This window comes from Amycolatopsis xylanica, from assembly GCF_900107045.1.
GTDB lineage: Bacteria > Actinomycetota > Actinomycetes > Mycobacteriales > Pseudonocardiaceae > Amycolatopsis > Amycolatopsis xylanica.
The window spans coordinates 574,809-629,948 of record NZ_FNON01000005.1 but is presented as its reverse complement, the minus strand read 5'-3'; the positions used below and the strand labels follow the sequence as shown (position 1 = coordinate 629,948).

General features: G+C 69.3%; 57 protein-coding genes (1 of these 57 cut by a window edge). 36 read left to right on the top strand and 21 right to left on the bottom strand.

Going from position 1 to position 55,140, the window contains the following annotated elements; all coding sequences use genetic code 11:
• Positions 1 to 158 precede the first annotated feature (158 nt).
• The 4 genes from BLV57_RS25760 to BLV57_RS25745 all read right to left on the bottom strand — a co-directional run bounded on the left by BLV57_RS25760 (position 159) and on the right by BLV57_RS25745 (position 2,825).
• Positions 159 to 821 (bottom strand): PAS and ANTAR domain-containing protein, encoded by a 663-nt coding sequence (locus BLV57_RS25760; RefSeq protein ID WP_091292862.1) that lies wholly within the window; start codon positions 819 to 821, stop codon positions 159 to 161.
• Positions 822 to 933: 112 nt separating this feature from the next.
• Positions 934 to 1,386, bottom strand: a complete 453-nt coding sequence (locus BLV57_RS25755) for a hypothetical protein (RefSeq protein WP_091292861.1) — start codon at positions 1,384 to 1,386, stop codon at positions 934 to 936.
• Positions 1,387 to 1,448: 62 nt separating this feature from the next.
• Complete coding sequence (locus BLV57_RS25750; RefSeq protein WP_091292859.1) at positions 1,449 to 2,282, bottom strand: aldo/keto reductase; 834 nt, start codon at positions 2,280 to 2,282, stop codon at positions 1,449 to 1,451.
• 81 nt (positions 2,283 to 2,363) lie between these two features.
• Complete coding sequence (locus BLV57_RS25745) at positions 2,364 to 2,825, bottom strand: SRPBCC family protein (RefSeq protein WP_091292857.1); 462 nt, start codon at positions 2,823 to 2,825, stop codon at positions 2,364 to 2,366.
• 132 nt (positions 2,826 to 2,957) lie between these two features.
• On the opposite strand from BLV57_RS25745, the gene BLV57_RS25740 reads away from it, so the two are divergent.
• From BLV57_RS25740 to BLV57_RS25730, 3 genes are read left to right on the top strand one after another with little or no spacing between them, the layout of a single operon-like run.
• Positions 2,958 to 3,371: a phage holin family protein gene (locus BLV57_RS25740; protein WP_091292855.1), complete on the top strand. Its 414-nt coding sequence runs from the start codon at positions 2,958 to 2,960 to the stop codon at positions 3,369 to 3,371.
• On the top strand, positions 3,368 to 3,658 hold the full coding sequence (locus tag BLV57_RS25735) for a DUF3618 domain-containing protein (protein ID WP_091292853.1): 291 nt from the start codon (positions 3,368 to 3,370) through the stop codon (positions 3,656 to 3,658). Before BLV57_RS25740 ends, BLV57_RS25735 begins: the two co-directional genes overlap by 4 nt.
• Entirely contained in the window at positions 3,655 to 3,921 is a 267-nt protein-coding gene (locus BLV57_RS25730; protein ID WP_091292851.1) for a DUF4235 domain-containing protein, read from the top strand. The genes BLV57_RS25735 and BLV57_RS25730 overlap by 4 nt, the downstream gene beginning before the upstream one ends.
• A gap of 44 nt (positions 3,922 to 3,965) precedes the next feature.
• Here the strand turns inward: BLV57_RS25730 and BLV57_RS25725 are convergent, their stop codons facing one another.
• On the bottom strand, positions 3,966 to 4,343 hold the full coding sequence (locus BLV57_RS25725) for an STAS domain-containing protein (protein WP_176968806.1): 378 nt from the start codon (positions 4,341 to 4,343) through the stop codon (positions 3,966 to 3,968).
• Between the two features lie 184 nt (positions 4,344 to 4,527).
• Here BLV57_RS25725 and BLV57_RS25720 point away from each other — a divergent pair, with 184 nt between their 5' ends.
• From BLV57_RS25720 to BLV57_RS25700, 5 genes are all read left to right on the top strand, one after another.
• Positions 4,528 to 5,832 (top strand): NAD(P)/FAD-dependent oxidoreductase, encoded by a 1,305-nt coding sequence (locus BLV57_RS25720; protein WP_091292848.1) that lies wholly within the window; start codon positions 4,528 to 4,530, stop codon positions 5,830 to 5,832.
• Positions 5,833 to 5,852: 20 nt separating this feature from the next.
• Complete coding sequence (locus BLV57_RS25715) at positions 5,853 to 7,634, top strand: thiamine pyrophosphate-requiring protein (RefSeq protein ID WP_091292845.1); 1,782 nt, start codon at positions 5,853 to 5,855, stop codon at positions 7,632 to 7,634.
• Positions 7,631 to 9,898: a phosphoketolase family protein gene (locus BLV57_RS25710; RefSeq protein WP_245757512.1), complete on the top strand. Its 2,268-nt coding sequence runs from the start codon at positions 7,631 to 7,633 to the stop codon at positions 9,896 to 9,898. Before BLV57_RS25715 ends, BLV57_RS25710 begins: the two co-directional genes overlap by 4 nt.
• A gap of 104 nt (positions 9,899 to 10,002) precedes the next feature.
• Positions 10,003 to 10,242, top strand: coding sequence for a hypothetical protein (locus BLV57_RS25705; protein WP_091292844.1), 240 nt, complete (start codon positions 10,003 to 10,005; stop codon positions 10,240 to 10,242).
• A gap of 14 nt (positions 10,243 to 10,256) precedes the next feature.
• Positions 10,257 to 10,439 (top strand): DUF2795 domain-containing protein, encoded by a 183-nt coding sequence (locus BLV57_RS25700; RefSeq protein WP_091292842.1) that lies wholly within the window; start codon positions 10,257 to 10,259, stop codon positions 10,437 to 10,439.
• A gap of 32 nt (positions 10,440 to 10,471) precedes the next feature.
• On the opposite strand, the gene BLV57_RS25695 is transcribed toward BLV57_RS25700, so the two are convergent.
• Positions 10,472 to 11,404, bottom strand: coding sequence for an aromatic prenyltransferase (locus BLV57_RS25695; protein WP_091292840.1), 933 nt, complete (start codon positions 11,402 to 11,404; stop codon positions 10,472 to 10,474).
• 141 nt (positions 11,405 to 11,545) lie between these two features.
• Between BLV57_RS25695 and BLV57_RS25690 the strand changes: the two genes are divergently transcribed.
• From BLV57_RS25690 to BLV57_RS25665, 6 genes are read left to right on the top strand one after another with little or no spacing between them, the layout of a single operon-like run.
• Positions 11,546 to 12,481: an ABC transporter permease gene (locus BLV57_RS25690; RefSeq protein ID WP_091292838.1), complete on the top strand. Its 936-nt coding sequence runs from the start codon at positions 11,546 to 11,548 to the stop codon at positions 12,479 to 12,481.
• Positions 12,481 to 13,476, top strand: a complete 996-nt coding sequence (locus BLV57_RS25685) for an ABC transporter permease (protein WP_091292836.1) — start codon at positions 12,481 to 12,483, stop codon at positions 13,474 to 13,476. Before BLV57_RS25690 ends, BLV57_RS25685 begins: the two co-directional genes overlap by 1 nt.
• A 16-nt stretch (positions 13,477 to 13,492) precedes the next feature.
• On the top strand, positions 13,493 to 15,181 hold the full coding sequence (locus tag BLV57_RS25680; protein WP_091292835.1) for an ABC transporter substrate-binding protein: 1,689 nt from the start codon (positions 13,493 to 13,495) through the stop codon (positions 15,179 to 15,181).
• A gap of 3 nt (positions 15,182 to 15,184) precedes the next feature.
• Positions 15,185 to 16,789 (top strand): ABC transporter ATP-binding protein, encoded by a 1,605-nt coding sequence (locus BLV57_RS25675; RefSeq protein ID WP_091292833.1) that lies wholly within the window; start codon positions 15,185 to 15,187, stop codon positions 16,787 to 16,789.
• 10 nt (positions 16,790 to 16,799) lie between these two features.
• Entirely contained in the window at positions 16,800 to 17,609 is an 810-nt protein-coding gene (locus tag BLV57_RS25670; protein WP_091292831.1) for a helix-turn-helix transcriptional regulator, read from the top strand.
• Between the two features lie 60 nt (positions 17,610 to 17,669).
• Positions 17,670 to 18,398, top strand: coding sequence for an SDR family oxidoreductase (locus tag BLV57_RS25665; protein ID WP_091292830.1), 729 nt, complete (start codon positions 17,670 to 17,672; stop codon positions 18,396 to 18,398).
• 266 nt (positions 18,399 to 18,664) lie between these two features.
• On the opposite strand, the gene BLV57_RS25660 is transcribed toward BLV57_RS25665, so the two are convergent.
• A complete protein-coding gene (locus BLV57_RS25660; protein WP_091292828.1) occupies positions 18,665 to 20,074 on the bottom strand; it encodes a phenylacetate--CoA ligase family protein in 1,410 nt (469 codons plus the stop codon).
• Positions 20,075 to 20,133: 59 nt separating this feature from the next.
• Positions 20,134 to 21,135, bottom strand: coding sequence for a trypsin-like serine peptidase (locus tag BLV57_RS25655; protein WP_091292826.1), 1,002 nt, complete (start codon positions 21,133 to 21,135; stop codon positions 20,134 to 20,136).
• 240 nt (positions 21,136 to 21,375) lie between these two features.
• On the opposite strand from BLV57_RS25655, the gene BLV57_RS25650 reads away from it, so the two are divergent.
• From BLV57_RS25650 to BLV57_RS25630, 5 genes are all read left to right on the top strand, one after another.
• Positions 21,376 to 21,957 carry a DUF4383 domain-containing protein gene (locus tag BLV57_RS25650; protein WP_091292824.1) on the top strand — a complete coding sequence of 194 codons (582 nt, stop codon included), beginning with the start codon at positions 21,376 to 21,378 and terminating at the stop codon, positions 21,955 to 21,957.
• Between the two features lie 538 nt (positions 21,958 to 22,495).
• Entirely contained in the window at positions 22,496 to 23,695 is a 1,200-nt protein-coding gene (locus BLV57_RS25645; protein ID WP_091292823.1) for a cytochrome P450, read from the top strand.
• A 226-nt stretch (positions 23,696 to 23,921) separates the two neighbouring features.
• On the top strand, positions 23,922 to 24,875 hold the full coding sequence (locus tag BLV57_RS25640) for a LysR family transcriptional regulator (protein WP_176968805.1): 954 nt from the start codon (positions 23,922 to 23,924) through the stop codon (positions 24,873 to 24,875).
• Positions 24,876 to 24,917: 42 nt separating this feature from the next.
• Positions 24,918 to 25,415 (top strand): DUF2127 domain-containing protein, encoded by a 498-nt coding sequence (locus BLV57_RS25635; protein WP_091292820.1) that lies wholly within the window; start codon positions 24,918 to 24,920, stop codon positions 25,413 to 25,415.
• Between the two features lie 2 nt (positions 25,416 to 25,417).
• Positions 25,418 to 27,190 (top strand): fatty acyl-AMP ligase, encoded by a 1,773-nt coding sequence (locus BLV57_RS25630; protein WP_176968804.1) that lies wholly within the window; start codon positions 25,418 to 25,420, stop codon positions 27,188 to 27,190.
• Here the strand turns inward: BLV57_RS25630 and BLV57_RS25625 are convergent.
• Entirely contained in the window at positions 27,163 to 28,074 is a 912-nt protein-coding gene (locus BLV57_RS25625; RefSeq protein ID WP_091292817.1) for an NADP-dependent oxidoreductase, read from the bottom strand. The genes BLV57_RS25630 and BLV57_RS25625 overlap by 28 nt on opposite strands.
• Before the next feature lie 144 nt (positions 28,075 to 28,218).
• Between BLV57_RS25625 and BLV57_RS25620 the strand changes: the two genes are divergently transcribed.
• Positions 28,219 to 29,061, top strand: coding sequence for a helix-turn-helix transcriptional regulator (locus BLV57_RS25620; protein WP_218134877.1), 843 nt, complete (start codon positions 28,219 to 28,221; stop codon positions 29,059 to 29,061).
• 4 nt (positions 29,062 to 29,065) lie between these two features.
• Here BLV57_RS25620 and BLV57_RS25615 read toward each other — a convergent pair whose 3' ends face one another.
• Entirely contained in the window at positions 29,066 to 29,473 is a 408-nt protein-coding gene (locus BLV57_RS25615; protein ID WP_091292814.1) for a nuclear transport factor 2 family protein, read from the bottom strand.
• 67 nt (positions 29,474 to 29,540) lie between these two features.
• Here BLV57_RS25615 and BLV57_RS25610 point away from each other — a divergent pair, with 67 nt between their 5' ends.
• From BLV57_RS25610 to BLV57_RS25600, 3 genes are all read left to right on the top strand, one after another.
• Positions 29,541 to 29,978, top strand: coding sequence for a MarR family winged helix-turn-helix transcriptional regulator (locus tag BLV57_RS25610; RefSeq protein ID WP_091292812.1), 438 nt, complete (start codon positions 29,541 to 29,543; stop codon positions 29,976 to 29,978).
• 170 nt (positions 29,979 to 30,148) lie between these two features.
• Positions 30,149 to 30,631: a glycine-rich domain-containing protein gene (locus BLV57_RS25605; RefSeq protein WP_091292810.1), complete on the top strand. Its 483-nt coding sequence runs from the start codon at positions 30,149 to 30,151 to the stop codon at positions 30,629 to 30,631.
• A 7-nt stretch (positions 30,632 to 30,638) separates the two neighbouring features.
• Positions 30,639 to 31,493, top strand: a complete 855-nt coding sequence (locus BLV57_RS25600) for a phosphotransferase (RefSeq protein WP_091292808.1) — start codon at positions 30,639 to 30,641, stop codon at positions 31,491 to 31,493.
• Here the strand turns inward: BLV57_RS25600 and BLV57_RS25595 are convergent.
• From BLV57_RS25595 to BLV57_RS25560, 8 genes are read right to left on the bottom strand one after another with little or no spacing between them, the layout of a single operon-like run.
• Positions 31,463 to 32,299, bottom strand: a complete 837-nt coding sequence (locus BLV57_RS25595; protein ID WP_091292806.1) for a DUF4380 domain-containing protein — start codon at positions 32,297 to 32,299, stop codon at positions 31,463 to 31,465. The genes BLV57_RS25600 and BLV57_RS25595 overlap by 31 nt on opposite strands.
• Positions 32,293 to 33,441 (bottom strand): galactonate dehydratase, encoded by a 1,149-nt coding sequence (dgoD, locus tag BLV57_RS25590; protein ID WP_091292804.1) that lies wholly within the window; start codon positions 33,439 to 33,441, stop codon positions 32,293 to 32,295. The genes BLV57_RS25595 and dgoD overlap by 7 nt, the downstream gene beginning before the upstream one ends.
• Positions 33,442 to 33,451: 10 nt before the next feature.
• Positions 33,452 to 34,141, bottom strand: a complete 690-nt coding sequence (locus BLV57_RS25585) for an SDR family NAD(P)-dependent oxidoreductase (protein ID WP_091292803.1) — start codon at positions 34,139 to 34,141, stop codon at positions 33,452 to 33,454.
• Between the two features lie 9 nt (positions 34,142 to 34,150).
• A complete protein-coding gene (locus BLV57_RS25580; protein ID WP_218134876.1) occupies positions 34,151 to 36,190 on the bottom strand; it encodes a DUF8189 domain-containing protein in 2,040 nt (679 codons plus the stop codon).
• A 17-nt stretch (positions 36,191 to 36,207) separates the two neighbouring features.
• Positions 36,208 to 38,088 (bottom strand): alpha-galactosidase, encoded by a 1,881-nt coding sequence (locus BLV57_RS25575; RefSeq protein ID WP_218134875.1) that lies wholly within the window; start codon positions 38,086 to 38,088, stop codon positions 36,208 to 36,210.
• An 11-nt stretch (positions 38,089 to 38,099) separates the two neighbouring features.
• Positions 38,100 to 38,921 (bottom strand): carbohydrate ABC transporter permease, encoded by an 822-nt coding sequence (locus tag BLV57_RS25570; protein ID WP_091292800.1) that lies wholly within the window; start codon positions 38,919 to 38,921, stop codon positions 38,100 to 38,102.
• Positions 38,918 to 39,838 carry a carbohydrate ABC transporter permease gene (locus BLV57_RS25565; RefSeq protein ID WP_218134874.1) on the bottom strand — a complete coding sequence of 307 codons (921 nt, stop codon included), beginning with the start codon at positions 39,836 to 39,838 and terminating at the stop codon, positions 38,918 to 38,920. Before BLV57_RS25565 ends, BLV57_RS25570 begins: the two co-directional genes overlap by 4 nt.
• Positions 39,835 to 41,133: an ABC transporter substrate-binding protein gene (locus tag BLV57_RS25560; RefSeq protein WP_091292796.1), complete on the bottom strand. Its 1,299-nt coding sequence runs from the start codon at positions 41,131 to 41,133 to the stop codon at positions 39,835 to 39,837. Before BLV57_RS25560 ends, BLV57_RS25565 begins: the two co-directional genes overlap by 4 nt.
• Positions 41,134 to 41,249: 116 nt before the next feature.
• Here BLV57_RS25560 and BLV57_RS25555 point away from each other — a divergent pair, with 116 nt between their 5' ends.
• Positions 41,250 to 41,957, top strand: coding sequence for a FadR/GntR family transcriptional regulator (locus tag BLV57_RS25555; RefSeq protein ID WP_091292795.1), 708 nt, complete (start codon positions 41,250 to 41,252; stop codon positions 41,955 to 41,957).
• Positions 41,958 to 42,052: 95 nt separating this feature from the next.
• Here the strand turns inward: BLV57_RS25555 and BLV57_RS25550 are convergent, their stop codons facing one another.
• Positions 42,053 to 42,913, bottom strand: coding sequence for a phosphatase PAP2 family protein (locus tag BLV57_RS25550; RefSeq protein WP_091293247.1), 861 nt, complete (start codon positions 42,911 to 42,913; stop codon positions 42,053 to 42,055).
• Between the two features lie 111 nt (positions 42,914 to 43,024).
• Between BLV57_RS25550 and BLV57_RS25545 the strand changes: the two genes are divergently transcribed.
• The 11 genes from BLV57_RS25545 (at position 43,025) to BLV57_RS25495 (ending at position 52,935) form a co-directional block, all read left to right on the top strand.
• Positions 43,025 to 43,714: a response regulator transcription factor gene (locus BLV57_RS25545; protein ID WP_091293243.1), complete on the top strand. Its 690-nt coding sequence runs from the start codon at positions 43,025 to 43,027 to the stop codon at positions 43,712 to 43,714.
• A 59-nt stretch (positions 43,715 to 43,773) separates the two neighbouring features.
• A complete protein-coding gene (locus tag BLV57_RS25540) occupies positions 43,774 to 45,123 on the top strand; it encodes a sensor histidine kinase (protein WP_091293245.1) in 1,350 nt (449 codons plus the stop codon).
• Positions 45,120 to 45,611 (top strand): hypothetical protein, encoded by a 492-nt coding sequence (locus tag BLV57_RS25535; RefSeq protein WP_091292793.1) that lies wholly within the window; start codon positions 45,120 to 45,122, stop codon positions 45,609 to 45,611. Before BLV57_RS25540 ends, BLV57_RS25535 begins: the two co-directional genes overlap by 4 nt.
• A 78-nt stretch (positions 45,612 to 45,689) precedes the next feature.
• Positions 45,690 to 47,075, top strand: a complete 1,386-nt coding sequence (locus tag BLV57_RS25530) for an APC family permease (RefSeq protein WP_091292791.1) — start codon at positions 45,690 to 45,692, stop codon at positions 47,073 to 47,075.
• Complete coding sequence (locus BLV57_RS25525) at positions 47,002 to 47,925, top strand: RluA family pseudouridine synthase (RefSeq protein ID WP_091292789.1); 924 nt, start codon at positions 47,002 to 47,004, stop codon at positions 47,923 to 47,925. The genes BLV57_RS25530 and BLV57_RS25525 overlap by 74 nt, the downstream gene beginning before the upstream one ends.
• Before the next feature lie 17 nt (positions 47,926 to 47,942).
• Positions 47,943 to 48,356, top strand: a complete 414-nt coding sequence (locus BLV57_RS25520; protein ID WP_091292788.1) for an ATP-binding protein — start codon at positions 47,943 to 47,945, stop codon at positions 48,354 to 48,356.
• Positions 48,357 to 48,566: 210 nt separating this feature from the next.
• On the top strand, positions 48,567 to 49,781 hold the full coding sequence (locus BLV57_RS25515; RefSeq protein ID WP_176968803.1) for an amidase: 1,215 nt from the start codon (positions 48,567 to 48,569) through the stop codon (positions 49,779 to 49,781).
• Between the two features lie 65 nt (positions 49,782 to 49,846).
• Positions 49,847 to 50,407, top strand: coding sequence for a sigma-70 family RNA polymerase sigma factor (locus BLV57_RS25510; RefSeq protein WP_091292785.1), 561 nt, complete (start codon positions 49,847 to 49,849; stop codon positions 50,405 to 50,407).
• A gap of 65 nt (positions 50,408 to 50,472) precedes the next feature.
• Positions 50,473 to 51,405: a cobalt transporter CbiM gene (gene cbiM / locus BLV57_RS25505; RefSeq protein ID WP_091293241.1), complete on the top strand. Its 933-nt coding sequence runs from the start codon at positions 50,473 to 50,475 to the stop codon at positions 51,403 to 51,405.
• A complete protein-coding gene (gene cbiQ, locus BLV57_RS25500) occupies positions 51,402 to 52,205 on the top strand; it encodes a cobalt ECF transporter T component CbiQ (protein WP_091292783.1) in 804 nt (267 codons plus the stop codon). Before cbiM ends, cbiQ begins: the two co-directional genes overlap by 4 nt.
• Positions 52,198 to 52,935 carry an energy-coupling factor ABC transporter ATP-binding protein gene (locus BLV57_RS25495; RefSeq protein ID WP_091292781.1) on the top strand — a complete coding sequence of 246 codons (738 nt, stop codon included), beginning with the start codon at positions 52,198 to 52,200 and terminating at the stop codon, positions 52,933 to 52,935. The genes cbiQ and BLV57_RS25495 overlap by 8 nt, the downstream gene beginning before the upstream one ends.
• 59 nt (positions 52,936 to 52,994) lie before the next feature.
• Here the strand turns inward: BLV57_RS25495 and BLV57_RS25490 are convergent, their stop codons facing one another.
• Together BLV57_RS25490 and BLV57_RS25485 are read right to left on the bottom strand one after the other, a co-directional pair.
• Positions 52,995 to 53,795 carry an alpha/beta hydrolase gene (locus tag BLV57_RS25490; RefSeq protein ID WP_091292780.1) on the bottom strand — a complete coding sequence of 267 codons (801 nt, stop codon included), beginning with the start codon at positions 53,793 to 53,795 and terminating at the stop codon, positions 52,995 to 52,997.
• A 38-nt stretch (positions 53,796 to 53,833) separates the two neighbouring features.
• On the bottom strand, positions 53,834 to 54,298 hold the full coding sequence (locus BLV57_RS25485; RefSeq protein ID WP_091292778.1) for a winged helix-turn-helix transcriptional regulator: 465 nt from the start codon (positions 54,296 to 54,298) through the stop codon (positions 53,834 to 53,836).
• Positions 54,299 to 54,391: 93 nt separating this feature from the next.
• Between BLV57_RS25485 and BLV57_RS25480 the strand changes: the two genes are divergently transcribed.
• A protein-coding gene (locus BLV57_RS25480) for a thiolase family protein (RefSeq protein ID WP_091292777.1) crosses the window boundary here: on the top strand, positions 54,392 to 55,140 show its 5' portion. The gene runs 421 nt beyond the window's last position; 749 of the gene's 1,170 nt are visible here — the first part of the coding sequence; it begins with the start codon at positions 54,392 to 54,394; its stop codon lies off the right edge, out of view.

Below are 55,140 nucleotides of genomic sequence, written 5' to 3'. Positions count from 1 at the left end.
AGCCCAAGCGGAGTTGTGGCCACAGTGCCCCGGTCCGTATGGATATTTCCGCGGCGACCACAAACACCACCCGACCCCACGAGCGGAAATTTCCATACGGGACCGCCCTAGATCCGACCCCGACAAACCCAATCCCTGAGCAAGCCGCAAGGGCCAGGTCAGCCCGCACGCCGCCCGAGCCGCAGCAAAGCGGCTTCGAGGTGGGTTCGCGCCGACGCGGGCTGAGCCACTCCGGTCTCCATCTCCGCGACCAGGTTCGTGGCCAAGGTCTGGAGCTTGGTGTTCGACTGCTGGGAAGCGTCGATCAGGACCTGGAACGCGTCCGCGGCGTTGCAGCCGTATGCGAGCATGATCATGCCCTTGGCCTGCTCGATCGGTGCGCGGGAGGCCATCGCGAAGCGCATGCCCGCGGCTTCGTCGGCGAGGTCGTTGCGCTGCTCGGCCTCGGCGGCCTTGCTGGAGGTCAGGTTGATGAAATAGCCGTGCACCGTGCGGACTTCGCGATCCACGTCGCGGTTGGGCTCGCCCACTACGACTATGGACACGATGCGGCCGCCGGCGGCGCGGATGCGGTGCTGGCTGCTGAAGGGCGCCTTCGCGGCGGTGATCACGTCGGCCAGATGAGTGGTGTCGCCGGGGTGACTATGACGACGTAGCAGCTCCGTGGTGGGTTCTACCTCCCCCGGCACCCTGCCATGCATCTCGAAGATCTCCGGTGACCAGGTCCACTTCTCCGCTAGGACGTCGTAGTGGAAGATTCCGACCTGGTCCGCGTTGTTCCCCATGCTCGAAGCCGGGACAGGCATCTCCTGCCGAGACATCGGACTCTGCTCCTCCGTGCACAGACGATCGACGACAAAGTACTTATTACACCGGTTCGCGAGATTTCAATCAGCGGACACGGGCACCCCGTCGAGGGTGCCCGTGGCGGGCTTACGGGCGGTTGTCGAGCGACGGGCTGACCGCGGGGTAACGGCCCTCCTGGCCCGGGACCGGGGTGACCGTGGTGCCCTGCTGCTCCGGCTCGACGCGCTGCTGGCGGCGGCCGGTGACGGCGGCCTCGTCGACCTGCTCCTCGCGGATGCGGGCGAGGATCGCGAGGGTGATGCCGTGCGCGATCGCCAGCACGAGCAGGAGCACGCCCAGCCTGCCGACCACGCCGGGCAGGTCGCTGCCGCCCATGTCGATGGTCGAGAGCAAGGCCAGCAGGCCCAGCACGGCCAGGTGGAACAACACGGTCACGAGACGGGTCATCGAAGCACCCGCTTCGGGATCGCCGTAGGAGTTCTCCAGGTACCGGCGGCCGCTGCGATAGATGATCTGGCCGTCCACCGCGACCAGCGCCACCCCGATCAGCAGGAACGTCAGGTACGCGTTCGTGTCCATGCGGGCGCTCCTTTCTGCGTCTGTTCCGGAGATACCCAGGTCGAGGCGTGAAGAAACGCGTCTCAGCCCTCGAAGGTGTCCGGATCGGGGCCGGTGCGGTGACCTGCGTCGAGCCCGGTGATCGAGCGCAGGTCCGCGTCGTCCAGCTCGAAATCGAAGATGTCGATGTTCTCGCGGAGCCGGTCGGCGTTGGCGGACTTGGGGAAGACGACGTTGCCGAGCTGGATGTGCCAGCGCAGCACGACCTGCGCCGCCGACTTGCCGTGCTTCGCGGCGATCTCGCCGATGACCGGGTCGCCGAGCACCTCGCCCTGCGCGAGCGGGCTCCACGCCTCGGTCACGATGCCGTGTGCGCGGTGATACGCGCGGAGTTCCTGCTGCTGCAGCAGAGGATGCAGCTCGATCTGGTTGACGGCGGGCACGACGCTGGACTGCTCACGCAACCGGTCGAGGTGCTCGGGCTGGAAGTTCGAGACGCCGATGGCGCGCGCCTTCTCCGCGCGGAGGATGTCGGTGAAGGCGGTCCACGTCACCGGGTAGAGATCCTTGTGCGGCAACGGCCAGTGGATCAGATAAAGGTCCACGTAGTCGGTGCCGAGCCGTTGCAGGCTGCCTTCGAGCGCGTTGATCGCGTTGTCGTAGCCCTGCGCGTCGTTGGCGAGTTTCGTGGTGATGAAGACGTCCTCGCGGGCGATGCCGGACTGCTTCAGTCCTTCGCCGACGCCTTCCTCATTGCGATACATCTGCGCGGTGTCGAAATGGCGGTAGCCGGCCTCCACTGCCTGGCGCACGACCTCGGCCGTGTCGTCCGGCGGGATCTGGAAGACCCCCAGCCCGAGCTGCGGGATGGTGGCGCCATTGGCCAGTTCGACGTCCGGAACGGTGATTGTGCTCATGGGACCCGCCTACCCGGGCCGCCGGGCGCGCAAACACGGCGGCGCGGCCCCGGGGAGGCCGCGCCGCCGTTGTCCACCCGATCAGGTGCCGGGGCGGTCCACGTCACCGCGCCACGCGCCCGTCTCCCGGCCGCGCTTCTCGATGAACTCCTTGAACCGCTGCATGTCCGACTTGATCCGGCGGCCGAGGATGCCGAGCTTGTCAGCCACGTTCTCGACGAAACCGTCCGGATCGATCTTCATCTGGGCGGTCACCCTGGTCTTCTGGTCCGCGAGCCGGTGGAACGTGATCACGCCCGCGTGGTCGGGACCGTCGTCCGAATGCCACGCCACCCGTTCGTCCGGGTGCTGTTCGGTGATGGTGGCGTCGAACTCCCTGGTGACCCCGCCGACCTTCGTGACCCAATGGGTGTGCGTCGCGTCCCGCTGCTCGATCCGCTCGACGCCTTCCATGAACTCAGGGAAGGTTTCGAACTGGGTCCACTGGTTGTACGCGGTGGACACCGGAACGTCGACTTCGACGATTTCGGTGATCGTGCTCATTCACGCCTCCTTGTCGGTGGTCGGTGAAGTCCGATTACCCGGCGACTCGATCGGCAAACGCGGACACGGGTTGTGATTAAAGATGTGTGCGGGCGGGTATCCGGACCCCATTCGAATCGGGAGGTGTGATCAGTGATCGAAGAAGCACGCAAGCGCCCGCCTGGGGACCGTTCGGTCGGCGAGCTCGTGTCGGACCTGTCGGACGAGCTGAAGCGGCTCGTCCGCGACGAGCTGCGCATCGGCATGTTCGAGTTGCAGCGCAAGGGAAAGCGCATGGGCTTGGGCGCCGGGCTGTTCGGCGTCGCCGGGCTGATGGCGTTGTTCGGCGCGGCCACGCTGGTCGCCGCCGCGGTGCTCGCGCTGGCGCTCGTCGTGCCCGGCTGGCTGGCGGCCGTCATCATCGGCGTGGCGCTGCTGCTGATCGCCGGGATGGCCGCGCTGGTGGGCAAGAAGGAAGTCCAGCAGGCCGTGCCACCGGTGCCCCAGGAAGCCATCGAGGGCGTCCGTGACGACGTCGCCACCGTCAAGCAAGGGGTGCGCTCATGAGCGATTTCCCGAAGAACGCCGAAGAAGCCAAATTGGACCGTGAGGTGACCCGTCAGGAACTCACCGAGACGCTGGAAGCCTTGGGCGACAAGCTCGACGTGAAGACCCGGGTCAAGGAGAGCGTCGACGAGAAGCTCGACCAGGCGACGGCGAAGCTGCCCGAGCCCGCCGCGAGCAAGGTCCGCGAAGGCGCGGAAGTGGTGCGGCGCAACAAGATCCCGGTGCTCGCCGGATTCGTCGGGCTGCTGATCGTCCTCAAGATCATCGTGAGCAGGAGCAAGTCATGAGCGCGTTGCTGTACAAGCCGTTGAGCCTGGTCGTGAGCGGACTCGGCGGGGTGCTCGCGAGCATGGCGTTCAAGCAGATCTGGAAACGGGTCAGCGGCGACGAGGAGGCGCCCAGCGCGACCGACCGTGATTTCGGCTGGGGCCAGGTGATCATCGCCGCGGCCGCGCAGGGCGCGATCTTCGGCGCGGTGAAGGCCGCGACCGATCGCGCCGGTGCCGTCGGCTACAAGAAGGCGACCGGTGACTGGCCCACCAAGGACTGAGCACCCGCGTTCCGCCGGTCACGGATGGCCGGCGGAACGGGGGCCTAAATGGTCGGCGTAGGCCGGTGCGAACGCTGGATGGCGGACGGCAGATCGGGGTAGACGTCGAGCATGCCGTCCATCCCGGTCACGGCGAGCGTGCGCGGAATGACCCGGCCAGCCGCCACGAGCACCAGGTCGAGACGCTCGTGCGCCTGATGCAGCACCCGCAGCGCGTGACAGCTGAGGAAGCCGGCCCTGGACATATCCAGGATCACCCGATTGGTGATGGCCGAGGCGTCGTCCAGCACCTCGGCGAGCCTGGGCATGGTGGCGGAGTCGATTTCACCCACCACGGTCACCACCGTGACAGCGGGTGAGGGGCGGGTGAGCGTGCAGGACAATCCGCCCGCGTAATCGGGATCTAAGAACAATGCGCTCATGTCGCGTGCTCCTCTCGCAGCGGGATCCCCGCAGGGTGGCTGACCGGAGCACGTGTCTGAACAAAGGCCAGTGACTACGACGGTACCGCTCTGGCGGCTCAGGTCAACCCCAAGACCGTTTCGCGTCCGTCTCCTGGGATACCCGGTCTCTTCCCATGTGAACCAGCCGCAGGAGGAACCGCATATGCGTGTCGTGATCATCGGAGGTGGGTTCGCCGGGTACAACGCGGCGAAGACACTGCTCAAGTCCCTGCCGGACACCGCCGAGATCGTGCTCCTGAATCCGACCGACTATTTCCTTTATCTCCCACTGCTGCCGGAGGTCGCCGCCGGGATACTCGACCCGCGCCGCGTGTCGGTGTCGCTGCCCGCCACCCTGCCCGGCGTGCGCCTGCTGCTCGGCGCCGCGAAATCCGTTGACCTGCAAGCGAAACAGGTCGGCTATGTCGACACCGAGGACCGGGCGCACACGATCGGGTACGACCGGCTGGTGCTGGCGGCGGGCAGCGTCAACAAGCTGCTGCCGATCCCGGGGGTGGCCGAATACGCGCACGGGTTCCGTGGCCTGCCGGAGGCGCTGTACCTGCGTGACCACATCGTCCGGCAGATCGAACTCGCGGCGGCCACGGACGACCCGAAGGAACGCGACGCGCGCTGCACGTTCGTCGTGGTCGGCGCCGGCTACACCGGCACCGAGGTAGCCGCGCAGGGGCCCGCGTTCACCGCCGCGCTGGCTGCCAGGCACCCCGAGCTGAAAGACCAGGCGATCCGCTGGATGCTGCTCGACATCGCCCCGCGCGTGCTGCCCGAGCTGGACGAACGGCTCGGCAAGGCGGCCGACCGGGTGCTGCGCGAACGCGGCGTCGACGTGCGGATGAAGACCTCGATCAGTGACGCGGGCGCGGACGGCGTCACGTTGACCACCGGTGACGCGGTGCCCGCGCGCACGCTGGCCTGGTGCGTCGGTGTCCGGCCGGATCCACTGGTCGAGGCCTTCAGGCTGGAGACCGCGCAGGGCAGGCTGGTGGTCGACGCCCAGCTCACCGTGCCGGGTCACCCGGACGTGTTCGCCTGCGGTGACGCGGCGGCCGTGCCCGACCTGACCCGGCCGGGCAAGCTCACCGCCATGACGGCCCAGCACGCGGAACGGCAGGGCAAACTGGCCGGGCGCAACGTCGCCGCGTCGCTCGGCTACGGCGAGCCTGCCAGGTACCGCCATCATGATCTCGGCTTCGTGGTCGATCTCGGCGCCCGCGAGGCGGCGGCGAATCCCTTGCACATCCCGCTTTCCGGGCTGCCCGCGAAGATCGTCACCCGCGCTTATCACCTGGCCGCGATGCCCGGCAACCGCTTGCGGACGGCCGTCGACTGGGCGCTGGAGGCGATGACGCACCGGCAGACCGTCCAATTGGGACTCGTCCGCGGCCCGAACGTCCCGCTGGACACCGACGCGCCCGAGCTGCCGCGCTCGACGTTTAGCCGCGGCTGACCGGCGGTACTCACCAGTGCATGACTGAAACCGTTGCGGACCATGTGCTGGCCAGGTTGCGCGAATGGGGTGTCGAGCAGGTCTTCGGTTATCCCGGTGACGGGATCAACGGGCTCGTCACCGCGTTCGGCGCCGCCAAGAACGAGCCGCGGTTCGTGCAGGTGCGCCACGAAGAGATGGCGGCACTGGCCGCCGTCGGCTTCGCCAAGTTCGGCTCCAGGCCCGGAGTGTGCATGGCGACCTCCGGGCCTGGCGCGATACACCTGCTCAACGGCTTGTACGACGCGAAGCTCGACCACGTGCCGGTGGTCGCGATCGTCGGGCAGACCGCGCGCAGCGCGATGGGCGGCAGCTATCAGCAGGAAGTCGACCTCCAGTCGCTGTTCAAGGACGTGGCCAGCGAATACCTGGTCGAGGTCAACGTGCCCGAGCAGCTGCCGAACGCGCTCGACCGCGCGATGCGGACCGCGATCGCGCAGCACGCGCCGACCGTCGTGATCATCCCTGCCGATGTGCAGGAATCCCCTTATCTCCCGCCGAAACACGAGTTCAAGCACGTGCCGTCCAGCCCGCCGGACCACCCGAGGGCCAGTGTGGTCCCGCCGAGCGACGAGCTCGCCCGCGCTGCCGAGGTGCTCAACGCGGGCCGCAAGGTCGCGATGCTGATCGGCCAGGGCGCGCGCAACGCGGTGACCGAGGTGCGCGAGGTGGCCGAGCTGACCGGCGCCGGAGTCGCGAAAGCTTTGCTGGGCAAGGATGTCCTGTCGGACGAACTGCCGTACGTCACCGGCTCGATCGGCTTGCTCGGCACCCGGCCGAGCTACGAGCTGATGCGAGACTGCGACACCCTGCTGATCGTCGGCTCGAACATGCCGTACGCCCAGTTCCTGCCCGAGTTCGGCCAGGCACGCGCGGTGCAGATCGACATCGATCCCCGGTTCATCGGGCTGCGCTATCCCACCGAGGTGAACCTGCTCGGCGACGCGAAGAGCACCTTGCAGCGGCTGATTCCGTTGCTGGAGCGGCAAGACGACCGCAAGTGGCGTGAGCGGATCGAGTCGGACATGAAGCGCTGGTGGGAGACGGTCGAGCGGCAGGCGCTGCTCGAAGCGGAGCCGGTCAACCCGATGCGCGTGGTGCACGAGCTGTCGCTGCGGGTTCCCGAGGACGCGATCGTCACCTCGGATTCGGGGTCGGCCGCCAACTGGTACGCCCGTAACCTGCGCATGCGCGGGCAGATGCGCGGCTCACTCTCGGGCACGCTGGCGACCATGGGCGCGGCGGTGCCGTACGCGATCGGCGCGAAGTACGCCTGCCCCGGCCGCCCGGCGATCGCGCTGACCGGCGACGGCGCGATGCAGATGAACGGGCTCGCCGAGCTGCTGACGATCTCGCGCTATCACGAGCTGTGGGAAGACCCGCGCTGCGTGATCTGCGTGTTCCACAACAACGACCTCAACCAGGTCACCTGGGAGCTGCGCGCGATGGGCGGCGGCCCGAAGTTCGAGGAGTCCCAGGTGCTGCCGGAGGTGTCCTATGCGGACTTCGCGGCCGGGATCGGGCTGCACGGCATCACCGTCACGCACCCCGACCAGCTCGGGCCCGCCTGGGAGGTGGCGCTCGACGCGAGCGTGCCGACCGTGATCGACGTCCACTGCGACCCCGAGGTGCCGCCGATCCCGCCGCACGCCACGTTCGAGCAGCTCAAGTCGATAACCGAGGCGGTGCTCAAGGGTGACCCGAACGCGTGGCACCTGGTCAAGCAGGGCATCAAGACCAAGGCCCAGGAACTGCTCCGGTGACCGCGATCGCCTCGGTCACGGCCGACACGCTCCGCCGGTATCGCCGCGCGTGCGACTACCTCGCGGTGGCGATGATCTACCTCAAGGACAACGTGCTGCTGCGCGAACCGCTGCGGCCGGAGCATCTCAAGCCACGCCCGCTCGGGCACTGGGGCACCTGTCCCGGGCTCACGCTGGTCTACAGCGGGCTCAACGGGTTGATCCGCCGGACCGCGCAGCGGACGCTGCTGGTCACCGGGCCGGGGCACGGCGCGCCTGCCATCCACGCCAACCTCTGGCTGGAGGGCACGCACGCCGAATACGACGACGCGCTCACGGTCGACGGCGCCGGGCTGACCGAGCTGGTCAGACGGTTCTCCTGGCCGGGCGGCTTCCCGAGTCACCTCTCCCCCGAGGTGCCAGGGGTGATCCACGAGGGCGGTGAACTCGGGTACGCGCTCGCGACCGCTTTCGGCGCCGCGCTCGACGATCCAGGGCTGATGGTCGCCTGCGTGATCGGTGACGGTGAGGCCGAGACCGGCCCGACGGCCGCCGCGTGGCACGGACCCAAGTTCAGCGGCCCGCGCAGCGGCTCGGTGCTGCCGATCCTGCATCTCAACGGCTACAAGATCTCCTCGCCGACGATCTTCGAGTCGATGAGCGGTGAGGAACTGCGCGACTACTTCACCGGCTGTGGCTGGTCACCGCGGATCGTCGACGTCCGCGATGTCGACGATCCCGACACCGTGCTCGCCGAAGCGCTGGACGCCGCGCATCGCGACCTGCGCACGGCCACCCCGCCGATGCTGGTGCTGCGCAGCAAGAAGGGCGCGGGCGCGCCGTCCGTCGATCCTCAGGGCAAGCCGATCGAGGGCACGTTCAACGCCCATCAGGTGCCGGTCGACCCGGGTGATCTGGAGTTGCTGGAGCGCTGGCTGCGGTCCTACCGGCCCGAGGAACTCTTCGACGCCGACGGCACACCGTTCGAAGACCTGCTGGCGGTGCCGCCGCACGGATCGCTGCGGATGGGCGTCGTGCCGCAGGCGAACGGCGGTCTGCTGCGCGAACCCTTGCCCCTGCCCGAAATCGAGAGGTTCGCCGTTCCCGTCGGCGCTCCGGGCGCGACCGACGCGAGCGCCACCGACCTGCTCGGCGGCTGGCTGGCCGAGCTGATGCTGCGCACTGCGGCCCGCCGTGACTTCCGGGTCGTGTGCCCGGACGAGCTGCGCTCCAACAAACTCGGCGCGCTGCTCGACGCGACGCCGCGCGCGTTCACCCGGAGCGTTCCCGGCTACGCGGAGGACCTCGCGGTCGACGGCCGGGTGATGGAGGTGCTGTCCGAACATCTGTGCCAAGGCTGGCTGCAGGGATACCTGCTGACCGGCAGGCACGGGCTGTTCCCCTGCTACGAGGCCTTCGTGTCCATTGTGGACAGCATGGTCAACCAGTACGCCAAGTTCTTGAAGATGTCCGGCGAGACACCGTGGCGCGCACCGGTTTCCAGCCTCAACTACCTGCTCACCAGCGACGGCTGGCGGCAGGAGCACAACGGCTACAGCCATCAGGGCCCCGGTTTCATCAACAACGTCCTCACCAAGCGGGCCTCGGTCGCCAGGATCTACCTGCCGCCGGACGCGAACACGCTGCTGGAGACGATGCGGCACTGTCTCGGCACGACCGATCTGATCAACGTGGTCATCGCCGGGAAGCAGCCGAGCCCCCAATGGCTCGGCGCGGACGCCGCCCGCGCGCATTGCCGGGCGGGCGCGGGTGTCTGGGACTGGGCGAGCACCGGCGGCGAACCGGACGTCGTGCTGGCGTGCGCGGGCACCACGCCGACGGTCGAGACGCTGGCAGCCGCGTCGCTGCTGCGGCGACGGCTGCGGGTGCGCGTGGTCAACGTGGTGGACCTGCTCGCGTTGAGCCCGCCGGACCGGCATCCGCACGGGCTGTCACCGGACGAGTTCACCCGGTGTTTCGGCGAGCGGACGCCGGTCGTGTTCGGGTTCCACGGCTATCCGTCTGCGGTGCACGAGGTGCTGCACGGCAGGCCGCGGCCCGACCGGTTCCATGTGCACGGCTACCTCGAAGAAGGCACCACGACCACGCCGTTCGACCTGCTCGCGCGCAACCGGATGAGCAGGTACGACCTCGCGGCCGACGCGCTCACCCGGACCGGCGGCGACCCGCGTGACCTGCTGCGCGAGCGTGATGCCTTGCTGGCCAAGGCTTATCGCGACGGTGAGGATCCGGAGGAGTTCACCGGCTGGCGCTGGACGCCGTAGGAGCGCTCGAACACCGTTCGCTTGTTTCCGCGAAAGGTTGAACGTGTGAACACCGGGTTTCCTGGGCACTCTGAGGGCACATCGGATCAGGAGAGGGGACGATCATGGCCTTCGCCTTCGTCAGCCGCTGGCTCGGATGGCGCGACACGCCCCCGGCCACCGTGGTCGAGTTGTCGTGCGGCGGCCGCGTCGCCGTCGCGGAATCCGAAGACGGCCTCTCCTTGGCCATCACCACCGCCCCGGACGCCAACGGCGAGGTCCACTTCGCCACCGTCCCGCTGTCGGTCGCCGAGCGTCACGAACTGGGGCATGTGCTGGACGCCGAAAAACCACTGGCCTCTTAGGGAGTTTCTTCGCGATGCACGACGAGATCGACTGGGCCAAGTACGTGGGCGGCGCCGACTACCCCTGCGGCCGCGACGTGCTGCTCAAGTCGGCCGCCGCCCAGGGTGGCGACGACGAGGTCCTCGGTCAGCTCGGCAAGCTGCCCGAGCGCGAATACGATTGCTTCGAAACAGTCCGCACCTCACTGGGGTCGTGAGTGCTGCGGCCGGTTAGAACCGGTCAGGGCACTCACGAGTCCTTCAACGCGGGCTCGCGCCAGTGCGGTACCGCCTTGGCCATCGAGTCCCAGAACTCACCCGCGTAGTACCGGTAGATGTTCTCGAGCTTGAAGTAGTAGCCCACCGGGGTCATCGCGGCCGCGTGCACGAAGTACCGCGGCCCGGCCTCGAACGGCGCGTGCTCGGCGAAGGCCGTCAAGATCGGGTTCTGGGTCAGCGGCGCGAGTTCACGCGCGGAAACGAACAGCGGGAAGCACACCCGCTCGATCCGCGGCGAAGCCCAGCTGAAGGTGAAGTACACCGAGAACGCGTCAGCGCACCGCCGCACCACCGCCTCGTCGGCCGGGATCGCCAGCTCCAGGTCGCCGAGCATCCGCGCGACGATCCCGGGCGTGAGCGTCCCCGGCGCCGGGTGGAAGTACAGGTTGACCGTGCGGCTGCGGACGTCGACCGCCATCAGGCCCACGTCGCCGAGGCCGTACCGGGCGAAGAACCCCGCCTCCGCGTCGATCGCGATCGGCATGGACGGCAGCGCGGCGATGCGCGGGACCGGCTGCGCGTCACCGACGCCGAAGGTCGCGTAGATCTTCTCGATCCCCGTGGTGGTCCCGAAATCGGCACCCCACAGGTCGACGGGCAGCCGCCTCGCGATGTCCTGGTGCGCCTTGTCGACCAGGCCGTCCGGCGCAGGCAAGAGCCCGTGGCGCAGCGCGATCGGGTACGGATCGGGGCTCGGGCCGCCGAAGCCGGTGTACCGGTAGCTGAGCTCGGGGGTGCCACCGGCCTTCGTGGTCGTGCGGAACGCCAGCCCGGTGCCGGCGAACCCCTCGGAGAAGGCGGCTAGGCACGGCATCACCCTGTCCCGCTCGCAGACCGCGCCCAGAGCGTCCGCGAGGTGTTCGATGTCCCGGTAGAGCTGCTCGATCGGCGACATGAACGTCATGGTGTCCGATCCTTCCCCGCCCGCGCCCGTTCCTCAACCGGCCGAAGTGCTATTACACAACGTGATGATCGTTGGTCTCAAGGGGTGAAATAGCGACGCGCCCTCCCCCCAGGCAGGTACTCACCGCCCTAGATTGGCGCGGTGTCCGAGTCCCACCTGCCCATCGGGGTGCCCGCGAGCCGCCGCTCGGCGAGTGAGCTGCTGCGCACCCTCAGGCGGGACCGATGGGCGCTGACCAGCGCGATCGTCATCGCCGCGCTGGCCGTCACCGGGATCGCGGCGCCGCTGATCGCCGCGCTCGAGGGCCAGGATCCGTACACCTTCCACACCGAGCTGCTGACCGGTCCCGGCAGCACCGGGGCCGCGCCGCTCGGCGGGCTCGACGGGGACCACTGGTTCGGCGTCGAACCGCTCACCGGGCGTGACCTTTTCGCCATCGTCGTCTACGGCGCGCGCACCTCGTTCCTCATCGGGCTGGCCTCGACGGCGGTCGCGATGGTGCTCGGCGTGATACTCGGCGCGAGCGCGGGCTACCTCGGCGGCTGGTGGGACCGGATCGTCATGCGGACCATCGACGTGCTGCTCGGGTTCCCCTCGCTGATCTTCATGATCGCCATCGGCGCCGTCGCGCCGCCGTCGCTGCCCCGGCCGGTGCTGCTGGTCGCGCTCATCGCGGTGTTCAACTGGCCGAGGACCGCGCGGGTGATCCGCGCGCAGACGCTCTCGCTGCGCACCCGCGACTTCGTCTCGGCCGCGCGGGTGCTCGGCGCCGGGCCGTGGCACGTGTTCCGGCACGAGCTGCTGCCGAACCTGCTGGCGCCCGCGATCGTGCTCACCACCATCAGCATCCCGCAGCTCATCGGGCTCGAGGCGGCGCTGTCGTTCCTCGGCGTCGGGATCACCGCGCCGACACCGAGCTGGGGCCGGACCATCGGCGACGCGATCGGCTGGGTGCAGACCCAGCCGACCTACGTGCTCTTCCCAGGCCTCGCGCTGTTCGCGGCGACGCTGGCGTTCAACGTGCTCGGCGACGCGCTGCGCGACACCCTCGATCCTCGATTCGGGGTGCGCGGCTAGTGCGTGTGCTCCGCTTCCTCGCAGGCCGGCTGGCCGGCATGCTGTTCGTGCTGCTGGTGATCAGCCTGTGCACCTACGCGCTGTTCGCGCTGCTGCCGTCGGACCCGGCGCGCATGTCGTGCAGCAAGCCGTGCACGCCGGAAAGCCTCGCGCTGGCACGCGGCTTCATGGGCTTCGACAAGCCGTGGATCCAGCAGTACCTCGACTTCCTCGGCGGCATCTTCGCCGGGCGCACCTTCGGCTCCGGCCCGACGGCGATCACCTGCGACGCGCCGTGCTTCGGCTACTCGTTCCTGCAGAACGCGACCGTGACCGACCTGATCACCGCCCGGATGCCGGTGACCGTCTCGCTCGCGCTCGGCGCGGCGGTGATCTGGCTGATCGGCGGCGTCGCGCTCGGCGTGTTCTCCGCGCTGCGCCGGGGAAAACTGCCGGACCGGCTGAGCATGGCGTTCACACTGGCCGGGGTGTCGGCGCCGACGTTCCTGCTCGGGCTGCTCGCCATCCTGATCTTCGGCTTCACCTTCAACATGGTCCCGGTGAGCGGGTATGTCGCGCTGGCCGACGACCCGGTCGGCTGGGCCTGGCACCTGATCACGCCGTGGCTGGTGCTCGCGGCCGTGCACATCGCCGTCTACGCGAGGCTCACCCGCACCCAGATGCTCGAGGTGCTCGGCGAGGACCACATCCGCACGGCGCGCGCGATCGGGCTGGCCGAGCGCACGGTGATCGGCAAGCACGCGCTGCGCAACGTGGCGCTCCCGGTGGTGACCGTGTTCGCGATGGACCTCGGCGGCCTGCTCGGCGGCGCGGTGATCACCGAGCGGCTGTTCGCGCTGCCGGGGCTCGGCGGGCTGCTCATCGACGCCGTCTCGCTGAAGGACCTGCCGCTGCTGCTGGGGATCACCGTGTTCGCCGCGGTGCTGGTGATCGTGGCCAACTTCCTGGCCGACGTCTGTTACGGGCTGCTCGACCCGCGAGCCCGTGTCCACTGAAGAGGGGAAACACCACATGGATCGGCGGACATTTCTCAGAAGCGTCACCGCGGCGGCCGCGCTGACCGGCACCGGGGGCCTGCTGGCCGCGTGCAACGCGAACCCGGCGGCGCCCGCGCCGAACTCGGCCGACGTCGCCAAGGGCGGCACGCTCTACATCCTCAGCGACCTGAGCGTCCAGCAGCTGGACCCGGCCAAGAGCCAGAACCTGGCGATCACCGTGCTCGGGCTCGTGCACCGCAGGCTGACCTCCTGGAAGATCGAGGAGGGCAAGCCCGCCACCGTGGTCCCCGACCTCGCCACCGACACCGGCCGCCCGAGCGACGGCGGCAAGACGTGGACGTTCACGCTCAAGGACAACGTCAAGTACGCCGACGGCACCCCGATCGTCGCCGCGGACATCAAGTACGGCATCGAACGCAGCTTCGCCGCCGCGTTCACCGGCGGGCTGGCGTATCACAAGAAGCTGCTGGCGGGCGCGGACGCTTACAAGGGCCCGTTCGAAGGCTCGGAACTGGCGTCCATCGAGGTGCCCGACCCGAAGACCATCGTCTTCCGGCTCACCCAGCCCTACGGCGACTGGACCTGGATCGCCAGCACGCCGCCGTTCGCGCCGGTGCCGAAGGGCAAGGGCACCGACGCGTCGTACACCGAGAAGCCGATCGCCTCCGGGCCGTACCAGGTGACGTCCTACGCCAAGGGCGTCGAGGTCAAGCTGAGCCGGAACACCTTCTGGGACAAGGGAACCGACGAGGCGCGGGCCGGTCTGCCCGACGACATCGTGATCCAGCTCGGGCAGCAGACCGACATCATCTCGCAGCGCCTGATCGCCGACGCCGGCAACGACAAGTTCGCCTTCTCCGTGCCGTTCGTCGCGCCGGCGCAGCTCGCGCAGATCCAGGGCAACCAGCCCGCGAAGCAGCGGCTGGTGACGTCGAAGTCGGGCGCGCTCGCCTATGTCACGCTGAACACGCGCCGCCCGGCGCTCGCCGATCCCAAGGTCCGCCAGGCGTTCCAGTACGCCGTCGACAAGGCGTCGTACCAGATCGCGTCGGCGGGCAGCGCGGAACTCGCCGGCGGGATCGCCACCACGCTCATCACCGAGGGCATCGCCGGGCGCGAGGTGTACGACCTCTATCCCGCACCGCCGGGAGGTGACGTCGAGAAGGCCAAGCAGCTGCTGCGCGAGGCCGGGCACGCCGACGGCATCGGCCCGCTGGACTTCGTCGTCTACAACAGCAACAACTACCAGAAGAAGGGCGAAGCGGTGCAGGCCGCGCTGCTGCGGGCCGGGATCAAGACCGAGCTGCGGGTGGTCGACTCCGAGGCGTGGGAGGCGCTGGTCACCGGCAACGAGGGCACCTACGACCTCACGGTGAGTTCGTGGCAGCCCGACTTCCCCAGCGCCACCGGCAATATCCAGCCGCTGTTCGACACCAAGGAGATCGGGAACGGCGGCTACAACACCGCGCGCTACTCGAACCCCGAGGTCGACAAGCTCATCACGCAGGCGCAAAGCACGGTCGACCCGGTGGAGGCCGGGAAGATCTGGGCGAAGGCCGACCGCCTGATCATGCAGGACTCCCCGGTGGTCCCGCTGATCTACACCCGCAACTCGTTCCTGCACGGGTCCAAGATCGGCAACTTCGTCATCGGCGGGTTCCCGGCGTACCCGAACTTCCTGCAGGTCGGACTGACGAAGTAGGCCATGGACGCGCTCCTGTCGCTGCGCGACATCTCAGTGGACTTCACCTTGCCCGGCCGCGTGGTGCACGCGGCCAGGCAGGTGAGTTTCGACGTCGCGCGCGGCGAGGTCGTCGCGGTGGTCGGCGAATCGGGTTCGGGCAAGTCGGTGACCGCCATGTCGCTGCTCGGCCTGCTGCCCTCGTCGGCCACCGTCACCGGCTCGGCGCTGCTGGGCGGGCGTGACCTGTACCGGCTCTCCCCCGCCGAGCTGCGCGCGGTGCGCGGCGGCGAGATCGGCATGGTGTTCCAGGAGCCGATGAGCGCGCTGAACCCGGTGTTCCGCGTCGGGGCGCAGCTGGTCGAGGCGATCAGGGTGCACCGCCGCGAGCCGATGGCCGCCGCGAAGGACCGGGCGCGTTCCCTGCTGGAGAAGGTCGAGCTGACCGACGTCCCCCGGATCATGCGGGCGTATCCGCATGAGCTCTCCGGTGGGCAGCTGCAGCGGGTGGTCATCGCGATGGCCATCGCCAACGACCCGGCGCTGGTCATCGCGGACGAGCCGACCACCGCGCTGGACGTGACGGTGCAGGCGGGCATTCTGGCGCTGCTGCGCAAGCTCGGCCAGGCGATCCTGCTGATCACGCACGACCTGGGCGTGGTCTCGGCGCTGGCCGACCGGGTGGTGGTGATGCGCGACGGCGAGATCGTCGAACGCGGCACGGTCGCGGAGCTGTTCGCCGCGCCGAAGACGGAGTACACGAAGCATCTGCTGGATTCGGTGCTGACACTGGGTTCCGGCTCCGCCGAGGCTCCTTCGTCCACTGTGGACAACGCGGTCGAGATCACCGAGCTGGCGGTGTCCTACCCCCGGTCGCACGGGGTCCGCGCGGTCGACGGGGTCAGCCTGCGCATCGCGCCCGGCGAGGTGGTGGGCCTGGTCGGCGAGTCGGGGTCGGGCAAGAGCACGGTCTCCGGCGCGATCACCGGCCTGCTCCCGATCACCGCGGGCTCGGTGCGCGTCGGCGGCACCGACATCGCGGGCGCGGGCCGCCGGGCGCTCAAGGAGGTCCGCAAGCGCATCGGCGTGGTCTTCCAGGACCCGGCGTCGTCGCTGAACCCACGGGCCACCATCGGCAAGAGCATCACGGAACCCCTTGCCCTGCACCGCTTCGAGGGCGACTTCTCGGCCCGCGTGACCGAGCTGCTCACCGCGGTCCGGCTCGATCCGGCGCTGCGCGACCGCTACCCGCACCAGCTCTCCGGCGGCCAGCGCCAGCGCGTCGGCATCGCCCGCGCGCTGGCACTGCGCCCCGCGCTGCTCATCGCGGACGAGCCGACCAGCGCACTCGACGTCTCGGTGCAGGCGTCGATCCTCGACCTGCTCGACACACTGCGCGCCGAGTTCGGCTTCGCGTGCCTGTTCATCAGCCACGACCTCGCGGTGATCGAGCGCGTCGCCGACCGCGTCGCCGTGCTGCACAAGGGAAAGCTGGTCGAAGAGGGCACGACAGCCGGGATACTCACCGCACCGTCCCATCCGTACACCCAGCGCCTGATCGCCTCGGTGCCCAAGATCGACCGAAGGTGGGAGCAGCACGGCCACCCTGATCCCGTCGGGACGCCCTAGCCTGGGTTTCATGGACAGGGAGAACACGCTCGGCGAGTTCCTGCGGGCCCGGCGCGAGCTGGTCAGCCCGGAGGACCACGGCATGGCGCCGGGCGGCAACCGCCGCGTGGCAGGCCTGCGCCGCGAAGAGGTCGCGATGCTCGCCGGGGTCAGCACGGACTACTACGTGCGGCTCGAGCAGGGCCGCGAGCGCACCCCGTCCGTCCAGGTGGTCGAGGCGCTCGCGCGGGTGCTGGGCCTGGCGGACGACGCGGTCGCCCACCTGCACCGGCTCGCCCGCCCGGTGACGCCGCGGCATCGTCCCGCCGGGCATGAGCGCGTCAGCCCCAACCTGCTCCAGATGCTGGACAACTGGCCACGGACCCCGGCGTTGGTGCTGGGCCGGTATCTGACCGTGCTCGCGGCCAACACGCTCGGCGAGGCCCTGTTCGCCGGCCACGCCTACAGCGACGACCTCATCCGCCTGGTCTTCCTCGATCCCGACGCGCGGGAGTTCTATCCGGAGTGGGATCGGGTCGCGGTCGCCACCGTCGGCGCGCTGCGGGCGGCGAGCATCGACCACGACGATCCCGAGCTGATCGAGACAGTCGGCGAGCTGTCGGTCAAGAGCCCGGAGTTCCGCACACTGTGGGCGCGTCACGACATTCAGCGGAAAACCCAGGAAAGCAAACGCTTTCGTCACCCGTTGGTCGGGGAATTGACACTGACCTACGAATCGCTGACCGTGAACAGCGCGCCTGGCCAGCAGCTCGTCGTTTACCAAGCCGAGCCGGGCAGCCCATCCGAAGAAACGCTTTCGCTGCTCGGCAGTCTCGCTTAACAGCCGAATCACACCGCGGGATTTTCCGCGGGGCTCAACCATGCCCAAGAAAGGGTTTTCATGAACACCAAGGTAGTACTGATCACCGGCGCGAGCAGCGGCATCGGCGAGGCGACCGCGTTGCGCCTCGCCCGCGAGGGCCACCACGTGGTGCTCGGCGCCCGCCGCGAAGACCGGCTCACCAAGCTCGCCTCGGTCATCCGCGACGCGGGCGGCACCGCCGAAGTCGCTCGCCTCGACGTCACCGACCGCACCAGCGTCGCGGAGTTCGTCGACAACGCCGTGAGCGCGCACGGCCGCGTCGACGTGATCGTCAACAACGCGGGTGTGATGCCACTGTCCCGTTTGGACTCACTGCTCGCCGACGAGTGGGACCGGATGATCGACGTCAACATCCGCGGCCTGCTGCACGGCATCGCCGCGACGCTCCCCCATTTCGAGCGGCAGGGCGGCGGCCACTTCGTGACCATCGCCTCCGTCGGCGCGCACCAGGTCGTGCCGACGGCCGCCGTCTACTGCGCGACGAAGTACGCCGCTTGGGCGATCACCGAGGGCCTGCGGCTGGAGGCCGACCCGAGCATCCGGGTCACCACCGTGTCTCCCGGCGTCGTCGAGTCCGAGCTGGCCGACTCCATCACCGACCCCGGCGCCCAGGCCGCCATGCGCACCTACCGCGCCGACTCCATCCCGCCCGACGCGATCGCCGAGGCCATCTCCTACGCGATCTCCCAGCCCGCGGAGGTCGACGTCAACGAGATCGTCATCCGCCCCGCCCGCCAACGCGCCTAACCCAGCCAGCGGCGGGGGCAGGCCCTGGCTTCACGCGACCCACGCGCGACCCACGTCGTGGCGTCGTGAGCGTTGCGGGCGGTTAGAACCGCCCGCAACGCTCACGACCTCTCGGCCCAAGACAAGCAGCTTGACTGAGGAGGATTCGAGGCGTTGAACGACGCATTTCCCCCTCAGCCACGTCGCCCTGACCGGCTCGCCCGAGACGTGGGGTCGTGAGTGGTATGGCCGGTTAGAACCGGCCGCAACACTCACGACCCCCGGTCCTAGCGCGTGTAGCGGTGCTTGACGCCGACCGGGAAGTACTCGGGGTCGCCTGCCTCTTTCATCACCACCTCGGGGAGCTGCCGGTCCGCCGGGACGTAGTGCGCGAACTCGCTGTTGAGCCTGGCCACGTGGGTCCTGATCGACTCGGCCAGCACGGCCGGGTCGCCGGTGCGGCCGGGCGCCAGCTCGACGGTGACGCGCAGGCGGACGTCGCGGGCGGCGTCTTCGACCGTCTCCAGTACGAACTTGCCGGTGACCCAGTCGCTGATGCCCGGCTGCTCGAGGCCGACCGTCACGTTCTCGGGGTACACGTTCGCGCCGAAGTACGAGACCGTGAACAACGAGCGGCCGAAGACGTACACGAACGGCAGTTCCGGGCCGGGGGTCGGGGTGAAGCCATGCCTGGCACAGAAAGCGAGCATGTCCGAATAGGACACCACGCCGCCCTCGTCGGCGATGTGGTAGCGGATCAACGGGATCCCGTTGTCGCCGGTGAACAGCAGCGTTCCGTCCTGCTCCTCGAAGAACCGGCTGCCGGGGTCGTATTGCACCAGCGTCGGCAGGCGCACGCCGCCGAACAGCTCGTGCGCCAGCTCCGGGCGGTCGGCGAGGAAACGCCGGATCGACACCGAAAGCGCCGTCTCGGTGCCGAGCACGCCCGCGTCCGCCGTGCCGTAGAGCGAAACCACGTCGCGCTCGCGGTCGCGCAGGCCCGTCCGCTCGGCCATCAGGTCACGCCACGGCTCGCTGAACACCTCGCCCGCCAGCACGAGCTTGACGTCGTAGCGGTCCCAGCCCTCGCCGCTGTCGACCACGTCCTTGAGGAACGGCGGATAGCCGAGCAGCACCAGCTGTTCGCAGTGCGGCGCCAGCTCGGGGATGACGCGGAGGATCTCGGCCTTGTTGTTGCCGGGCGCGACCACGGTGACCGGGAAGCCCTTCGCCGCGAGATGCCGGACGCACGCCGTGGTGAACAGGCCGCCGACCCAGGTGCCGAGCGGGAAGCACACCACGGCCAGCGTGCTGCGGCGGTCCGCCTCGAAGGCGCGGAACACCTGCTCGAACCGCCGCGCGATGGCCAGCTCGTCGGCCAGCGAGCGGGGCCAGATGGTCGGCGTGCCGCTGGACCCCGACGACACGGCGATCATGTCGCACCCGTCCAGCCGTCCGTCGCGGCACAGCTCGGGCAGCGGGTAGCGGCGGTGGTAGGAATCCTTGTCCAGCAACGGCAGCCGCCGGAAGTCCTCGAGCGTGCGCACCGAAGCCGGGTCGATGCCGCGCTCGGCCAGGAACTTCCGGTACGCGGGCACGGACGTGGCGACCCGCGCGAACAGCCCGACCGGGTCGAGCCGCTCGGGCTCGCCCGCGAAGAACCGGCCGTACGCCTGGTTGACGAGTTCAGGATCCATGCCGACATCGTAGAGCCGGGGACCGACAGGAATCGGTCCCCGGCCGCCTGCGAAAGCGATCAGACGTTGGTCTGCGCGTTGTAGACGTTCACGGCCGCGTCACCGAAGTGCGGGCTGCGCTCCTCGTCCGACCAGTCGTACGGGTGATAGCTGACGTTGCCGACCAGATACCCCCAGCCGCGGGCGAACTGCAGGTCGTCGAGCCACGGCCCGCCACTGGCGCCGTGCCCCTGGTCGCAGTGGATCGCCTGCTGGCCACCGGCCTGCCAGGTACCCGCCGCGCAGTACCGCAGCTGCTGGCCGTTGATGCCGGTGCGGGCGGGGTGGGTGTCGTACGGGTAGCCGAATTCGTAGGCGAACCAGTTGTAACCCCAGTTGAACTTGTACCCCTGCCAGCCGACCACGTCGGCGACCTTGCGGCCGTTCGACGGCCACAACGAGATCGCCGCGACGTCGTAGTCGAAGTTGCGGCCGTTGAGGTAGGCGGTCGGTGTCGAAGCCGACTTCCACACCCACGAACCGTACGGCCACACGCCGTCGTGATAGTCGGGCACGAACTGGAAGTTGCTGTACCAGTGCCCCGCGCCGTCACTCGCGCAGTGCCCGGCGGTCCAGATCATGCTGTGGTTGTTCGAGGCGATCACCGACGCCGTGCATTCGCTGTTGCCCTGGGGCGTGGTGAAGTACAGCTTGCCGACCGTGCTGGCCGGCATCTGCCCGTGCGCGGTCCAGACCCCGGACTGCGTGATGTCCTGCACGCTGTTCGTGCCGAACTCGGCCGAAACGGCTTTGCCGAATCCGGGCGCGGACATCGCGGGCAGCTTGTACGTTTGTGCTGGCGCGCTTGCCAAAGCGCTCGCCGAAGCCGCCGGAACGGGCATCGGCACCGCCGATCTCATCCGCTCGGGAGTCCAATATGCCTGGACGTCCTTGGCGTCCTGAGTGGACTGCCGCACGACCGCCGCGTTGGGATCGGCTTTCGCCGCGGCCGCCGTGGTGGCGCCGGTCCCCGTCACAGCGACGACAGCGAGGATCGGCACGATCATTTTCTTGAACTGCATCAGGCCCCCTCAAGCCTTGGCATACAGTGAGTTCGTTCAGCGCTCTCCGATGACCGGAACACCGTGGCCCGAACGACACGAATAAGAGCCGGGCTTCACCGCGCGAAATACGTTCTCGCCCAAGATCTTTTCCGCTGACGCGAAGTGTGTGAGCCGGGCCGGGAATGCCCCCGGTTTGGCCGCGTCCGTTTTGGGTACCCCTGGTCGAGACGGCCTGACCTGAAGGAGAGGACCGCTGAGATGACTCGCGCGAACAAGGCCCGCATCAAGGTGAAAGGACTGCAGCCCGTCCAGGTCCTGGCGGGGCTGACCGGGATCGCCTTCGTCGTGGCCGGCATCGTCGGCTTCACCCGCACCGGGTTCGGCGACTTCGCCGGGCACCACCACGCCACCCTGCTGGGCTTCGCCATCAATCCGCTGCACAACACCGTGCACCTGGTGGCCGGGCTGGTCGGCATCATGCTCGCCACCGGCTCCGGGCTGGCGCGGTTCTACGGGTGGCTGCTGCTGCTCGGCTACGGCGCGGCCTTCGTCTGGGGCCTGATGATCACCGGTGCGCTCAGTTCGAACCCCGTGTCCGCCGCGGGCAACCCGCTCGACCTGAACACCGCCGACAACTGGCTGCACCTCGGCCTCGCGGTGCTCGGTCTCGTGATCGCGATGCTGCCCGCACGCAAGCAGGTGCTGATCGAGGAGGAAGAGCCCGCCGAGGTCTCCGAACCGATCCAGGCCGACCGCACGGTGACCGAGCCGATCCCCCAGCCGATCCCCCAGCCGAAGCACGCCGCGCCCGACACCCACCGGGAACAAGCGGCTCACTGACGCACCACCGAAGCCGCAGGCAAGGGACCATCCCATGTCTGCGGCTTTCCCATGCCTCCATTAGGGGTCACCTTGCCCCGGCCGCCCGCACCCCCGGCATCACCATCGGTGACCCGCGCGAACCCCAATGGCCGCCGTCGTGTCCGTCCCGTCACCTCTTCGCCCGGTCAGGTCTGCCCACAGCCCGGGAAACGGCGCCGCCGGTTAGCCGATTCGGACGCGTGCTGCCCCATTGGGCGGCACCTCCCGCCGGGTGCCGCGCGGTCTTGTGAGCGGGCGGGTGCCTGAGTATCTTCCGGTACCGCAAGCGGCGCGGATTCCATTTATTCGAACCCTGAAGAAAGGGTGGCTTCGTCGTGCGCGTGACCTCGGGCAGGTGTCGCGTCCGCCTGCCCGCCACCGCCGTCCCGGGCCCGGCGAGCCACGGGCGGGCTCACCGGGCTCCGGGACGGCGTGGCTTCCACCCTCCTTTGTGGACAGTCCACGGCTGATCCGAACGGCGGTTGCCCCGGCGCACGGGGCTCGGGAAGATCGGCGGATGATGGCCGGCGCTCACCCGACACAGCTCGCCAGCGCGCGGCTGAGCCAGGATTTCGACCACCACGACCGGGAACTGACCCCGGACATGGCCGTGCTCGTGCACCGCGCGCTCCGCGAAGGACAGCGGGTCGCGTACTCGCGGGCGCACGGTGGCATGTGGATACTCTCACGCTACGACGACGTCGAGGCCGCGCTCAAGGACCACCGGACGTTCAGCTCCGCGGAGGGCGTGCTCTTCCCGCGCACCGCGGACACACCACGCTTCGCGCCGCTCGATTACGACCCTCCCGAACAGGCCGTGTTCCGCGAGCTGATGCGGCCGCCGTGCACCATCGGCGCCGTGCGGCGGCTGAAGTACGACATCGCGAAACTGGTGCGGCGAGTGGTCGAACCACTGGTGCGGCGCGGCGGTGGTGATCTAGTCACGGAATTGGCGGCGACGCTGCCACTCGCCGCCGTCTCACTCGCCGTCGGTTTCTCCGAGGACGCGCGCGAGCGGATCGCCGAACTCGCGGCGATCGGCTGGACGCGAATGCCGAGTGACGGCCCGGCCGAACGATTCTGGCCGCCGTTCGCCGAGTTGTTCCGCGCCGAGATCAAGCGCGCCAAGGCCGAACCGGGCGAGGACTACCTCTCCGCGCTCGTCCGGTCCCGGATCGACGGCAGGCCGGTCACCGAATCCGAATTGCACGCGATGCTCGTCTCTTTCGCCGTCGCCGGGCACGAGACAACGATGAACTCGCTGTCACACCTGTTGTGGCAATTGGGTGAGCGCCCCGATCTGCAGAGCAGGCTGCGCGGCGACCGGCGCCTCATTCCCGTCGCCATCGAGGAGACACTCAGGCTGTGGTCGCCGGTCGACCACGGGACCAGGGTGACCACCCGGGAGGTGACCATCGCGGACGTGGTCATCCCGAGCGGCGCCAGGGTCGTGCTGCTCACCGGCGCGGCGAACCGCGATCCACGCCGGTTCGCCGCGCCGGACGAGTTCCGCCTCGACCGGGGACCCGTGCACCACCTGGGTTTCGGCGCGGGCATCCACTTCTGTATCGGTGCACATCTCGCGCGCCTGGAATTCGAGACGGTGCTGGCGGAACTGGCGCGCCATCCCGACTACCGGTTGCTCAACCGGCCGATCCGGTACTTCCACAACGGCAGGCACGCCTGCCTCGACCGGCTCGACGTGACGTGGCCATGACCGAACTGACATTCCCGCGAACCGCTTATCACCGCGTGCACGTGCGGGCGCACGGCCACCGCGAACGCCATCCGGCACACCGTTTCTCCTGCGAAGACGGGGAAATCGAATACATCCGCCGAATATCGCGGTAGCGCGCCACACATTCCACGGACGCGTTTTTCCCGTACCGGTACCCATTACCGGGTAGTTTCGTGCCAAACGGTTTACTTGTATGCTTCCGAACATGGAGCTCGAGGTCCGTCAGCTCAGAATGATTCGTGCCATCGGCGACGCGGGAAGCCTCACCAAAGCGGCTGCCAGTCTCGGGCTGACCCAGCCCGCGCTCACCTATCAGCTACAGCGGGTCGAGCGGATGCTGGGCGGTTCCCTGTTCTTCCGTGACAAGCAAGGCGCGAGACCGACGGCGCTCGGCCAGCTGGTGATCGACCACACCCGGGTTCTGTTGCCCTCACTGGACAAACTGCTCGAAGAGGCCCAGCTCCGCACCGCTGATCGGGACAGCGCGCCCCGGGTGATCCGCTTCGCCGGGCATCCGACGCCGCTCGCCGGTCCGGTGATCCAGCGCCTGCGCGAGCTGGCGACGAACTCCGAAATCACCATGCGCCAGCAACGCGGCGGCCACGACGCGATGGACCTGCTCGCCTCCGGCGGGCTCGAGCTCGCGACCCTGCTGGAGCATCCGAACCTGCCGCTGCCCCGCCCGCCGGACGTGATCGTGCGCGACGTGGTCACCGAGCCGGTGTTCGTCGCGATGGCGAGCACCAACCCACTGTCCAATCAGGACGAAGTCTGCCTCGGCGATCTGGCCGGTCAGAGCTGGATACTGCCGGCCGATCTGGAGATCGGCTGCGGCGAGTACCTGCGCGGGCTGTGCGAGCAGGCCGGGTTCACCCCGCACGTGGCGTACCGGCTCAGCGGGTACAACGCCAGGGACGTGCTCGAACGCGGGCTCGGGATGATGCTGGTGCAGGCGACCACCATGGCCGCCAAGGGAATCGCGGTGCTGCCGATCAAGGACATCAAGACCGAGCTGCGGCACGTGCTGGCGATGCACAGCGAGAGCCCGGTCGCGCGCTACTGCGAGCAGCTCGCCGGCGCGGCGGCCACCGGCTACTGGGACCAGGCGCGGCGCTCACCGGTCTACGTCAACTGGCTCGGCAACACCCTCTCGAAGTAGGTCACCGCGCGTCACGGCCGGTTTTCGGGCAAGCTCGCGGTCATGGCGGACCGTACGGAGAAGCTGTTCAGGGTCGCGATCGCACTCAAAGGACTCGACGGCGCGGCGCAGCTGCTCGGCGCGCTCGTGCTCGCCGTGATCCCCGCGTCGGTGGTGACCGGCTTCGCGCACGCGGTGATCACGCGTGACCTGCTCGGCGATCCGCGCGGGACACTCGCCCGGCATCTGCAGGCGGCCGCCGACGGGTTCGCCGACGGCGGCACGAAGACCTTCGCGATCGTCTACCTGCTCGCACATGGACTGATCAAGCTCGTGCTCGTCTGGGCGCTCGCGCGCAAGATCGTGCGCGCGTACCCGGTCGCCGCGATCGTGCTGGGCGCGTTCGTGGTGTACGAGGTGCTGCGCGCCGTCCACACGCACTCGATCGCGCTCCCCGTGTTCGCCGCGCTCGACCTGCTGATCATCGTGCTGGTCCTGCGTGAATACCGCGAGCTCAGAGCGGCAGGCTTGCATCGGGACGGGAAACCCCCTAAGAGTTGACCGTGCCCGAAACGGAAGCCGGTGTGACAGTGCTGACGGCTTTCCACGACCTCGTGGAGGACCAGCCGTCGCGGCCGCTGTTCACCTTCGTGGACGACCAGGGGCACGACGAGCTGACGATCACCGCGGGCGGGCTGGCCGCCTCGGCCGAGGGCGTCGCCGCCGCGCTGCGGGACTGGGGTCTCACCCCCGGTGACCGCGTGGCGCTGGTCTACCCGCCGTCACCGGACTTCCTCAGCGCGCTGACCGGCTGCCTGATCGCCGGGGTCGTCCCGGTGCCCGTCCATCCGCCGCGCCCGTTCCGGCTCAAGCCCGATCTGGCCGGGTTCGGCAACGTCATCGACGGCTGCGGCGCGCGGGTGGCGCTGACGAACACGGCCTACGACCGCTCGCGCACGCTCGGATCGGTCACCTCGATGCTGAGCCGCGACACCCCGCGCTGGCCGAAGCTCAAGTGGTACCGGACGGACACGATCGCGCCCGCGCGCGTGCTCGCGCACGACTGGCACGAGCCCGAGAGCCCCGACGAGCCCGCGTTGCTGCAGTACACCTCGGGGTCGACGTCGGCGCCGAAGGGCGTGGTCGTGACCCACCGGAACCTCGCGCACGAGGTCTTCGCGAACGCGCGCGACCTCGGGCTCGGCGACGGGGCCCGTGCCGTCTCGTGGCTGCCGCAGTACCACGACTTCGGGCTGATCAGCATGATCATCAGCACCCTCGCGGGCAACGGCCACAGCTGGCTGATGGCGCCGCTGACCTTCCTGCAGCGCCCCGCCGTCTGGTTCGAGGTGATGAGCCGGGTCGGCGCGACGCATGTGGCCGCGCCGAACTTCGCCTTCGAGCTCGCCGTCCGCAAGACCACCGCCGAGCAGCGGAAGCGGTGGGACCTGAGCACGCTGCGCTCGGTGCTGTCCGCGGCCGAGCCGATCCGGCCGTCCACAGTGGACAACTTCTTCGCCGCCTTCTCCGTCAGCGGGCTGCGGCCGGAGACGTTCTGTCCCGCGTACGGGCTGGCCGAGCACACGGTCAGCGTGACCGTGGGCGGCAAGAGCAGGCTGTGGGTGGACCGGACCGCGCTCGAGAAGGGCATCGTGCTGCCGCGCCCCGGCGAGGACGGCGTCGAGTACATCGGCTGCGGCCGGGTGACCAAGGAGGGCGCGCGGCTGCTGATCGTCGACCCCGAGACCCGGCGCCGGTGCGCGCCGGACCGGGTCGGCGAGATCTGGGTCGACTCACCGGGCAAGGCGCTCGGCTACTGGGGCGACGAGGCCGCGACCGAGGCGACGTTCCGCGCGCGAGTGGACGGTGGGCCGGACGGCGAGTTCCTGCGCACCGGTGATCTCGGGTTCGTCCACGACGGCGAGCTGTACGTCACCTCGCGGCTGAAGGACCTGATCATCACGCACGGCCACAGCGTCTACCCGATCGACGTCGAGGAGAGCGTGCGCGACTGCCATCCGCTGGTCCGCCCCGGCGGGCTGGCCGCGTTCGGCGTGCCGGGCGACGAGGACGAGCGCGTGGCGATCTTCGTGGAGACCCGCCGGGACCGGGTCTCCCCCGCCGAGATCGAGGAGATCGCGGACGCGGTGTCCGCGCGGGTCCACGAAGACCACCAGCTCTTGTGCCGTGCCGTCGTCGTCGGGAAACCGGGGCTGGTACTGAAGACGACCAGCGGCAAGGTGCGCCGCGCGGCGTGCCGGGCCGCCTATCTCGCGGGCACCTTCGACGGGACGGTGTTCGCCGACGCTCAGGGTTCCAGCACGATCTTGCCGTGAGTGTGCCCGCGCTCCAGCTCACGGAAGGCCTCGCGGACCTCGGTGAGCGGGTAGGTCGCGGCGACGGTGATCTGCAGCAGGCCCTTCTGGATCAGCGTGATCAGCTCGGCCAGCGTCCCGGTGGTCGCGGCCGCCTCGTTGCCCTCGGCCTTGACGCCGTGCTTCGCCGCGGCGGCGAAGTCGATGATCGTGTTGATCCGCTCCTTCGCGATGCCGAGGTCCAGCGCGAGGTCGACATAGCCACCGCCGAAGTTGTCGAGGAACGCGACCGGCGTGCCCTCGGCCTTGATCCGGTCCGCGACACCTTCGCCGTACGCGACCGGGATGACGCCGAGTTCCTTGAGCCACGCGTGGTTGCCGGGGCTCGCGAGCCCGATCACGGTCGCGCCCGCGGCGACCGCGAGCTGCACGACGATCGACCCGACACCGCCCGCGGCGCCGGACACGACGACGACATCGCCCTGCTCGAGGTCCACGGCGCGGACGGCGGCGACGGCCGTCGTACCCGCGACGAACAGCGAGCCCGCGACTGTCCACGGCACGTCCGCGGGCTTGGCGAGCAGCTCGTCGTCCTCGACGAGCACGAACTCGGCGTGGCTGCCGCGCTTGTTGGTGAACCCGAACACCTCGTCGCCGACCTGGAAGCCTTCGACGCCCTCGCCGATCGCCGCGACGATCCCGGCGAGGTCGCTGCCCTCGCCCGACGGGAAGGTGGCTGGCCACATCGCGTGCAGGTCGCCGTTGCGGATCTTGGCCTCGCCGGGGTTGATCCCGGCCGCCTTGACCTGGACCAGCACCTGGTGCGCGCCGGGTTCGGGGCGCTCGACCTCGGCGATCCGCAGCACGTCGAGACCGCCGTAGTTGTCGAACCTGACTGCCTTCATGGTGTTCTCCCTGTTTCCGAAGTGGACACCACCGAATCTGGCAGCGGGCGAGCCGCGTAAAAACGGACCGGTTTCCCTAGGATCGGCGATCCTAGGGAGCGCCGGAATGCCAGGAGCGCAGGTTCGGTTGAGACGGTCATGGCCATGAACCGCCGCGACCTCGCCGACTTCCTGCGCCGCTCCCGTGAGCGCCTGCGCCCCGTCGACGTGGGCCTGTCCCCCGGCCCCCGCCGCCGCACCCCCGGCCTGCGCCGCGAGGAGGTCGCACTGCTCGCGGGCATGTCCACCGACTACTACATGCGCCTCGAGCAGGCCCGCAGCCCGCAGCCGTCGACCCAGCTCCTGGGTTCGATGGCGCGTGCGCTGCGCCTGAACGACGACGAGCGCGACCACCTGTACCTGCTGGCCGGTCACCGTCCCCCGGCGGGCCGCCAGGCGGGCGACCACGTCCGGCCCGGCCTGCAGTTCCTGCTGGACCGGCTGAGCGACACCCCGGCCCAGATCCTGAGCGACCTCGGTGACGTCCTCGCCCAGAACGCGCTGGCCGAGGCCCTGTTCGGCACGGTCTGCACGACCCGGCCGAAGGACCGCAACATCTTCTGGCGCTGGTTCACCGACCCGGTGCTCCGCGCGGCCTACCCGGCCGAGGAGCACGAGTACTACAGCCGCCAGCACGTCGCCGACCTGCGCGCGGCCGTCGCCCGGCGCGTCGACGACCCGGCCGCGGCGGAGCTGGTCCAGCGGCTGCACGCGGCCAGCCCCGAGTTCACCCGGCTCTGGGAGCTGCACGAGGTCGGCATGCGCCGCAAGGGCAGGCTGCACGTCAAGCATCCGACGATCGGCCTGCTCGAGCTGGACTGCGAGATCCTGCTGACGCCGTCCGAGGATCAGCGGCTCGAGGTGTTCACCGCCCCGCCGGGGACCTCGTTCGGCGAGTACCTCGACCTGCTGCGCGTGGTGGGCCGGGAAGAGTTCCCGGTCGCCTGAGGCGTCAGTTCTGCCGCATCCAGGCGAGCGTGGTCCACGACTCGGCCAGGCGCCAGCCCGCCGAGGTCCGCACGACGGTGCAGGCCAGGCGCAGGCCACTGGTCCGGTGCGGCGCTTCACCGTCGCGGAAGAAGTAGACGACCGAGTTCGCCGAGGCGGTTGCTTGGTCGCCGTCGACCTCGACCAGCAGGTCGGACGTGATGTGCTGGGTGGACTCCCCCGCGACCTCGGCCTGCCGCATGAACGCGACGACGGTGTCGAGGCCGCGCAGTTCACCGTTGCGCGGTGAATGCAGGGCGACGTCTGTGGTGAAAACGGTGGCCGCGTCGTCCCAGCGCTTGCCGTCGAGCAGGTGGGCGAGGCGGGAGAACAGGTCGGCGATCTCGATGCGGTCGGCGAGCAACGTGGTCATGAGCACCCTTCGATTGTTGGCGTCGCCAACTATACAGTTGGTCGGGCCAACGATGTACAGTGCCGCCATGGAGGAGACCCCGGCGCGCCTCGCCGCGAAGCCCAGCTGGCTGCTCACCCAGCTGGCCGTGCACGCCCACCGACTGGCCTCCGAAGGCTTCGCCGAGGCGGGCGCGCGCGGCTACCACTACCGCATCCTGGTCGCGCTGCACGAGTTCGGCGTCGCCAGCCAGGCCGAACTCGGCCGTCGCGTCAGCATGGACCGCAGCGACGTGGTCGCCGCGATCAACGAACTGGCCGAGCAGGGTTTCGTCGAGCGGACCCCGGATCCGGACGACCGGCGGCGCAACCTGGTCACCCTGACCGAGGCGGGTGACCGCCAGCTGCGCCGCCTCGAGCAGGCGCTGGACACCGTGCAGGACGTCTTGCTGGAGCCGCTCGCGGCCGAGGATCGCCGCGCCTTGACCCAGCTGCTCACCCGCCTGCTCACCCACCACCAGGCCTAGCACTTATTTGGCGGGAAAGCCGCATTCACCCTTCCCCGCACTAAGCCAAATCTTTGGCACTTTCCCCTGACATAGGGCTGCCGCAAACGAGTGAACGGGGTTCCGCGCCCCAGATCGAGCGCGGTTACATGGAGAGACTTCATTCCCATGGTGTCCAGGTAGGGGGAGTCATGACCATTGCCGCCGAGAAGTTGACCGGCCGGACTTTGATCGCACAGAACCTGTTCACCCGGCTGGCGGATCGGATAACAACCGAACATGGCGTCACACCCGAACTCGCCGAGCGCATAATGGATCAAGCACTGGCGTTCCTGCGGGTCTGCGCGAATGATCAAGGCGAGCCATTCTCACCGTCACCCCAAGTGGATATCGGCTGGCACACATTCATCCTGGACACCCAGGAGTACGCGGCGTTCTGCCAGAGAGTCGCGGGCCGCTTCATCCACCACGTTCCGAACGACCGCGGGACGCCACGCGCAAAGCCCGAGCCAGGCGGGGAAATGGCTCGGGCCATGCACGCCATCTCGTCGGCCGGGTTCGCGGTCGATCCGGATCTGTGGTTGACTCGCGCGGCCAACTGCAGCAGCGGCGACGACGGGTGCCGCGCGTCAGGCAAGGATGGCAACGAGAACACGGATTCGAACGGCAAATAAGGGTGGCATGGCGAGCAGATACGGCTGGACCGATCTTCCCGAAGTGGTTCGCGACGGAATCCAGGAGCACTACGGAACCGTAAGCCGAACGACGGCCGCCCAGGAAGGTCAGAGCTGTGATGCCGCACTGACTCTCTATCAAGACGGAAGTCCTCCGCTTTTCGTCAAAGCCGTGAAAGGTGTTTCTCGCGAGATGCGCTGGCTTCGCAATGAAGCCGAAGCCGGTCAATTCGTCGATGGCATCGCCCCGGCCGTGCGTTTCCAAGAGGACATCGGCGAGTGGCTGGTCGTCGGGTTCGAGCATCTCACCGGCCGCCCGGCTGATCTCGCTCCGACATCGGCCGACCTATCACTGGTCGCGACCACTTTGAACCGCCTGGCAGCGATCGCGGTGCCGGAGGTGCGACCGCTGAGCGACCGCTGGAAGCCACACTGGTGGGAAAAGATCGCCGAGGAACGCCCGGACATCATCGCCGGCTGGGATGTCCGCGAGCTGACACACTGGGAAGAGCGGGCTGCCGAATCGGTCACCGGTGACCGGCTCGTCCATACCGACCTGCACGAGGACCAGTTCATCATCGATGACGATCACCACGTCCACGTCATCGACTGGGGATGGCCCGCTTCCGGGGCGCCCTGGGTCGACTCGGCGTTCATGGTCATTCGGCTGATCCACGCGGGACATTCTCCTGCGGAGGCCGAGGCCTGGGCGCGAGCGCGGACGCCCTGGACTTCAGCCGCGGACGATGCCGTGACCGCCTTCTCGGTCTACGTCGCCGGGCTGTGGCACTACAGGGCCACCAGCGAGAAGCTCGCTCAAACCGCGCGTAGCTACGCGGAATGGCGGTTGGCGAGTTCGTAGTCGATGTCGAGCATGGTCCGCTCGCCCGGTGCGAGCGTCGTGATCGGGCCGAGCACTTCGCATTCGACGATGTGGTCGGGCGGGTTGAGCCCGCCCAGCCAGGAGATCGGCTCCGGCTGCGGGGATTCGAGCCAGACCTCCAAGGGAGAGCCGGAATCCGGATACTCCGCGCCGAGGTCCACGGCGAACCGCTGGGTCAGGCTGACCTCGTGGCCGAAATGCGTCACCCAGCCCGTGCTGCCGGGAAAACCCAGTTTGCCCACAGTGGACTGAACGGGAATCACGCCGTCCCGATGCTCCACCGACCCGATCAGCTCGACCACCTCGCCGTCCAGTCCCACGTGGACAACGCCGGGCGGCAGCTGGGTCACGTTCCACAACGCCCACCGCACCGGGCGTGGGCTGATGTTCACCGCCGTCAGTCGCAAGTGGAACGACGACGCGTCCGGCAGCAGGGTGAACTGACGCGAAAGCCGCAACCCGGTCCGAGGATCGGGAGCGCTGGTCAGCACCAGCTCGCCGGACACCGTGTACGGGCCGGAGTCCAGGATCGGGTCCGGTGGGCCGCACCACTCGTCCTGCGGTGCTGGCCACGTCTTGTCGCCGCCGTAGTTGACCCAATCGCCCATGGTTCCCGATACCGGCTTGGGCGTATGGCCGATCGGCTGCAGCGAATCGTCCAGCAAAGAAGCGTTGCGCCACAACACTTCTTTGCCGTCGAAAATAAGCGAGAGCAAGCGGCCGCCCAGCGCCGGGACGAAGCCCAGGCGCAGGATGCCGTTGTCCAGCCAGCGGACCTCTACCATTCGGCGAGGCTGCCGTCGTCGTGGCGCCAGACCGGGTTGCGCCAGGCGTGGCCGGTCTCGGCGGCTCGGCGGACGGCCGCTTCGTCGATCTCGATGCCGAGGCCGGGGCCCAGTGGGCGGGACGCGTGGCCGTCGACGAAATCGAAGGGCGCGGTGTCGGCGAGGTAGTGCACCAGCTCCGTGCCGACGTTGTAGTGCATGCGCAGGCTTTGTTCCTGGATCAGGAAGTTCGGGGTCGCGAAGGCCACCTGGAGGCTCGCCGCGAGCGCGATCGGCCCGAGTGGACAGTGCGGGGCGAGCTGGGCGCCGTAGACCTCCGCGAGCGACGCGATGCGTCGCAGCTCCGAGATGCCGCCCGCGTGCGCGGGATCCGGCTGGACGACGGCGACGCCCGCGTCCAGCGCGGGCTTGATGTCCCAGCGTGAGTACAAGCGCTCGCCGACCGCGATCGGCACGGTCGACGCCGAAACCACCGAAGCCAGCGTGCTGCCTTGCAGTTCCGGGACGACCGGTTCCTCGACGAACATCGGCTGGACGTCTTCGAGCATGCGGACCAGGCGCCGGGCCATGGCCGGTGACGCGCGGCCGTGGAAGTCGATCGCGAGGTCGCGGTCCGGGCCCAGTACCGCGCGGGCCTCCTCCGCACGCGCCACCGCCGCCGCGGCTTCGGCCGGGGTGGCGATCGGGGTCAACGGGCCCGCGACGTTCATCTTGACCGCTGTGAAACCGGCTTCGACCTGGGCGGACACCGCCTCAGCGATGTTCGAGGGGCGGTCGCCGCCGACCCAGGAGTAGACGCGGACGCGGTCGCGGACCGGGCCGCCGAGCAGCTCGTGGACGGGGGCATCACGGACCTTGCCCGCGATGTCCCACAGCGCGTGGTCGAACCCGGACAACGCGCTCGACAGCACCGGGCCGCCGCGGTAGAAACCCGCGCGCCGCAACACCTGCCAGTGGTCCTCGATGCGCAGCGGGTCCTGGCCGACGACGAGCTCGGCCAGTTCGTGCACGGCCGCGCGCACGCTGCCCGCGCGGCCCTCGACGACCGGCTCGCCCCAGCCGCTGACGCCTTCGTCGGTGCTGACCTTGAGGAACAGCCACCGCGGCGCCACGAGGAACGTTTCGATCCCGGTGATCTTCACGCTTTCCCTTTCACGAGGAGTCCTTGGCGGCCGACCAGCCGCCGTCGACCACGATTTCGGCGCCGGTGACGAACGAGGCGGCCGCCGACAGCAGGAACGCGATCACCTCGGCGACCTCCGCCGGATCGCCGAGCCGCCCGGCCGGGGTCGCGGCCGCGCTGCGCTCCCGGTCCTCGGTGCTCACCCTGTCCCAGGCCTGGGTGAGCACCGGGCCCGGCAGCACCGCGTTGACCCGTACCTCCGGCGCGTATTCGACGGCGAGCTGCCTGGCCATCGCCACCAGACCACCCTTGGTCGCCGCGTAGGCGGGATGACCGGGCAGCCCGAAGTTGGCGTGCACCGACGAGACCAGCACGATCGAGCCGCGCCGCTCGATCAGCGAGGACAAGCACGCCCGGACGCCGAGATACGCGCCGGTGAGGTTGACCTCCAGCTGGCGTGTCCACTCAGGACGGTCCATCTCGTGCAATGGCTTGACCACGGCCGTGTAGGCGTTACTCACCAGGCCGGTCACTCCCCCGGCCACCGCCAGCACCTCCTGCCAGGTCCGCTCCGAGGTCACGTCGCCGACGACGGACGGCACGCCGAGGTCCATCGGCGCGACGTCCACCGCGACGACCCCGAGCCCGGCCGAAGCCAGCGTCCGAACGGTCGCGGCGCCGATCCCCGACGCCGCCCCCGTCACCACCACACTCGACAAACCAGCCTCCTAGAGCTTCGCCTGGTGCACGCGGTCGTCCGGCCCGCGGACCACGACCCACGCGGAGCCGTTCGCGCCCGCGGTCGCGCCGACCGCGCCCACCAGGCTATTGCTCGCGAACTCCGTCCGCTTGAACCAAGTGCCCCACGCGCCGCCGGTCCGGTTGATCTGCCAGAGCGTGTAATCACTGGCCCGCGCGAACAGGTAGACGCGGCCTTCCGTCGCCAGCAGCGTCGGGCTTCCGCTGACCACACCGCCGAGCGTCGCCCACGCGCCGTTCGAGTAGGTCCACACGCTGTCGTCCGCGGCACGCACCGCGACCTGCCCGCCCGCCGCGCTCGGCCGCCCGTAGACCGGCTGGTCCTTGGGCGCGCCGATGCTGCTCCAGCCGCTCTGGGCCGTCCGTTTCCAGACCTTGCCGTCCGAGCCGCGCGCCACGAGCGTCCACGAGTTCGGCGAGGTGAAGTCGACCGACGGCGAGTCGGTCAACCTGCCGCCGAGGTTCACCCACGGTCCCCAGGTGCCACGCCACGAAGTCCGCTGGTAGGCGGCGTTGTCGGTGCCGCGCACGAAGACGTCGACCCGGTCACCACTCGCGAACACCGCGGGCTGGCCGAGGATCTTGCCGCCGACCGGGGTCCATTTGCCGGACCACGTGGTCCCGTTCAGCACCTGCTGCTGCAGCTCACCATGCTGATCACGGACGAACGCCACGGCGTGCGTGTCGTCGACCCTGGCGATCGCGGGGCTCGCCGAGGCTGTTCCGCCAAGATCGTTGCCAGGCACCAGGTCCGTGCCTTTGAGCTGGACGAACGCAGTGCCGTGCGCGGGCACGGTCGCGGTGTACGACCCGGTCGTGACACCACGGTCGGCACGTGCGCGCAGATCACGGACGGCCACCTGTCCGGTGAGCCCGGCGTCGGCGAAGTTCACGGTCATCGACGCGGGCGCCTCGCCGCGGTTGAGCAGCACGACCGCGCGCTTTCCCTTGCCGGACAGCACTTTGCTGTACACGCCGTCCGCGACCCGAACACCCTGGATGGCCAGCGGGTCCTGGTTGACCGCGAGAATCTCGGGGTTCTTGAGCGTGTCGATCATCGAAGCCGGGAGCGTGCGCGGGTCGGAGCCGAGGATCAGCGGGGAGGCCATCTCCGACCACATGACGAACTGCGTGGTCGACTCCTCCTCGTTGAGCTCGTAGGTGCCCTTTTCCGTCTTGCGCATGGGAATGAGGTAGTCGGGGTCGTTGTAGTGCCCGGGGCCGTTCGCCTCGGGATGCGCGGCGTTGTCGTCCATGTTGCGCAGCATGTCGCGCCAGATGCCCTCGTACGGCGTGCCGAAGGCGACGTCGGTGTCCGTGCGCCACGAGTCGGCGTTGGTCGGGCCGTAGGTGTACGCGATGCCCGCGACCTGGTCGGGGCCGTGCGGGACACCCCACACGTCGGTGACCGGGTTGCACAGGTTCAGCAGCATCGGGCGGCCCGCCTTGCGCACGGCCTTGCTGAACTCGGCGAAAGCCTGCGCCGGCTTGAGGTTCGCCGCGATCCCGCACAGGAAGTCGATCTTGATGGCGTCGAACTTCCAGCGCGCGAACTGCTTCGCGTCCTTCTCGTAGTAGCCGCCGCCGCTGCCCGCCGCGCAGTTCTTGCCGTCGGACGGCCCGGCGTCGGTGTAGATGCCCGCCCGCAGGCCGCGCTCGTGCAGCCAGCCGACCAAAGAGGACAGTCCGGATGGGAACTTCACCGGGTCGGCGACCAGATTCCCTTGCGCGTCACGGGGATTCGGCGCGTTCCAGCCGCCGTCGATCCAGATGTACTTGTACCCGGCGTCGCGCAGACCGGAGGCGATGATGTGCTCGGCGATGGACTTGATCGATGCCTCGGTGGGCGCGCCGATCGCGAAGTAGGTGTTCCAGCCCATGTACGGGGTCGGCGCGAGGCCGCTGTCGTAGTACTCGGGCGCGCCTTGGTCGTCACCGGCGTTCGCCGGGACGGCCATGGTCAGCCCTAAGAGGACGGTCAGCAGTGCGGTGAGGATTCTTCGAGCCACGGCGTTGTAGCCTTTCGTCACGAGACGGGGTGCAGCACGGTGAAATCGGCGTCGAACTCCGGTGTCCAGTCGAACGCGAGCCCGGCATGAGTCAAATGGGAAGCGGAAAAACGCCTGCCGGATTCATCCACATAGGATTCTGCCGCGAGCGCCGTCAGCGGCACGCGAGAAGAGCGGCCGGGAACGAACGGCGCTCCGGTCAGTTCGCCGGTGTTCCAGGCGAGCACGACAACCGTTCCGTCGGCGCCACTGTATTGGACAGCGTTCGGCGACCGACAGACCTGTCCACTGTGGATGATCGAGCGAATTTCCTTGTACTGGGCGATAAGCACCGTAGCTTCGGCGAGCTGCTCGTCGGTCCACCGTGACAGATCGGCGCCGATCCCGAGGACCCCGGCCATGGCCAGCACGAACCGGAACCGCAGCGAGCGCGGCCTCGGGTCGAAGAAGCCGGGCGAGTCGGTCACCCACGAACTCATCAGATGTGGTGCGTGCGCGAGCAGGAAGCCGTCCTGGATGGCGAGCCGGTCGAGCGGGCCGGTGTTGTCACTGGGCCACACCACGTCCGCGCGCGCGATGGTCGCCAGATCGGTCCGGCCACCGCCGCCCGCGCACGCTTCGACCGTCACGTGCGGATACCGCTCCCGCACATGGTCGAGCAGCCGGTGGTAGTTGGCCACGTGCGCGCCGTCGAGCGCCAGGTCGCGCTCGGTCGCGGGCCGGTTCATGTCCCACTTGAGATAACTGATCGCGTAGGACCCCAGTAGCCGGTCCAAAGTGGACCGTAGGAACTCGAACACGTCCTCTCGGCCGAGATTGAGCAGCAGCTGGTTGCGGATCAGCGTCCGGTCGTGCCCGTCGCGATGGTAGACCCAGTCGGGATGCTCGGCGTACAGCCGGGATTTCGGGCTGACCGACTCGGGCTCGACCCACAGTCCGAAATCCAGCCCGAGCGCGCGGACCTCCTCGACGAACTCGCCGAAGGACGGGTCGGCCGGTTCCCAGTCACCCAGTCCCCCGGTGTCGTCGTCACGCCCGACGAACCAGCCGTCGTCGACCACGAACAGCTCGACCCCGATCGCCGCCGCCCGCTTCGCCAGAGCCAGCTGGCGGTCGAACTGAACGTCGAAACCCGTTGCTTCCCAAGAGTTGTAGAGCACCTTGCGCTCGACAGGCCTGCTCAGGGTGCGCTCGTACTCGTGCCAGACGCGAGCGAGTCCGTCCAGACCGTCCACACTGGACGCCAGCGCGAGCCGAGGGCTGGCGACCGTCTCACCAGGACCGACGACGACCGGCCCGAGCCTGCCCGCGCGGATCCGGGTGATCCCAGCCGGTTCGACACTCGCGTCGATCTCCCACGACCCCGACCAGGCCAGCGACACGCCCCACGCCTGGCCGCCCTCGGCGTCCTGCACCGCCAGCCAAGGCGCGTAACCATGGCCGGGCACGCCGAACCGGCTCTCCATCTGGAACCGGCCTGCGGGCAGAACCACTTGCCGCCGCTGGAATTCCCGTGCCCATTGACCCGACAGGAAGGTCAGCAGCGGCTTGCCGGTCGGCACGCAGACCCCCGCCGAGCCCAGCCGCTCGAGCACGACCTCCGAGTCACCGGTGTTGGTCACCTCGACCCACCGCAGCAGCACGTCCGTGCCCGGCACGACCTCGTACTTCGGTTCGATCCGCAACCTGTCGACAGCGGGCGCATCGAGATCGGCCCCGGAAAAAGGCCGCTGCCAGCTCGTCGCGTACTCGATCGGCGCCGCGTCCGCTGCGGTCATGAAGTGGATCTCGCCCTGGTTCGTGAACGGGGACGGCCCGTCTTCGACACCGTGCGGGCCCCACGCGACCAGTTCGGTCCACCCGTCACGGTCGGCGGTCGTGTAGGAGGTCGTTTTCATGCGATAAGTCGTCATTTCACCGCGCCTATGGCCAGTCCGGAGATGAAGTGTTTCTGGAACCGGAGGAACACTGCCACGGTCGGGATCGCGGCGATCACCGAACCGGCCGCGATCACGTTCCACGTCGACACGTACTGGCCCTGCAGGCCGAGCAGCGCGGGCGTCACCGGCATGACGGTTTCGGTGCGCAGCACGGTGATCGCCCACAGCAGGTCGTTGAACGTCCAGGTGAACGCCAGCGCGCCGAGCGCGGCCAGAGCAGGCCTGGTCAGCGGCAGGATCACCGAGAGGAAGATCCGCACCGGACCGGCGCCGTCGATCACCGCCGCCTGCTGGATCTCGCCGGGGATGGTGCGCATGAACCCCTGCAGCACGAAGGTGTAGAAGCCCAGCCCGAACCCGACCTGCACGATCACCAGCGCGGTCAGCGTGTCGTAGATCCCGAGCAGCTCGGCCAGTTTCGACACGGGGACCAGCAGGATCTGCGGCGGCAGCAGGTTCCCGCCGAGCATCAGCAGCAGGATCGTCCGCCGGAACGGGATCTCGTACCGGCTCAGCGCGAACGCCGCGGCCGCGCTCAGCCCCAGCGCGAAGAACACCGTCGGCAGGGTGACGATCAGGCTGTTCAGCATCGCGCGGGACTCGCCGCCCGCGTTCCACGCTTCGCCGAACGGCGCCAGCGTGAACGACCGCGGGAAGCTCCCGAGCCCGTTGGACGCGACGTCCTCGAACGACCGGACGCTCGTGAGCAGCACCAACGCGATCGGCAGCAGCCACAGCACCGAGAGCGTCCCGGCGCCAGCGTGGAACAGGAAGGTCCGCCGCTTGCTCATACGGTGTCCTCCTTGAAGGCGCGGACGAGGTACGTGACGATCACGCCGAACGCCAGCACGAAGATCACCACGGCCAGCGCGGAGGCGTAGCCGAGCCGCAGCGACTGGAACGCGGTCGCGTACATGTACGTGCTGAGCAGCTCCGATGAGTGATACGGCCCGCCCTTGGTCATCGCCCACACCACGTCGAACGAGCGCAGCGAGTCGATCACGATCACCGACAGGATCACCGAGTTGACCCCGCGCAGCTGCGGCCAGGTGACATACCGGAACTGCTGCCAGCGCGTCACACCGTCGAGCTTCGCGGCTTCGTAAAGCGCGGGGTCGATCCCCTTGAGCCCGGCGAGATAAAGCACCATCACGTAGCCGAGCTGCCGCCACAACGCGGGCACGAGTACCGCGTAGAGCGCGGTGTTCGAGTCCGCGAGCCAAGCGTGCTGCCACGACTCGAGCCCTACAGCGCCCAGGAGCTTGTTAATCAATCCATCGGGTTGATAAAGCCCCTGCCAGATCAGCGAAGTCGCCACCAGCGAGAACACCACCGGGGTGAACAGCGCGGCACGGTAGAACCCGACGCCGCGCCGCTCGCGCTGCAGGAACATGGCCAATCCGAGACCGCCGACGGCCGAAAGCCCGCCGAAGAGCACCAGCCAGATCAGCGTGTTCAGCGCCGCGGTCCGGAAAGTCGGGTCGCCGGCCATCTCGGCGTAGTTGCCGAATCCCGTCCACTCGGGCGCCGAGACGCCGTCCCAGCTGGTCAGCGAGAGGTAGAAGCCTTGCAAAGCGGGCCAGAAGACCCAGAACCCCTCGACGACCAACGGCACCAGCACGAACGCGAGCAGCACGGGCGGCAAGCCCTTGCGCTTCTTCGCCCGTGCCGGGGCCGCGGTGCGGACGGGCGTGGCCAGAGCCGTCACTCCGCCCAGACCTTCTGCGCCGCCGCCTGCCATTCGGTCAGGATCGACGTCAGTTCCTGCGGCTTCTGGATGAACCGGATCAGCGCCGCGTCGGCCGTCGGCTGCAGCGCGTCGCTGGAGTCCCGGTTGAAGAACTGGGTCAGATCCTTGGCGTCCTGCAGCATCTTCCGGCCTTTGGCGACCAGCGGTGTGCCCGCGTCCTTGGCGCCGGGATGCGTCGGCAGCGCGGTGCCCGAGGAGTTCTTGATGTAGAGCTCCTGTGCCTCGGCGGTGGCGACGTACTTCAGCCACTCCTTGGTCGCGTCGAGGTGCGCCGTCTTCGAACTCGCGAAGAAGCCGTCGGTCGGGCCCTCCTCGGCCACCGGGACCGCGGGGTCGAGCACCGGGAACTGGAAGAAGTCGAGATCGTCGAGCACGTCCTTGGGCGCGGCGTCGGTGAAGAAGGTGCCGGTCAGCACCATGCCGGTGCGGCCCTGCAGCAGCGAGGTCGTCGCGTCCTGGAACGCGATCGCGGTGCCGCGCGAGTCGAAGTACGGCAGCGCGGTCCGCCACTGCTCGAAGACCTTGACCACGCGCGGGTCGTCGAAACGGCTCTTCCCGGCCAGCAGATCCCGGTGGTACTGCGCACCGTTGACGCGGATGTTGAGGTAGTCGAACCAGGCCGACGCGGTCCACGGCGTGTTCCCGCCCGCGCCGATGCCGATCGGCTCGACGCCCTTGGCCTTCAGCGTCTCGCAGAGCGCGAGGAACTCGCTCCAGCTGGCCGGCGCCCGCACGCCCCACTTCGCGAAGTTCGACTTGCGGTAGAAGAAACCCCACCAGTAGTAGGTGGTCGGCACGAAGACGAGCTTGCCGGTGCCGTCGCCGCTGAGCTTGCGGAAGGTGTCGCTGTAGGAGCCCATGGTCTGCCAGACGTCGCCGACGTCGAGCAGCAGGCCTTTGCGCGCGTAGCCGGCGAGGATCGAGCCGGGGTACCAGGTGTACGTGTCGGGCGGGGTCGCCGAGGTGAGGTAGCTCGGCAGCTGCGTCCGGAAGGCTTCGGACGCGACCGTGTTGACCGTGGCCGCCGCGCCGCCGCGGTCGCTGAAGGCCTTCGCGAGCGCCTCGATGGCCACCTTGGCCTGGGCGGAGGACAGGTTCGACTGGACGGTCACCGCGCCGGCCGCCTGCTTCACCGGCCCCGAGGTCGCCGAAGTCGCACAGCCGCTGAGCAGGGCGGTCGAGCCCACACCGAGCAGGAAACCCCGTCGGGTGAGGCCTGGACTACGCCGTTGGGTCAGGCCGGATTCGTTCATGCGGCCAGACTGCGACCTGGCTCACAGCCTGTCAAGATTAATTAGTAATTTATTAGCTAAACCCATGACCGAGGTCCGTACTATCGTGACGGTTCTCCTCACCCGAAAGGACGCGAGTGATCCCGAACCGGCCACGAGGCCTGCACGGCCAGACCGTCGAGCTGCTCGCCAGCCGGATCCTGTCCAACGAGTTCGCCGAGGGCACGGTCCTCGACCTGCCCGCGCTCCGCGCCGAACTGGACGTCAGCCTCACCGCGCTCCGCGAGGCGCTGAAGGTCTTGACCGCCAAGGGAATGATCGACGCCCGCCAGAAACGCGGCACCTTCGTCCAGCCCCGCACCCGCTGGAACATGCTCGACGCCGACGTCATGCGCTGGCAGACCGCGGCGGCCGCCGCCACCGACCCCGACCTCTTCGACGAGCTCACCGAGGTCCGCGCGGTCGTCGAACCCGCGGCCGCCCGCATGGCCGCCGAGCGCGCCGACGACGCGGACCTGCGAGCCTTGGCCGAAGCCCTGCAGCGGATGGGCGAGGCGAGCTCGGACCTCGACGCGATGGTCGCGGCGGACCTGGAGTTCCACCGCCTGCTGCTGGCCGCGACGCACAACAACTTCCTGCTGCAGATCGAGCGCGTGATCGCGATCGGGCTGGCGGAGCGCGACAAGCTTGTGCACGGCACCACCCAGGCGGACGACCCGGTGCCGAGCCACCAGGCGGTCTACGACGCCATCGCGGCGCGCGACCCCGAAGGCGCGGAGTCGGCCATGCGCGCGCTGGTGGACAAGTCGAGCGCGGACCTCAAGCAAGCCACCCGCGGCCGCTGAAACCGCACGTTACAAGGGCCACCCTTGGAACGCTGAGCGTGACAAGGGCTGCCCTTGTGACGTGCGGCTGACGTGGTCCCCCGACCGGCACCACGTCACGGGATGTCGAAGACCACGCGGCGCAGCTGCCAGAGCTGGAACCCGGCCAGCGCGATCGCCGACACCGCACCCAGCACCATGGCCGCGACGAACTGCGCGGGTCCCGAGGTCGCCGTGCTCAGCACCGCGTACCCGGCGAGCACGAACAGCAGCGGGGCGACGGCCGCGATCACCGCGGGCGTCACCGCGACTCGGGCGAGATGCCGTCGCGAAAGGACCGCCGCGACGGCGAAACCGAAGGCCGCCACCAGCAGGCAGCCGCCGATCGTGTCGCTGAACCGGTGCCAGCCGAGCGAGACCGTCGCCGCCGCGACCCAGGCGACGCCGAAACCACCGGCGATCAGCACGAACGAGCGGAAGCGGCGGGGCAGCACGATGGCCAGCGCGACCACGACCGCCATGGCCGCCGTCACGTGGCCGCTCGGGAAACTGTTGTGCGAGGCCACGCGATGCTCGCCGAGGTCGGGGCGTTCCAGCACATAGAGCTTGAGGATCTGCGAGACGACCACCGGGCCCGCCAGCGCGATCAGTCCGGCGACGCCGAGTGAGAAACGGCGGCGCACCAAGGAGATCAGCACGATCGACACGCTCGCCGCGCCCAGCAGCACGATCATGTCCACCTGGCGCAGCGGCTGTGACCAGTCCGAAGTGGACTGTCCGAGCTGGGCGTTGCGGACCGCGCCGTTCTCCACCTGCTGACCGCCCGCCGTGTGGACGAAGAGCAGATACGCGGCGGCGAAGGCGACCGCGAAACCGGCCGCGCCGCCGAGCAGCGCGAGTGAACGGGAGACCGAGGGGGTGGCGATGGCGTGTTTGGGTGCGGAAGCCGTGCTCCTGTTTTCCAAGGTGAGGACCATGACCACGACTCTGCAAGGCGGAGTTCGTGATCACGTCCGCGCAATGTCATGGTTTCGCTACAAGATCGGGCTGAGTCGCGAATTCGCCGGAACATCCGAATAATGGCCGCTGTGGCAGTGGTTTTGGTGATCGAAGACGACCCGGCGATCCGGGAAGGGCTGGAACTGGCCCTGCGCCGTCAGCAGCATGTGGTCTATACCAGTGAATCCGGGGAACTCGGGCTGGAGACTTTGAAAAGCGCTCAGCCCGACATCGTCGTGCTGGACCTCATGCTGCCCGGGATCGACGGGTTCGAGACCTGCCGCCGGATCCGGGCGTCGGGCGAGGTGCCGATCATCATGCTCACCGCGCGCAGTGACGACTTCGACGTCGTGGCCGGGCTCGAGGCAGGCGCGGACGACTACGTGGTCAAGCCGATCGAACCCCGGGTGCTCGACGCGCGCATCCGCGCGGTGCTGCGGCGCGCGGTCGCCGAGCGGCCGCCCGCCGACCAGCCGGCCACCGAAAAGCACGGTGACCTGGAGATCGACCGGACCGGGCTGCTGGTGACCAAGGCGGGCGAGCCGGTGGCGCTGACGCCGACCGAGCTGAAGCTGCTGCTGGAACTGTCCCGCACGCCCGGCCAGGTCTACAGCCGCCAGCAGATACTGGCCGCCGTGTGGGACCACGACTACCTCGGCGACTCACGGCTGGTCGACGCCTGTGTGCAGCGCCTGCGCTCGAAGATCGAGGACGTGCCGTCGCACCCTGAGCACGTGCAGACCGTCCGCGGCTTCGGGTACCGGTTCGGCAAGTCGTGACCACGATCAGGCAATGGGTCTCGGGACTGCGGCCGAGACTGGTGGCGGCGTTCGCGGTGATGACCATCATCGGCGCGGTCGCGGCCTCCGGCGCGATGTACCTCTCGGCGCGCACCAGCATCCTCAAGGGGGCGCAGGACCCCGGGATGGAACAGCTCACCGACCAGGTCAAGGCCTTCCTGCCGCTACTGGAGGTGCCGCCGTCGACGACGACGCTCAACACCTTCGCCTCGAGGCTCAAGACCAACGCCGTCATCGTCTACCAGAACCAGCGCTACGGCTCCGGGCCCTCGATCGAGGAGCTTCCGGCCGACCTGCGCGCGCAGGTGGCCACCGACGACCACACCCAGTTCCAGCGCGTGGTCGACTCCTCGGGCAACGCCACGGTGTACCTCGGCGTCCCCGTGTTGCAGCGCGGCACGCAGGGCGCCACCCACACCGGGATCGAGGCGTACGCGAGAGTGCCGCTGAGCAACCAGCAGACCGCGATCGACGAGCTGGCCAGCAGCGCGTGGCAGACCGCGGCGCTGGCGCTCCCGCTGGCCGTCGCGCTCGCGCTGCTCGCCGCGCGCCAGGTGCTCCGGCCGGTGCGCGCGCTCAACACCGCCGCCCGTGAGCTCGGGCACGGCAACCTGAACGTCCGGCTGGAGCCGAAGGGGTCCGACGAGCTGTCCGAGCTGGTCAGCACGTTCAACACCACCGCGGCCGAGCTGGAGCGGACGGTCGGCGAGCTGCGCGGGATGGAGGCCGACGCGCGGCGGTTCGTCGCCGACGTCTCGCATGAGCTGCGCACCCCGCTGGCCGCGATGAACGCGGTCACCGACGTGCTCGACGAGGACGCCGCGCAGCTGCCGCCGGACACCGCGGTCGCGGCCAGGCTCGTCTCCGAGGAGACCAAGCGGCTGACCAGGCTGGTGCAGGACCTGGTCGAGATCTCCCGGTTCGACGCGGGCCGCGCCGAGCTCGTCGCCGACGAATGGGACCTGGCGACCGCGATCCGCGACACCCTCCAGGCGCGGGGCTGGCGCTCCGACACCGATCTCGTGCTCGACCTGCCCGAGGGCATCACCGCCTGGGTCGACCGGCGGCGGCTCGACCTGATCGTCGCCAACCTGGTCGGCAACGCGCTGCGCCACGGCCGCCCGCCGGTCGAGATCGCGTTGCGCGGCGACGCCTCGGAAGCCCGGATCGAGGTCACCGACCACGGGCCCGGCATCGAGCCGTCGATCCTGCCGCACGTGTTCGACCGGTTCACCAAGGCCGACACCGCACGCGCGCGCTCGGAGGGCAGCGGCCTCGGCCTGGCGATCGCGCAGGAGAACGCGAAGCTGCACGGCGGCGTGATCGAGCCGTCCAACACCGGCACCGGCGCCAGGTTCGTGCTGCGGCTCCCGAGGAGGCACCGGTGAAACGCCTCGTCCTCGCACTCGCGCTGCTGATCTCCGGCTGCGGCATCCAGGCGACCGGCGCGGTGCCGATGGGGCCGGCGCCGACCTATGTCCCCAGGGGGGCGACCTCCGGGCCCACCCCGGCTGACCTGGTGCTCTTCTTCGTGGTCGACGGCCACATCCAAGGGGTCGCGCGGCCGTCCGACGGCCGCAACTCGCTCGCGAACTCGCTCGCGCTGCTGTTCAAGGGCCCCAATGCCGAGGACACGAAACGTGGGATGGTCACCTTCCTGCCCGCCTACAGCGGCTCGATCGGGTACGAGATGGCGGACACGCTGAACGTCAAGCTGCCGTTCCCGCTGAAAGGCGTCCCCGCGCTCGGCCTCAGCCAGATCGCGTGCACGGCGCTGACCGCGCTCAACGTGAGCGGCGCCGGGAACGTCCGGCCGGACGTCGTCACGCTGACCGGGTCCGAGGGCGCGCCACTGCAGCGCGGATGTGACGGATAAACCAGGGCACAAGTCGCTAGGGGTACGTTTCCGGCCGATACCGGTTGATCCTTCTCCTACGACTTCCGAAGGAGAACCATGGCCGACACCGTGGACGCCGGCCTGCGGCGCACGATCACGCTGCCGCAGGCGCTGAGCATCTCGTTCCACCAGATCGTCGGCGGTGGGGTGATCGCGCTGACCGGCGCGGCCATCGCGATCACCGGCACCGGCGCGCCGGTCGCGTACCTGATGGCGGCGCTGACGGTGATCCTCTGCTCGATCCCGTACGCGGCGGTCGGCAGCGCGCTCCCGGTGACCGGGGCACGCTACAGCTACGCGGCCCGGCTGATCGGGCCGTCGGCCGGATACCTGACGATGCTGCTGGCGGTGATCGTCACGACCCAGCTGAGCCTGATGGCGCTGACGGCGGCCGAGTACGTCCACGCGCTCTCGCCTTCGGTGCCGGTCGCGCCGTTCGCGCTCGGCCTGCTGACGCTGTTCTTCGTCGCGAACCTGTTCCAGATCAGCTTTTCCAACCGGCTGGGGCTGGTGCTCGCCGGGATCATGCTGGTCGCGTTCCTCGCCTACGCCATCACCGGGATGAAGCAGGTCCGCTGGTCCGCGGTGACCGAGGTGGCGCCGAACGGGGTCGGCCAGCTGCTGGCCGCGGCGGCGCTGCTGACCTTCGCGACCAACGGCGGCACCTACGTCGCCGAGATGGGCCGCGAGATGAAACGCCCCGGCCGCGACATCCCGCTCGCCATCATCGGCGGCACGGCGACGGCCGCGATCCTGTACTTCCTGATGGCGCTGCCGTCGGTCGCGATCCTGCCGGTCTCGGAGACCGCCGGGCAGCCGATGACCGTGGTGGCCAAGCACATCCTCTCGTCGGGCTGGTTCGCGTTCTTCGTGCTCGGCGGCGCGGTGGTCTCGGTGATCGGGCACATCAACGCGCTGATGATGGCCGCCACCCGGCCGGTGCTCGCGGCCATCGGCGACGGCTGGTTCCCGCGCCGGGCGGGCGCGCTGAACCGCCACGGGACGCCGTACTGGCTGCTGACCGGGCTGTACCTGATCGGGATCGCGCCGGTGATCGGCGAGTTCAGCATCGAGGCGCTGGCGGGGGCGGCGTCGATCGCCGAGATCGTGGCGCTCGCGGTGATCATCACGGCGTCCCTGCGGCTGCGCAAGCGTTTCCCCGCCGAGGAGGCCGCGGCGCCGTTCCGGCTGCGCCCGGCCGTGCACCGGGTGCTGGTCGCGATCGGGCTGGGCGTGCTCGCGGTGGAGGCCTGGGTGCTGGGCAAGCAGCTGACCACGTCGATCGCCGTAGCGCTGCTCGCCTGGCTGGCCTGTGGCCTGGCATGGTGGGCGGTGCGGCGCAAGCGGGTGGCCCGGTTAGGGTTCGAGGGTGAGACGCAAGCTCCAGCCGCCGTTGCCGCAGCGGCACGGCCTGGACCCGGCACGGCTGAAGATGCCGGCTGAGGGTCCTTGGCTGACCCTGCGCGAGCACCTGGTCGAGCGGCTGCCGCGGCTCGATCCCGGCCGGATCGACGAGATGCTCCGGCTGGGCCGGATCGTCGGGCTCGACGGCCCGCTCGGCCCGGACGCGCCGTTCGTGCCGAACTCGTTCATCTGGTTCCACCGTGACCTGCCGGTCGAGGTGCCGGTGCCGTTCGACATCGGCATCGTGCACCGCGACGAGCACCTGCTGGTGGTCGACAAACCGCATTTCCTGGCGACCATTCCGCGTGGCCAGCACATTCTGGAAACCGCGCTCGTGCGATTGCGGCGGTCGCTCGATCTGCCGGCGCTGAGTCCCGCGCACCGGCTGGACCGGGTCACCGCCGGGCTGGTGATGTTCGTGATCACGCCAGCGCATCGCGGCGCGTACCAAAACCTTTTCAAGGACCGCGCGGTGCGCAAGGAATACGAGGCGATCGCGGCGTATGACGCGAATGTCCCGCTGCCTGCGACCGTGCGGAGCCGGATCGTCAAGGAACGCGGCGTGATCACCGCGTACGAGGTGCCCGGCGAGCCCAACGCGGAAAGCCACATCGAGCTGCTGGAACACCGCGGTGACCTGGGGCGTTACCGGCTGACCCCGCACACCGGGCGCACCCATCAGCTGCGGCTGCACATGAGCGGGCTCGGGCTGCCGATCGTCAACGACGACTTCTATCCGGTGCTGCACGAGACGCCGCTCGACGATTTCTCCAGCCCGCTGCAATTGCTCGCGAAGACGCTGGAATTCACCGATCCGCTGACCGGGGAACCACGCCGGTTCGAAAGCCGCGCGGCACTTTCCGCGTGGCCTGTGTCAGCCTCGCGCTGATTGGGTACTCCGTTTCCATGGCCTCCCACTGGAACGGACAAGCACAGGACCCGAGCCCGCCTGCGCTGCTCGACGGCGCCGTCGATGTGCGGCTGCCCGCCGAACCCCGGCAGCTGGCGTTGCTCAGAACGGTGACCGAGGGCGTCGCCGTCCGCGCCGGCTTCGGGCCGGACGGCGTCGCCGACCTGAAGATGGCGGTGGACGAGGCGTGCGCGCTGCTGATCGCGGTCGCCAACCCGCTCGAAGCGCTGCAGTGTCGCTTGTGGACGCTCGCGGACGAGGTGCACGTGACCGTCACGGTGCCGACGCTCTGGACGGCGGACGCGGGCTCGTTCGGCTGGCGCCTGCTGAAGGCGCTCACCGGCTCGCTGTACGCGAACCTGAGCCCGCCGGTCGCGCGGATCGAGTTCACGCAGTACGCGTCGTCGTGAGTGGGACACCACCTGAAACTGGGGGTTGGCCGTGCCCCACCCACGACTCAGGGACGACCGGGCCGCGGGATGGTCACGCAGGTCCTCGCCCGTCCGGGACTAATTTACTAACTATAGCCGGAGCCGGGCAAGAATTTTGATCTTGCTTGAAAAGACTTGTCATTTCACGCTGGGTGTGCGGTCCGGTCACAGGACTACCATGTCTCAACTGTGGACTGGGCTGCCGTCGAAGCAGTACGGGAAGCCCCGCTGGGCGACCCGGCCTTCGATGACGAGGCGGGCCACGGTGTCGTCCGGAAGCTGCGCGGGGTGCGGTACTCGGTCAGCGACACCATCGACATCGAAGGCCAGTGGACCCGCAACGGCACCCCGGGACTGGGCCATCGCCTGCCGGTCGAAGACGCGAGCGCGGTGGCCAGGCTGCGGCGCGCGGGCGCCGTCCTCACCGGACGGACGCGGGTCGGCGAACTCGCTTGGGGCGTCACGACTCCCGGCTGCGCGCACCCGCTCGACCCGCGCCGGAACGCGGGCGGGGCCAGCGGCGGCGCGGCCGTCTCGGTCGCCGACGGCACCGCCGCGCTGGCGCTCGCCACCGACACGGCTGGCTCGCTGCGCATCCCGGCCGCGCTCTGCGGGGTGGCGGGCCTGCGCCCGACGGCGGGCACGGTCTCACGCCGCGGCGTCACCCCGCTCGCGCCCTCGCTCGACACCGTCGGCCCGCTCGCGCGGACGGCCGCCGAGTGCCTGGCCGCGTACCGCGTGCTCGGCGGGGCCGTCACCCCGGCGCCAGAAGACGTCGACGGCCTGCGCGTCGGCTGGCCGGGTCACCTGTGGGAACACCACGTCAGCCCGGCCGTCGCGGCGGTGCTCGCGCACGCCGCGGCCGGGTTGCGGTCGGCGGGCGCCGACCTGGTGACCATCGCGCTGCCGCTGGCCCGCTCGCACGCGCAGGCCGCGGCCTCGGTGATCATGCTGGCCGAGGCCGCCGCGCTGTGGTCCGGGCCGCTCGCCGGCCAGCCGGACGGCCTGACCGGCCCCATGGCCGCGCTGATCCGCGAGGGCGGCCTGGTGTCCACAACGGACTATCTGCGTGCGCTGCGGGTGGCAGCGGCCGTCCGCCGCGAGCTCGAGGAAGTCCTTTCGCGGCAAGGACTTTCGGCACTGCTGGTACCGACGGTACCGGTCACCGCGACCTGGACGGACGCGCCGACCGTCTCGGTCAACGGCCACGCCGAGCCGATCGAATCGGCCTACACGCGGCTCACCGCACTCGCCTCGGCCACCGGCCACCCCGCGCTGAGCGTGCCCGCGGGCACCGACGACGACGGCCTCCCGGTCGGCGCCCAGCTCATCGGCCCGCCCCACGGCGAAGCGGCGCTCTGCCTGCTGGGCGGCGCCATCGAGCGGCCGGTGAGGTTCCGCTGAGGTTCCCCCGATAGGCGTCCCAAAACTTAAGAAGCGCTCAGGTGGCTGCCCTAAGATCACGGATCATGGCCGGTACAGGCGAAGACGAACGGACCACCGCATTGGCGATCGCGGCGGGCCGCGGCGACCGTAAAGCACTCGAAGCCTGGGTGCGGGCCACGCAGGCGGACGTGTGGCGGTTCCTCGCCCACCTCACCGAGCCCCGCTCGGCCGACGACCTCACGCAGGAGACGTACCTGCGCGCGTTCCAGAGCCTGCGCCGGTTCGAGGGCCGGTCCTCGTCGCGCACCTGGCTGCTCTCGATCGGCCGCCGCGTGGTGGTCGACCAGTACCGCGCCGCGGGCGCCCGGCCCAAGATCTCCGATCACACCGACTGGGAGGCCGCCGCCGAGCGCCAGGCCCCGCGCGGCTCCGGCTTCGAGGACCTGGTCGAACTCGGCCTCCTGCTCGACGCGCTCGACGGGGACCGGCGCGAGGTGCTGGTCCTCACGCAGGTGCTCGGCCTGTCCTACGAGGAGGCGTCCGAGGTCTGCGGCTGCCCGGTCGGCACCATCCGCTCCCGGGTCGCCCGTGCCCGCGAAGACCTGCTCGCCGCCACGACCGCCCAGGCCAACGACGCGATGTGATACCTGAGCATCTGATCATGTGTTGACCCTTGAATCAGTGGCGGATGCGGCGTTCACTGAGTGACGTGCATATCCCTGACGGCTATCTGAGCCCCGCGACCTGCGCGGCGGGCTACGCGGTCGCGGTGCCCGCGCTGGCGGTGGCCGTGCGCAAGGTGAAGACCGTGGTCAAGACCCGGCAGGTGCCGACGCTGGCGATGTTCTCCGCGGTCAGCTTCCTGGTGATGATGTTCAACATCCCGATCCCCGACGGGACCACCGCGCACGCGGTCGGTGCCGGGGTGATCGCGATCGTGCTCGGGCCATGGGCGGCGATGATCGCGGTGGCGGTCGCGCTGCTGTTCCAGGCCTTGCTGTTCGGTGACGGCGGGGTGCTCGCGTATGGCGCGAATGTGGCGAACATGGCCGTGGCCATGCCTTTCGTGGCGTACGGGCTGTACAAGCTGATCTCCGGGAAGTCCGAGCTGACCAGCCCGCGCCGCGTGCTCGCGGCGGCGGTCGGCGGGTATGTCGGCATCACCGTCGCCGCGGTGCTGACCGGGATCGAACTCGGGATCCAGCCGTCGCTGTTCCACGACGCGGCGGGCGCGCCGCTCTATTCGCCGTATCACCTGTCGCAGACGATCCCCGCGATGCTGCTGGCGCACCTGCTGGTCGCCGGGTTCGCGGAGGCCGCGCTGAGCGGCGGGGTCGTCGCGTACCTGCAACGGGCGAACCTGCCGTTGCTGCGGGCCAACGACTCGGAACTGAAGCGCCCCTCGCTGGGATGGGCCGCGATCGGGGTGCTGGTCGTGTTGACGCCGCTGGGCCTGCTGGCCTCCGGCGAGGCGTTCGGCGAGGACGCGCCGGAAAGCTCCCGGGTCTGGACGGCGATCCTGTTCGACGGCTACAGCTTCGGCGGGCCGCCGTGGCTGGCGTACGTGGTGTGCGCGGCGATCGGGGTGGCCGTGGTCGGGACGACCGTGTTCCTCATCGGCAAGGTCAGGACCAGGCGGTGACCGCACCCGCCTGGCTGCTCGAACGCGAGCCCGCGCTCTGCCCGTGCGGCTGCGTCGGCAAGCGCGCCAAGGGTTCCTTCGTCGAGAAGACGCTGAAGGGCGGCGCGAGCCTACTTCGGCAGATGCTGTTCTCGGAAGACTTGGCGCGGCATAACGGTTTCCTGCAACGCCTCGACCCCCGTCTGAAGATCGTGACCGTCTTCGGCCTTCTTATAGCGGTGGGTTTCACGCACACGCCATGGCTGCTCGGCGCGTTTTATCTCGCGACGCTCGGCCTCGGCGCGTTGTCCGGCTTGCCGGTGCTGGTGTCGCTGAAGCGGGTGTGGCTGTTCGTGCCGATCTTCACCGGGATCATGGTCCTGCCCGCGACGCTCAGCCTGGTCACGCCGGGCCGGATCGTACTGACGCTGTGGCACTGGAACGGACGGCCGCAGGGTTTCACGGCGCAGGGCCTGAACTCGGCGGCGCTCATCGTGCTGCGGGTAGCGGTCTCGGTGTCTTTGGTGGTCCTGCTCAGTTCCACGACCTCGTGGCCACGCCTGCTCGCGGGGTTGCGGGGCCTGGGCGTGCCGAGGATGTTCGTGCAGATCGTCGGGATGGCGTACCGGTACCTGTTCCATCTGCTCACGGTCGTGCTGGAGATGTACGAGGCCCGCAAGGCCCGGTCCGTGGGCAGGCAGCGGCACGACCGCGCGGCACGCCGGTTCGTCGCGGCGTCGGCGGGGGCGGTGCTCGGGAAGGCCCAGTACCTGGCCGAGGAGGTCCACCAGGCCATGGTTTCGCGGGGTTACCGTGGCTGAACCGTTGCTACGCTGCGAAAACCTGCGCTTCGCCTACCTCGGCCGGTTCACCGCGCTCGACGGTGTCTCCCTCGAAGTCCACGCGGGCGAGCGCCTGGCGCTGCTCGGCGCGAACGGCTGCGGCAAGTCGACCCTGCTCAAGATCCTCGACGGCCTGCTCTTCCCCGATTCGGGCCGCTACACGGCTTTCGGCCATGAGGTGACCGAAGACCTGCTGGAGGACGAGCAGTTCTCGGCCGCCTTCCGCGGCCGGGTGGGGTTCGTGTTCCAGAACTCCGACGCCCAGGTCTTCTCCCCCACCGTCACCGAGGAAGTCGCGTTCGGACCGGCCCAGCTCGGCCTTTCCCCGGCGGAGACCGAAGGCCGGGTCGCGGACGTCCTCGCGATGCTCGGGATCACCGGCCTCGCCGACCGGACGCCGTTCCAGCTTTCGGGCGGCCAGAAGAAGAAGGTCGCGATCGCGAGCGTGCTCGCGATGAACCCCGAGATCCTCCTGTTCGACGAGCCGACGGCCGCGCTCGACCCCCGCAGCCGCCGCTGGCTCATCGACCTGATCGAGCAGCTGGCGGCGGCGGGCAAGACGATCGTGCACGCCACGCACGACCTGGACGTCCTGCCCCGCATCGCGGACCGGTGCGTCGTCTTCGGCGAGGACCACCGCGTCGCGGGCACGGGCTCGCCGGACGACCTGGACCCCGCGCTGCTGGAGCAGGTGAACCTGGTCGGCTGAGCACCCCGGGATAAAGCGGGCTTTACTCCGCTGCGGGATAAAGCCCGCTTTATCCCGGTCTAGAGGGTGTCGGCGAGCCAGTCGTGGATCCGGGCCGCGACGACCTGCCAGGCCGCGTGGTGCAGCAGCACGTCGTCATGACCGGCGGACTCGAGCACGAAGTACTCCGACCCGAGCACGGTCGCCAGCTTCTCCTGCGAGGCGGGCGCGCACATCCGGTCCTTGCCGCCCGCGATCACCAGCGAGGGCACGTCGAACGCGTCGAGGTCGACCTCGAGTGAGCTTTCGGCCGCCTGCCTGACCGCGACCGGCGACTCCGCGGTCAGCAGCCGGGTATAACGGCGCGCCGACACCTCGTCCAGTGAGGTGAAGAACAGCTCGCGGGCGCGGGCCAGCGGCAGCGGCGGGAACAGCTGCTCCATGTCGACCGGGAACTCGCCCGCCTCCGAGGTCTCGCTTTCGCCGATGCCGGCGGGCAGCACGGGGGTCAGCAGTACGAGGCCCGCGACGGCGTTCTCGGCCGCGTAGGCCATGGACGCGGCGGCGCCCATGCTGTGGCCGACCAGCAGTGGCGGGCCGTCCGCCAGCGACGAGACGATGGCGATCTCGGTGGTGACGTCGCCGATGCCCCGCTTGAGAAAGGTCTCGGCGTCGGTCTTGCGGGAGCGGCCGTGGTTGAACCAGTCGAAGGCGAGGCACTCCCAGCCGCGGTCGGCGAAGAACGGCACCAGGTGGTCGAAGCTCCACGACGCGTGCTGGCCGCCGTGCACGAAGACGAGCGGCGGCCGTCCGGGAGTCTCCTCGTCCGGCCGCGCGTGGATCACCCACACGCCGTCTTGTTCGTATTCCTCGACCGCCATCTGCCATCCCCTCGGTACGCGCTTGGTGCGCTCCAAGCCTAGGGGTCGGATGCTACGTTCGGGTGGATTGTCGCGAGCGAGCTGCGGACCAGGCTCATGTCGGCCGATTCGATCGGCGCGTCGCAGTGCGCGCAGACGGTCTTGGGTTCGAGGATCTCGCCGCAGGCGTGCCGCCAGACCGTGGGCGGCGGCCCCTCGGTGACATGCCGGTCACCCCAGTGCATCAGCTGCAGCAGCACCAGGTTGAGCGAGCGGCCCGCGTCGGTGAGCACGTACTCGAAGCGCGGCGGGTGCAGCTCGTACTGCTTCTTCTCCAGGAGCCCGGCGTCGACGAGCTTGCGCAGCCGGGTGGCGAGGATGTCGCGGCTGGCCCCGGTGTTCTGCGCGATCTGGTCGAACCGGCGGACGCCGAAGAAGACCTCGCGCAGCGCGAGCAGGCTCCAGCGCTCACCGATGACCTCGAGCGCGTTCGCGATCGAGCATTCCCTGGCTTGTTTCGCCATCCCCCGACTCTAACCTGAGTCAGTCTTGATTTCCAACCGAGGTGGTGCGACAGTGAGTTGGACTTTCCAACTCACTCGTATCAGGAGGCAGTCATGCGTGACGCGGTCATCGTGGACGCCGTCCGCACGCCGATGGGCAAGGGCAAGCCGGGCGGCGCACTCCACGACGTGCACCCGGTGAACCTCTTCGCCCACGTGCTCGACCGGCTCGTGCGGCGCACCGGCGTCGACCCGGCGCTGGTGGACGACGTCATCGGCGGCGCCGTCGACCAGGTCGGCGAGCAGGCGCAGAACACCACCCGCTGGGCCGTCCTGGCCGCGGGCTTCCCGGAGACGGTGCCCGCCACCACCATCGACCGGCAGTGCGGCAGCAGCCAGCAGGCCGTGCACTTCGCCGCGCAGGGCGTCATGTCCGGGGCGTACGACGTGGTCATCGCGGGCGGCGTCGAGTCGATGAGCCGGGTGCCGATGTGGTCGAACGTGCCGCCCGGCGCCGACCCGTTCGGGCCTGGTATCGCCGAGCGCTACCCGGAAGGCCTTGTCCCGCAAGGGATCAGCGCCGAGCTCATCGCCGCCAAGTGGTCACTGCGCCGCGAGGCGATGGACGAGTTCGCCGCCCAGTCGCACCACAAGGCCGCGCTGGCGCACGCCCAGGGCCGGTTCGCGAGCCAGGTCGTGCCGATCAACGGGGTGACCATGGACGAGTCCGTGCGGCCGTTCACCACAGTGGACGTCCTCAGTGGACTCAAGCCGGCGTTCCACGACCCGGCCATGGCCAGCCGGTTCCCGCAGATCGAGTGGTCGGTCACCGCGGGCAACAGCAGCCCGATCAACGACGGCGC

What these genes read in the sequence shown, in the direction of transcription:
- BLV57_RS25760 (WP_091292862.1), bottom strand. Translation starts at nt 821, where the DNA reads ATGTCTCGGCAGGAGATGCCTGTCCCGGCTTCGAGCATGGGGAACAAC.
- BLV57_RS25755 (WP_091292861.1), bottom strand. Translation starts at nt 1,386, where the DNA reads ATGGACACGAACGCGTACCTGACGTTCCTGCTGATCGGGGTGGCGCTG.
- BLV57_RS25750 (WP_091292859.1), bottom strand. Translation starts at nt 2,282, where the DNA reads ATGAGCACAATCACCGTTCCGGACGTCGAACTGGCCAATGGCGCCACC.
- BLV57_RS25745 (WP_091292857.1), bottom strand. Translation starts at nt 2,825, where the DNA reads ATGAGCACGATCACCGAAATCGTCGAAGTCGACGTTCCGGTGTCCACC.
- BLV57_RS25735 (WP_091292853.1), top strand. Translation starts at nt 3,368, where the DNA reads ATGAGCGATTTCCCGAAGAACGCCGAAGAAGCCAAATTGGACCGTGAG.
- BLV57_RS25730 (WP_091292851.1), top strand. Translation starts at nt 3,655, where the DNA reads ATGAGCGCGTTGCTGTACAAGCCGTTGAGCCTGGTCGTGAGCGGACTC.
- BLV57_RS25725 (WP_176968806.1), bottom strand. Translation starts at nt 4,343, where the DNA reads ATGAGCGCATTGTTCTTAGATCCCGATTACGCGGGCGGATTGTCCTGC.
- BLV57_RS25720 (WP_091292848.1), top strand. Translation starts at nt 4,528, where the DNA reads ATGCGTGTCGTGATCATCGGAGGTGGGTTCGCCGGGTACAACGCGGCG.
- BLV57_RS25715 (WP_091292845.1), top strand. Translation starts at nt 5,853, where the DNA reads ATGACTGAAACCGTTGCGGACCATGTGCTGGCCAGGTTGCGCGAATGG.
- BLV57_RS25705 (WP_091292844.1), top strand. Translation starts at nt 10,003, where the DNA reads ATGGCCTTCGCCTTCGTCAGCCGCTGGCTCGGATGGCGCGACACGCCC.
- BLV57_RS25700 (WP_091292842.1), top strand. Translation starts at nt 10,257, where the DNA reads ATGCACGACGAGATCGACTGGGCCAAGTACGTGGGCGGCGCCGACTAC.
- BLV57_RS25695 (WP_091292840.1), bottom strand. Translation starts at nt 11,404, where the DNA reads ATGACGTTCATGTCGCCGATCGAGCAGCTCTACCGGGACATCGAACAC.
- BLV57_RS25680 (WP_091292835.1), top strand. Translation starts at nt 13,493, where the DNA reads ATGGATCGGCGGACATTTCTCAGAAGCGTCACCGCGGCGGCCGCGCTG.
- BLV57_RS25675 (WP_091292833.1), top strand. Translation starts at nt 15,185, where the DNA reads ATGGACGCGCTCCTGTCGCTGCGCGACATCTCAGTGGACTTCACCTTG.
- BLV57_RS25670 (WP_091292831.1), top strand. Translation starts at nt 16,800, where the DNA reads ATGGACAGGGAGAACACGCTCGGCGAGTTCCTGCGGGCCCGGCGCGAG.
- BLV57_RS25665 (WP_091292830.1), top strand. Translation starts at nt 17,670, where the DNA reads ATGAACACCAAGGTAGTACTGATCACCGGCGCGAGCAGCGGCATCGGC.
- BLV57_RS25660 (WP_091292828.1), bottom strand. Translation starts at nt 20,074, where the DNA reads ATGGATCCTGAACTCGTCAACCAGGCGTACGGCCGGTTCTTCGCGGGC.
- BLV57_RS25655 (WP_091292826.1), bottom strand. Translation starts at nt 21,135, where the DNA reads ATGCAGTTCAAGAAAATGATCGTGCCGATCCTCGCTGTCGTCGCTGTG.
- BLV57_RS25650 (WP_091292824.1), top strand. Translation starts at nt 21,376, where the DNA reads ATGACTCGCGCGAACAAGGCCCGCATCAAGGTGAAAGGACTGCAGCCC.
- BLV57_RS25645 (WP_091292823.1), top strand. Translation starts at nt 22,496, where the DNA reads ATGATGGCCGGCGCTCACCCGACACAGCTCGCCAGCGCGCGGCTGAGC.
- BLV57_RS25640 (WP_176968805.1), top strand. Translation starts at nt 23,922, where the DNA reads ATGGAGCTCGAGGTCCGTCAGCTCAGAATGATTCGTGCCATCGGCGAC.
- BLV57_RS25635 (WP_091292820.1), top strand. Translation starts at nt 24,918, where the DNA reads ATGGCGGACCGTACGGAGAAGCTGTTCAGGGTCGCGATCGCACTCAAA.
- BLV57_RS25625 (WP_091292817.1), bottom strand. Translation starts at nt 28,074, where the DNA reads ATGAAGGCAGTCAGGTTCGACAACTACGGCGGTCTCGACGTGCTGCGG.
- BLV57_RS25620 (WP_218134877.1), top strand. Translation starts at nt 28,219, where the DNA reads ATGAACCGCCGCGACCTCGCCGACTTCCTGCGCCGCTCCCGTGAGCGC.
- BLV57_RS25615 (WP_091292814.1), bottom strand. Translation starts at nt 29,473, where the DNA reads ATGACCACGTTGCTCGCCGACCGCATCGAGATCGCCGACCTGTTCTCC.
- BLV57_RS25610 (WP_091292812.1), top strand. Translation starts at nt 29,541, where the DNA reads ATGGAGGAGACCCCGGCGCGCCTCGCCGCGAAGCCCAGCTGGCTGCTC.
- BLV57_RS25605 (WP_091292810.1), top strand. Translation starts at nt 30,149, where the DNA reads ATGACCATTGCCGCCGAGAAGTTGACCGGCCGGACTTTGATCGCACAG.
- BLV57_RS25600 (WP_091292808.1), top strand. Translation starts at nt 30,639, where the DNA reads ATGGCGAGCAGATACGGCTGGACCGATCTTCCCGAAGTGGTTCGCGAC.
- BLV57_RS25595 (WP_091292806.1), bottom strand. Translation starts at nt 32,299, where the DNA reads ATGGTAGAGGTCCGCTGGCTGGACAACGGCATCCTGCGCCTGGGCTTC.
- BLV57_RS25575 (WP_218134875.1), bottom strand. Translation starts at nt 38,088, where the DNA reads ATGAAAACGACCTCCTACACGACCGCCGACCGTGACGGGTGGACCGAA.
- BLV57_RS25570 (WP_091292800.1), bottom strand. Translation starts at nt 38,921, where the DNA reads ATGAGCAAGCGGCGGACCTTCCTGTTCCACGCTGGCGCCGGGACGCTC.
- BLV57_RS25560 (WP_091292796.1), bottom strand. Translation starts at nt 41,133, where the DNA reads ATGAACGAATCCGGCCTGACCCAACGGCGTAGTCCAGGCCTCACCCGA.
- BLV57_RS25550 (WP_091293247.1), bottom strand. Translation starts at nt 42,913, where the DNA reads ATGGTCCTCACCTTGGAAAACAGGAGCACGGCTTCCGCACCCAAACAC.
- BLV57_RS25540 (WP_091293245.1), top strand. Translation starts at nt 43,774, where the DNA reads ATGACCATCATCGGCGCGGTCGCGGCCTCCGGCGCGATGTACCTCTCG.
- BLV57_RS25530 (WP_091292791.1), top strand. Translation starts at nt 45,690, where the DNA reads ATGGCCGACACCGTGGACGCCGGCCTGCGGCGCACGATCACGCTGCCG.
- BLV57_RS25520 (WP_091292788.1), top strand. Translation starts at nt 47,943, where the DNA reads ATGGCCTCCCACTGGAACGGACAAGCACAGGACCCGAGCCCGCCTGCG.
- BLV57_RS25510 (WP_091292785.1), top strand. Translation starts at nt 49,847, where the DNA reads ATGGCCGGTACAGGCGAAGACGAACGGACCACCGCATTGGCGATCGCG.
- BLV57_RS25490 (WP_091292780.1), bottom strand. Translation starts at nt 53,795, where the DNA reads ATGGCGGTCGAGGAATACGAACAAGACGGCGTGTGGGTGATCCACGCG.
- BLV57_RS25485 (WP_091292778.1), bottom strand. Translation starts at nt 54,298, where the DNA reads ATGGCGAAACAAGCCAGGGAATGCTCGATCGCGAACGCGCTCGAGGTC.